Origin of the sequence: Actinoplanes lobatus, assembly GCF_014205215.1 — a bacterium.
GTDB lineage: Bacteria > Actinomycetota > Actinomycetes > Mycobacteriales > Micromonosporaceae > Actinoplanes > Actinoplanes lobatus.
In genome coordinates, this window is the sequence record NZ_JACHNC010000001.1 from 2,740,325 (window position 1) to 2,797,995 (window position 57,671).

General features: G+C 71.0%; 49 protein-coding genes, 1 tRNA gene and 1 riboswitch (2 of these 51 running past the window's edge). Of the genes, 33 read left to right on the top strand and 17 right to left on the bottom strand.

From position 1 onward, the window contains the following. Positions 1–920: the 5' portion of a Gfo/Idh/MocA family protein gene (locus tag BJ964_RS12620; protein ID WP_188120848.1), read on the bottom strand. Its footprint begins 181 nt before the window's first position; 920 of the gene's 1,101 nt are visible here — the first part of the coding sequence; it begins with the start codon at positions 918–920; its stop codon lies beyond the left edge, outside the window. Positions 921–990: 70 nt separating this feature from the next. Here BJ964_RS12620 and BJ964_RS12625 point away from each other — a divergent pair, with 70 nt between their 5' ends. From BJ964_RS12625 to BJ964_RS12650, 6 genes are all read left to right on the top strand, one after another. Next, a complete protein-coding gene (locus BJ964_RS12625) occupies positions 991–1,215 on the top strand; it encodes a DUF397 domain-containing protein (RefSeq protein WP_188120849.1) in 225 nt (74 codons plus the stop codon). Between the two features lie 83 nt (positions 1,216–1,298). Further along, positions 1,299–2,378 carry a calcium-binding protein gene (locus BJ964_RS12630; RefSeq protein WP_188120850.1) on the top strand — a complete coding sequence of 360 codons (1,080 nt, stop codon included), beginning with the start codon at positions 1,299–1,301 and terminating at the stop codon, positions 2,376–2,378. Between the two features lie 77 nt (positions 2,379–2,455). Beyond that, a complete protein-coding gene (locus BJ964_RS12635; protein ID WP_183226996.1) occupies positions 2,456–2,860 on the top strand; it encodes a TOBE domain-containing protein in 405 nt (134 codons plus the stop codon). Next, complete coding sequence (locus tag BJ964_RS12640; RefSeq protein ID WP_188120851.1) at positions 2,857–3,642, top strand: ABC transporter permease; 786 nt, start codon at positions 2,857–2,859, stop codon at positions 3,640–3,642. The genes BJ964_RS12635 and BJ964_RS12640 overlap by 4 nt, the downstream gene beginning before the upstream one ends. After that, the gene (locus tag BJ964_RS12645) at positions 3,639–4,682 is read left to right on the top strand and encodes an ABC transporter ATP-binding protein (protein ID WP_188120852.1); all 1,044 of its coding nucleotides are present in this window, start codon (positions 3,639–3,641) and stop codon (positions 4,680–4,682) included. Before BJ964_RS12640 ends, BJ964_RS12645 begins: the two co-directional genes overlap by 4 nt. Before the next feature lie 192 nt (positions 4,683–4,874). Further along, positions 4,875–6,077: a DUF3500 domain-containing protein gene (locus BJ964_RS12650; RefSeq protein WP_229806618.1), complete on the top strand. Its 1,203-nt coding sequence runs from the start codon at positions 4,875–4,877 to the stop codon at positions 6,075–6,077. Positions 6,078–6,084: 7 nt separating this feature from the next. On the opposite strand, the gene BJ964_RS12655 is transcribed toward BJ964_RS12650, so the two are convergent. After that, complete coding sequence (locus BJ964_RS12655) at positions 6,085–6,690, bottom strand: GNAT family N-acetyltransferase (RefSeq protein WP_188120854.1); 606 nt, start codon at positions 6,688–6,690, stop codon at positions 6,085–6,087. A 120-nt stretch (positions 6,691–6,810) separates the two neighbouring features. Here BJ964_RS12655 and BJ964_RS12660 point away from each other — a divergent pair, with 120 nt between their 5' ends. Next, positions 6,811–7,488, top strand: a complete 678-nt coding sequence (locus BJ964_RS12660; RefSeq protein ID WP_188120855.1) for a class I SAM-dependent methyltransferase — start codon at positions 6,811–6,813, stop codon at positions 7,486–7,488. Here BJ964_RS12660 and BJ964_RS12665 read toward each other — a convergent pair. After that, complete coding sequence (locus tag BJ964_RS12665) at positions 7,390–8,616, bottom strand: saccharopine dehydrogenase family protein (protein ID WP_188120856.1); 1,227 nt, start codon at positions 8,614–8,616, stop codon at positions 7,390–7,392. The genes BJ964_RS12660 and BJ964_RS12665 overlap by 99 nt on opposite strands. Before the next feature lie 209 nt (positions 8,617–8,825). After that, a riboswitch (cyclic di-AMP (ydaO/yuaA leader) is annotated at positions 8,826–8,986 on the top strand. On the opposite strand from BJ964_RS12665, the gene BJ964_RS12670 reads away from it, so the two are divergent. After that, positions 8,986–9,549 (top strand): LysM peptidoglycan-binding domain-containing protein, encoded by a 564-nt coding sequence (locus BJ964_RS12670; RefSeq protein ID WP_188120857.1) that lies wholly within the window; start codon positions 8,986–8,988, stop codon positions 9,547–9,549. Its footprint overlaps the riboswitch before it by 1 nt. 4 nt (positions 9,550–9,553) lie before the next feature. Here the strand turns inward: BJ964_RS12670 and BJ964_RS12675 are convergent. Then, positions 9,554–9,626, bottom strand: a tRNA-Arg gene (locus BJ964_RS12675). A 76-nt stretch (positions 9,627–9,702) separates the two neighbouring features. Then, positions 9,703–11,925: a catalase/peroxidase HPI gene (gene katG / locus BJ964_RS12680; protein ID WP_188120858.1), complete on the bottom strand. Its 2,223-nt coding sequence runs from the start codon at positions 11,923–11,925 to the stop codon at positions 9,703–9,705. Positions 11,926–12,312: 387 nt separating this feature from the next. Between katG and BJ964_RS12685 the strand changes: the two genes are divergently transcribed. The 3 genes from BJ964_RS12685 to BJ964_RS12695 all read left to right on the top strand — a co-directional run bounded on the left by BJ964_RS12685 (position 12,313) and on the right by BJ964_RS12695 (position 19,277). Next, a complete protein-coding gene (locus BJ964_RS12685) occupies positions 12,313–17,109 on the top strand; it encodes an ExeM/NucH family extracellular endonuclease (RefSeq protein WP_229806619.1) in 4,797 nt (1,598 codons plus the stop codon). A 144-nt stretch (positions 17,110–17,253) separates the two neighbouring features. After that, the gene (locus BJ964_RS12690) at positions 17,254–18,465 is read left to right on the top strand and encodes a vanadium-dependent haloperoxidase (protein ID WP_188120860.1); all 1,212 of its coding nucleotides are present in this window, start codon (positions 17,254–17,256) and stop codon (positions 18,463–18,465) included. Positions 18,466–18,698: 233 nt separating this feature from the next. Beyond that, complete coding sequence (locus tag BJ964_RS12695) at positions 18,699–19,277, top strand: hypothetical protein (RefSeq protein ID WP_188120861.1); 579 nt, start codon at positions 18,699–18,701, stop codon at positions 19,275–19,277. Here the strand turns inward: BJ964_RS12695 and BJ964_RS12700 are convergent. Further along, positions 19,237–19,551, bottom strand: a complete 315-nt coding sequence (locus BJ964_RS12700) for a DUF3040 domain-containing protein (protein WP_188120862.1) — start codon at positions 19,549–19,551, stop codon at positions 19,237–19,239. The genes BJ964_RS12695 and BJ964_RS12700 overlap by 41 nt on opposite strands. A 299-nt stretch (positions 19,552–19,850) precedes the next feature. Between BJ964_RS12700 and BJ964_RS12705 the strand changes: the two genes are divergently transcribed. The 5 genes from BJ964_RS12705 to BJ964_RS49085 all read left to right on the top strand — a co-directional run bounded on the left by BJ964_RS12705 (position 19,851) and on the right by BJ964_RS49085 (position 26,131). Continuing rightward, the gene (locus BJ964_RS12705) at positions 19,851–20,132 is read left to right on the top strand and encodes a hypothetical protein (RefSeq protein WP_188120863.1); all 282 of its coding nucleotides are present in this window, start codon (positions 19,851–19,853) and stop codon (positions 20,130–20,132) included. 534 nt (positions 20,133–20,666) lie between these two features. Next, positions 20,667–23,408 carry an FxSxx-COOH system tetratricopeptide repeat protein gene (gene fxsT / locus BJ964_RS12710; protein WP_188120864.1) on the top strand — a complete coding sequence of 914 codons (2,742 nt, stop codon included), beginning with the start codon at positions 20,667–20,669 and terminating at the stop codon, positions 23,406–23,408. A gap of 26 nt (positions 23,409–23,434) precedes the next feature. Next, positions 23,435–23,644: a hypothetical protein gene (locus tag BJ964_RS12715; protein WP_188120865.1), complete on the top strand. Its 210-nt coding sequence runs from the start codon at positions 23,435–23,437 to the stop codon at positions 23,642–23,644. An 88-nt stretch (positions 23,645–23,732) separates the two neighbouring features. Then, the gene (locus BJ964_RS12720; RefSeq protein WP_229806620.1) at positions 23,733–24,851 is read left to right on the top strand and encodes an FxsB family cyclophane-forming radical SAM/SPASM peptide maturase; all 1,119 of its coding nucleotides are present in this window, start codon (positions 23,733–23,735) and stop codon (positions 24,849–24,851) included. Beyond that, positions 24,848–26,131, top strand: a complete 1,284-nt coding sequence (locus BJ964_RS49085; RefSeq protein WP_188120867.1) for an HEXXH motif domain-containing protein — start codon at positions 24,848–24,850, stop codon at positions 26,129–26,131. Before BJ964_RS12720 ends, BJ964_RS49085 begins: the two co-directional genes overlap by 4 nt. Here BJ964_RS49085 and fxsT (BJ964_RS12730) read toward each other — a convergent pair. The 4 genes from fxsT (BJ964_RS12730) to BJ964_RS12745 all read right to left on the bottom strand — a co-directional run bounded on the left by fxsT (BJ964_RS12730) (position 26,120) and on the right by BJ964_RS12745 (position 33,117). Then, positions 26,120–29,374, bottom strand: a complete 3,255-nt coding sequence (gene fxsT, locus BJ964_RS12730; protein WP_268248011.1) for an FxSxx-COOH system tetratricopeptide repeat protein — start codon at positions 29,372–29,374, stop codon at positions 26,120–26,122. The two genes, BJ964_RS49085 and fxsT (BJ964_RS12730), sit on opposite strands and share 12 nt — an antisense overlap. A 143-nt stretch (positions 29,375–29,517) precedes the next feature. Then, entirely contained in the window at positions 29,518–30,582 is a 1,065-nt protein-coding gene (locus BJ964_RS12735) for a 3-deoxy-7-phosphoheptulonate synthase (protein ID WP_188120869.1), read from the bottom strand. Between the two features lie 198 nt (positions 30,583–30,780). Beyond that, entirely contained in the window at positions 30,781–32,286 is a 1,506-nt protein-coding gene (locus BJ964_RS12740; protein WP_229806621.1) for a HAMP domain-containing sensor histidine kinase, read from the bottom strand. Positions 32,287–32,379: 93 nt separating this feature from the next. Continuing rightward, entirely contained in the window at positions 32,380–33,117 is a 738-nt protein-coding gene (locus BJ964_RS12745; protein WP_188120871.1) for a response regulator transcription factor, read from the bottom strand. Between the two features lie 172 nt (positions 33,118–33,289). On the opposite strand from BJ964_RS12745, the gene BJ964_RS12750 reads away from it, so the two are divergent. The 3 genes from BJ964_RS12750 to BJ964_RS12760 all read left to right on the top strand — a co-directional run bounded on the left by BJ964_RS12750 (position 33,290) and on the right by BJ964_RS12760 (position 34,306). Further along, positions 33,290–33,511, top strand: coding sequence for a hypothetical protein (locus tag BJ964_RS12750; RefSeq protein WP_188120872.1), 222 nt, complete (start codon positions 33,290–33,292; stop codon positions 33,509–33,511). 128 nt (positions 33,512–33,639) lie between these two features. After that, positions 33,640–34,011, top strand: a complete 372-nt coding sequence (locus tag BJ964_RS12755) for a tetratricopeptide repeat protein (protein WP_188120873.1) — start codon at positions 33,640–33,642, stop codon at positions 34,009–34,011. Between the two features lie 10 nt (positions 34,012–34,021). Beyond that, entirely contained in the window at positions 34,022–34,306 is a 285-nt protein-coding gene (locus tag BJ964_RS12760; RefSeq protein WP_188120874.1) for a Smr/MutS family protein, read from the top strand. Here BJ964_RS12760 and BJ964_RS12765 read toward each other — a convergent pair. Then, positions 34,303–36,606, bottom strand: a complete 2,304-nt coding sequence (locus tag BJ964_RS12765; protein WP_188120875.1) for a M28 family peptidase — start codon at positions 36,604–36,606, stop codon at positions 34,303–34,305. The genes BJ964_RS12760 and BJ964_RS12765 overlap by 4 nt on opposite strands. Positions 36,607–36,682: 76 nt before the next feature. On the opposite strand from BJ964_RS12765, the gene BJ964_RS12770 reads away from it, so the two are divergent. The 10 genes from BJ964_RS12770 to BJ964_RS12815 all read left to right on the top strand — a co-directional run bounded on the left by BJ964_RS12770 (position 36,683) and on the right by BJ964_RS12815 (position 47,360). Next, positions 36,683–37,033, top strand: coding sequence for a hypothetical protein (locus BJ964_RS12770; RefSeq protein ID WP_188120876.1), 351 nt, complete (start codon positions 36,683–36,685; stop codon positions 37,031–37,033). A 73-nt stretch (positions 37,034–37,106) separates the two neighbouring features. Continuing rightward, positions 37,107–38,306: a PP2C family protein-serine/threonine phosphatase gene (locus BJ964_RS12775; RefSeq protein WP_188120877.1), complete on the top strand. Its 1,200-nt coding sequence runs from the start codon at positions 37,107–37,109 to the stop codon at positions 38,304–38,306. A gap of 8 nt (positions 38,307–38,314) precedes the next feature. Beyond that, a complete protein-coding gene (locus BJ964_RS12780; protein WP_229806622.1) occupies positions 38,315–39,892 on the top strand; it encodes a sensor histidine kinase in 1,578 nt (525 codons plus the stop codon). A gap of 67 nt (positions 39,893–39,959) precedes the next feature. After that, complete coding sequence (locus tag BJ964_RS12785) at positions 39,960–40,412, top strand: response regulator (protein ID WP_183226943.1); 453 nt, start codon at positions 39,960–39,962, stop codon at positions 40,410–40,412. Continuing rightward, positions 40,405–41,238: an inositol monophosphatase family protein gene (locus BJ964_RS12790; protein ID WP_188120879.1), complete on the top strand. Its 834-nt coding sequence runs from the start codon at positions 40,405–40,407 to the stop codon at positions 41,236–41,238. The genes BJ964_RS12785 and BJ964_RS12790 overlap by 8 nt, the downstream gene beginning before the upstream one ends. A gap of 187 nt (positions 41,239–41,425) precedes the next feature. Continuing rightward, positions 41,426–42,199 (top strand): SDR family NAD(P)-dependent oxidoreductase, encoded by a 774-nt coding sequence (locus BJ964_RS12795; protein ID WP_188120880.1) that lies wholly within the window; start codon positions 41,426–41,428, stop codon positions 42,197–42,199. A gap of 63 nt (positions 42,200–42,262) precedes the next feature. Next, positions 42,263–43,270, top strand: coding sequence for a coiled-coil domain-containing protein (locus BJ964_RS12800; protein ID WP_229806623.1), 1,008 nt, complete (start codon positions 42,263–42,265; stop codon positions 43,268–43,270). Positions 43,271–43,291: 21 nt separating this feature from the next. Then, positions 43,292–44,785 carry a fused MFS/spermidine synthase gene (locus tag BJ964_RS12805; protein ID WP_188120881.1) on the top strand — a complete coding sequence of 498 codons (1,494 nt, stop codon included), beginning with the start codon at positions 43,292–43,294 and terminating at the stop codon, positions 44,783–44,785. Between the two features lie 93 nt (positions 44,786–44,878). Then, complete coding sequence (locus BJ964_RS12810) at positions 44,879–46,591, top strand: serine/threonine-protein kinase (protein ID WP_188120882.1); 1,713 nt, start codon at positions 44,879–44,881, stop codon at positions 46,589–46,591. A 43-nt stretch (positions 46,592–46,634) separates the two neighbouring features. Continuing rightward, positions 46,635–47,360, top strand: coding sequence for an SDR family NAD(P)-dependent oxidoreductase (locus BJ964_RS12815; protein WP_188120883.1), 726 nt, complete (start codon positions 46,635–46,637; stop codon positions 47,358–47,360). 17 nt (positions 47,361–47,377) lie between these two features. Here BJ964_RS12815 and BJ964_RS12820 read toward each other — a convergent pair whose 3' ends face one another. Next, positions 47,378–47,776 (bottom strand): hypothetical protein, encoded by a 399-nt coding sequence (locus BJ964_RS12820; protein WP_188120884.1) that lies wholly within the window; start codon positions 47,774–47,776, stop codon positions 47,378–47,380. A gap of 418 nt (positions 47,777–48,194) precedes the next feature. Between BJ964_RS12820 and BJ964_RS12825 the strand changes: the two genes are divergently transcribed. Continuing rightward, on the top strand, positions 48,195–50,327 hold the full coding sequence (locus BJ964_RS12825; RefSeq protein WP_188126922.1) for a RecQ family ATP-dependent DNA helicase: 2,133 nt from the start codon (positions 48,195–48,197) through the stop codon (positions 50,325–50,327). A gap of 376 nt (positions 50,328–50,703) precedes the next feature. Here BJ964_RS12825 and BJ964_RS12830 read toward each other — a convergent pair whose 3' ends face one another. Genes BJ964_RS12830 through BJ964_RS12840 form a run of 3 tightly spaced genes read right to left on the bottom strand, consistent with a single transcriptional unit; the run spans position 50,704 to position 52,833 of the window. Further along, on the bottom strand, positions 50,704–51,159 hold the full coding sequence (locus BJ964_RS12830; protein WP_188120885.1) for a GNAT family N-acetyltransferase: 456 nt from the start codon (positions 51,157–51,159) through the stop codon (positions 50,704–50,706). 46 nt (positions 51,160–51,205) lie between these two features. Beyond that, positions 51,206–52,216, bottom strand: coding sequence for a nucleotidyl transferase AbiEii/AbiGii toxin family protein (locus BJ964_RS12835; protein ID WP_188120886.1), 1,011 nt, complete (start codon positions 52,214–52,216; stop codon positions 51,206–51,208). Next, the gene (locus tag BJ964_RS12840) at positions 52,213–52,833 is read right to left on the bottom strand and encodes a hypothetical protein (RefSeq protein WP_188120887.1); all 621 of its coding nucleotides are present in this window, start codon (positions 52,831–52,833) and stop codon (positions 52,213–52,215) included. The genes BJ964_RS12835 and BJ964_RS12840 overlap by 4 nt, the downstream gene beginning before the upstream one ends. Before the next feature lie 109 nt (positions 52,834–52,942). Here BJ964_RS12840 and BJ964_RS12845 point away from each other — a divergent pair, with 109 nt between their 5' ends. Then, on the top strand, positions 52,943–53,155 hold the full coding sequence (locus BJ964_RS12845; protein ID WP_188120888.1) for a heavy-metal-associated domain-containing protein: 213 nt from the start codon (positions 52,943–52,945) through the stop codon (positions 53,153–53,155). Beyond that, on the top strand, positions 53,148–54,452 hold the full coding sequence (locus BJ964_RS12850) for a hypothetical protein (protein WP_229806624.1): 1,305 nt from the start codon (positions 53,148–53,150) through the stop codon (positions 54,450–54,452). Before BJ964_RS12845 ends, BJ964_RS12850 begins: the two co-directional genes overlap by 8 nt. Here the strand turns inward: BJ964_RS12850 and BJ964_RS12855 are convergent. Beyond that, positions 54,445–55,599, bottom strand: a complete 1,155-nt coding sequence (locus BJ964_RS12855; RefSeq protein ID WP_188120889.1) for a class I SAM-dependent methyltransferase — start codon at positions 55,597–55,599, stop codon at positions 54,445–54,447. The genes BJ964_RS12850 and BJ964_RS12855 overlap by 8 nt on opposite strands. A gap of 105 nt (positions 55,600–55,704) precedes the next feature. Here BJ964_RS12855 and BJ964_RS12860 point away from each other — a divergent pair, with 105 nt between their 5' ends. After that, a complete protein-coding gene (locus tag BJ964_RS12860) occupies positions 55,705–56,361 on the top strand; it encodes a biliverdin-producing heme oxygenase (RefSeq protein WP_188120890.1) in 657 nt (218 codons plus the stop codon). A gap of 67 nt (positions 56,362–56,428) precedes the next feature. Here the strand turns inward: BJ964_RS12860 and BJ964_RS12865 are convergent, their stop codons facing one another. Next, positions 56,429–57,671 carry the 3' portion of a DEAD/DEAH box helicase gene (locus BJ964_RS12865; RefSeq protein ID WP_188120891.1) on the bottom strand. The gene runs 563 nt beyond the window's last position, so the window shows 1,243 of its 1,806 coding nt (coding positions 564–1,806); its start codon lies off the right edge, out of view; the stop codon is at positions 56,429–56,431.

Consider the following 57,671-nt stretch of genomic DNA (forward strand, 5'->3'; position numbering starts at 1 on the left):
TGGAAGTCGCCGTGCGCGCCGTCGCCCGGGCCCACGAAGACGGTCGCGTCGCCGATCCGCAGCTCACCCATCCGCCGGAAGTCCCAGGACAGCACCCCTTCGGTGCCGTGCACGGTGAACCCGTACCGGTTCTGCTCCCCGGCCGCCACCCGGCTGGCCTCCAGCGTGACCCGGGCCCCGGAACGCATCCGCAGCAGCGCGGCGAACCAGTCCTCGTTCTCGACCGGGCCGGGCTCACCCGTACCCCGCTGGTGTCCGGAGGTGGCGCCCGCCGGGCGCGGGCGTTCGGCGATGTGGATCGCCGTGTCGGCGACCAGCGCGGACACCTCACCGAGCAGGTGGCGGACCAGGTCGGCGGCGTGCGAACCCAGGTCGCCGAGCACCCCGCTGCCGCCGCGTGCCCGCTCGAAACGCCAGCTCAGGGCGGCGTCCGGGGCGGCCGCGTAGTCGCTGAAGAACCGGAACCGGGCGTGCGTCACCCGGCCGATCCCACCGGCCCGCAGGATCTCCCGGGCCCGGGCCACGGCCGGCGCGTGCCGGTAGTTGAAGCCGACCGCGACCCGCACGTCCCCGGTGATGGCGCGGGCGTCGGCGGCGCTCAGGCCGACCGGCTTCTCGATCCAGAGGTGCCGCCCGGACGCGGCGAACGCGGCGCCGATCTCCCGGTGCAGGAAGTTCGGCGCGGTCACGCTGACCGCCGCGATCCGCGGGTCGCCGAGCAGCGCACGCCAGTCCGTGGTGGCGGTGGCGAACCCGTACACCCCGGCGGCCTCGGCGGCCCGGCCCGGCACGTCGTCGGCGACCGCGACCAGCTCCGGCCGGGGCAGCTCCGGATAGTGATGGCCGACCCGGGAGTACGCCCGCGTGTGCGCCCGGCCCATCCAGCCGAACCCGATCACCGCGACGCCGATCGATCCCATCCCGGCATCGTAGGCAGGTCACCTGAACGCGGCCTCCCGTACCGGTGGTCTCGTGGGGTTAGGTAGGGGTGTGGGCGAGAAGACCTATGCCGAGACGTTCGACGCCGATGCCGCCGAGTGGCTGCGATCCGGCGGCCCGGCCGGGGAGTTCGTGGAGATCTCCCGGCTCCCCGACGGCGGCGCCGCGATGCGCAACTCCACCGACCCGGCCACCATCCTGTTCTTCACCAAGGGCGAGTGGGACGCCTTCACCGGCGGCGTCCACGACGGCGAGTTCGATCTGCCGGAAAGTTGAGGTTGCGGGTTCCCCCTACCATTCGCGCACAGCGAATCTGCGACGCCGATCGATGTCCGCGTCGTCCAACGGGGAGAATCCATATGAGACGAGCTGCGCGCATATGCGCCGTCCTGTTCGCCACCACGCTCGGCAGCGGTCTCGCCGCGGCTCCGGCCCAGGCGGCGACCACCGGTGTGGCCCGCATGCCGCACGCCCAGGCGGTGCGTTACACCGCCGGGTCGAAGGCCACGAACAGGGTGACCATCACCTACTCCGGCCGGACCGTGACCATCGACGACCGGGTCCGGATCAAGGCCGGCAAGGGTTGCAAGGCGGTCAAGGGCGATGCGACGAAGGTCCGCTGCACGTTCCCCACGGATTACGACGCCTACTACGGAACGGTCCACGTCTACCTGGGCGACCGCGGCGACTCGCTGGTCAACAGGTCGAAGGTGCAGACCTCCGTCTTCGGCGGCAGCGGCAACGACGCCCTCCAGGGCGGCTCCGGCACGGACACTCTGCGCGGCGAATCCGGCAAGGACCGGCTCTGGGGCAACGGCGGTGACGACTACCTCGACGGCGGCAGCAACACCGATGCCCTGTCGGGTGCGGCCGGCAACGACCGCCTCGCCGGCGGCACCGGTCACGACACCCTGTACGGCGGTGACGGCGAGGACGGCCTCCACGGCGGCAGCGGTGACGACGTCCTCTACGCGGGTCCCGGCTACGACGGTCTGAACGGCGGGACCGGCGCCGACTACCTCTCCGGCGGCTCCGGCGAGGACACCGTGGGTTACCAGGACCGCCGGGACGACATCGTCGCGGACCTCGATGTGGCCAAGGCCGACGACGGCGCGAAGGGCGAACGGGACACCATCGTCTCGGACGTGGAGAACCTGTCGGGTGGCTCCGGCAACGACGTTCTCACCGGTAACGACGGCGCGAACCGGTTCTACGCCGGTTCCGGCGCCGATCGGGTCTACGCGGGCGGCGGCAACGACTTCGTGCACGGCGGCTACGGCCAGGACATGCTCTACGGCGAGGCCGGCGACGACGAGCTCAACGAGATCGGGTCGGCCGACGACTACGCCGACCGCCTGGACGGTGGCGACCATGTCACGGGTGACGAGTGCTGGCCGTCCACGCCCGATGTCGTGGTGAACTGCGAGATCACCGGCTAGGTGCCGGGAACCCGGATCGGCCGTGCTGCCCGCCGGGACGGCACGGCCGATCCGGAGTCGAACTAGAGTGATCGCTCGTGACGGTCTTTCAGATCGGGGAGGCGGCCGACCTGCTCGGGGTCAGTCCGGACACGATGCGCCGCTGGGTCGACGCCGGACGGCTCGCGGCGGGCCGGGACGAGCACGGGCGCCGGGTGATCGACGGGGTGGAGCTGGCCGCCTTCGTCCGCGCCCAGGCCGCCGAGCCGGACGGCCGCTCCGACGAGTCGTCCGCCCGCAACCGGCTGCGCGGCATCGTGACCGCGGTCGTCAAGGACACCGTGATGGCCCAGGTCGACATCCAGGCCGGCCCGTTCCGGCTGGTGTCGCTGATGAGCCGGGAGGCGGTCGACGAACTCGATCTCCAGGTGGGGTCGATCGCGGTCGCCGTCATCAAGTCGACGACCGTGGTGGTCGAGCGGGCTCCGAAGGGGCGTCATTGAGGACGCGCGTTCCCGTACCCCTGCTTGTTCCCGCGATCCTGGGTTTGGTCTTTCTGATCCTCCCGCTGGTGGGGCTGCTCGCCCGGACGCCGTGGGCCACCCTGTTCGAGCGGCTGACCGAGCCGGGCGTGGTGGCGGCGCTGCGGCTGTCGCTGCTCACCTCGACCGTGGCGACCGTCTTCTGCCTGACGCTCGGGGTGCCGCTGGCCTGGCTGCTGGCCCGGGTCGAGTTCCCCGGGCGGCGGCTGGTCCGGGCGCTGATCACCGTGCCGCTGGTGCTGCCGCCGGTGGTCGGGGGCATCGCGCTGCTGCTGGCGCTGGGCCGGCGCGGTCTGGTCGGGCAGTGGCTGGACCAGACGTTCGGGATCAGCCTGCCGTTCACCACGGCGGGTGTGGTGGTGGCCGAGTCGTTCGTGGCGCTGCCGTTCCTGGTCATCGCGGTCGAGGGGGCGCTGCGCGGCGCCGACAGCCGGTACGAGGAGGCCGCCGCGACACTCGGCGCGAACCGCTGGACGACCTTCACCCATGTGACGTTGCCGCTGGTGGCACCGGGGATCGCGGCCGGGGCGGTGCTCTGCTGGGCGCGGGCGCTGGGGGAGTTCGGCGCCACGATCACCTTCGCCGGGAACTATCCGGGGATCACGCAGACCATGCCGCTCGCGGTCTACCAGACCATGGAGAGCGGTGACCTGGAGGGCGCCGTCGTGCTCAGCCTGATCCTGCTGATCGTCTCGGTCGCCATCCTGGCCGGGCTGCGCGACCGCTGGCTGACCGCGCCATGAGTCTCCTGGACGCGCGTCTCGTCGCCGAGCGCGGCGCCTTCCGGCTGGACATCGGGCTGCGGATCGAGCCGGGCGAGACGGTCGCGCTGCTCGGCCCGAACGGCGCGGGAAAGACCACGGCGCTGCGCGCGCTCGCCGGCCTGACCCCACTCTCCGGCGGTCACCTCACCCTCGACGGCGAGGATTTACGGGGTACGCCCACCGAGCGCCGCCCGATCGGGGTGGTGTTCCAGGACTACCTGCTGTTCCCGCACCTCAGCGCCCGGGACAACGTGGCGTTCGGCCCGCGCCGGCACGGTCTGGACCGGCGGGCCGCGCACGCCGTGGCGGACCGCTGGCTGGACCGGGTCGGGCTGGCCGAGCACGGCCGCCGCAAACCGAGGCAGCTCTCCGGCGGGCAGGCGCAGCGGGTGGCGCTGGCCCGGGCGCTGGCCGTCGACCCGGTCCTGCTGCTGCTCGACGAGCCGCTCGCCGCCCTGGACGCCCGGACCCGGCTGGAGACCCGCGGCGAGTTGCGCCGGCACCTGGCCGAGCACCCGGGCGCCACGCTGATCGTCACGCACGATCCGCTGGACGCCCTGGTCCTGGCCGACCGGCTGGTCATCGTCGAGCAGGGCCGGGTGGTGCAGGAGGGCGATGCGGCGACCATCACGGCCCGCCCGCGTACCGATTACGTGGCCCGGCTCGTGGGACTCAACCTGTACCGCGGCCGGGGCGACGGGCACACCGTCGAACTGTCCGACGGGTTCGTTCTGACCAGCACCGACATCGTGCACGGCGACGCCTTCGTGGCCTTCCCGCCGGCCGCGGTCGCCCTGCACCCGCACCAGCCGGACGGGAGCCCGCGCAACACCTGGCCGGCCGTGCTCACCGACGTCCAGCAGCACGGCGACAGCCTGCGGGTACGCCTGGACGGCCCGATCTCGGTGGCCGCCGACATCACGCCTGCGGCCGCCGCGCAGATGGGTCTCACCCCCGGGCAGGAGCTGTGGGTGGCGGTCAAGGCGGCGGAGACCCGCGCATACCCCGCCTCCGGATAATTGGTGCGCCATTCTTTGTGAATCGACTGAGAAAAGGCTATCGATTTACTTAGAATCTATTTCTCGGGTGTTTTGGCTGCTCAAGGCCTTTGATGAAAACTTCCTGGAATTGCTCTCTTGCGTTGTGTGGACGAAGTTGTCAACAATCGGAAAGCAAATCGGCGGGGGCTTTTCATGCCAAGGAGAATGCGCGTGACCAACGAGATCAAACCCCGGAGATGGCGGGGTGCGGCCACCGTGGCGGCCGCCGTCGCCCTGCTCGGCGCCGGCATCGCCACGGCGAACGCGGCCACCACCGGCAAAGGCGCGGACAACGCGCCAAAGGCGGCCGCACCCCAGGACCCGACCCGGGGCCGACCCGGTCTGCCCGGCCTGGTGAACGCGGCCGACGCGTTCCTCGCCACCCTGACCGACGCACAGAAGACGGAGGTCCTGCTCGACTTCACCGAGGAGAACGCGACCGCCTGGTCCAACCTGCCGTGCGCCGGCACCTGCCGGCCGGGCATCGAGCTCGGCAGCCTCAGCGCGGAGCAGCTCGCCGCCGCCCAGGCCGTCCTCAAGGCGGCCGCCGGCACCGGGCAGGGCACCGGCTTCGACCAGCTCCAGGACATCGTGGCGGCCGACGACCTGCTGGCCGAGGACTCCAGCGGCAGCATCGGCGGCGGGGGCACATCGCCCTCCGGAGCCCCGGCGCCGTCCGGCGCCCCGCCCGGGGACGGCAGCGGTGGCGGCCCGGCCCTCACCTACGGCAGCGGCTACTACTACCTGGCCTTCCTCGGCACCCCGTCGGTCGACGGCACCTGGCAGCTCGACTTCGGCGGCCACCACCTGGCCACCCACCTGACCTACACCAAGGGCCGGGCGACCAGCGCCAGCCCGTTCTTCCTCGGCGTCGAGCCGATCAGCTACACCGACGACTCGGGCGCCACCGTCGAGGCGATGAAGGCCCAGAAGACGGCGATGACCGCGCTCACCGCCGGCCTCACCGAGAAGCAGCTCGCCACCGCCACCCTCGACCAGTCCTTCGGTGACGTGCTGGTCGGCCCGGGTGAGGACGGCCAGTTCCCGGAGACCAAGGTCGGCATCCCGGTCAAGAGCCTCAAGCCCGCGCAGAAGAAGCTGGTCCTCGCGGCGATCCGGCCGTGGGTCGCGAACGCCGACGACGCGACCACCCAGCAACTGCTCAAGATCTACGAGAGGGAGCTGGACCAGACCTTCGTGGCGATCTCCGGCGGCACCGCCCTCGACACGCACGGCGACTACGTGCGCATCGACGGGCCGAGCGTCTGGGTCGAGTTCATCTGCCAGACCGGTGTCGTCTACAACGACCAGATCCACTACCACACGGTCTACCGCGACCACACCCGCGACTACGGCGGCGAGTTCGACTTCTAGCTCTCGGTCACCGTCGGCCGTACCGCCGGGACGCCACGTTCCTCCGGCGGTCCTGCTGGGTTCCGGGGCGGCCCTCGACGTACTCCCAGGTGTCCAGCACGGTCGGCCCGTACGGGCCGGCCTGCTGGATCGGCGGCTCGGCGGCCGGACGGTAGCCGCAGCGGCGCGCCACCGACATGCTCGCCGTGTTGCCGCGGTCGATCCGTAACAGCAGCCGCCGCAGTCCCAGGGTGTCGAACGCGTACCCGGTGAGCAGCGAGAGCGCGGCCGATGCCAGGCCCCGCCGCCGGTACGGCCGCCCGACCAGATAGCCCAGCTCCGCCTCGTGCAGTTCGGACCGCACGTTGAACAGCAGCACCTCACCGAGTGGCGACCCGCCGTCGGTGGTGATCGCGAGCTGGATCCGGCTGCCGCCGACCCGGCCCTGGTGGGCCCGCCGCAGGTACGCGAGCCCGGACTCCACATCGAACGGTGACGGCATCAGCGTCCAGCGGGCGATGTCCGGTTCGTCCAGCAGGGCGACCAGGTCGTCGAGGTCCTCAGGGCGCCATTCGCGCAGCACGACACCGCTACCCGCCAGCCTGAGCGGGTATGGCAACGGGCTGACGGTCACCCCTGAATCGTGCCGTTAAGAACACCTTTGCGGCTAGTGGCGATCGAAAGGAGGCCCCTGAACAGTTCCTTACCGTCCACCGGTCGGATCACGGATACCGCTCTTGAGGAGGATGGGTGCATGCGCGACGACGACCACTGGGCCCGCTACAACTCCCATCAGGGTGACCGTCCGGTCCGTGAGCAGTGTGCCCGGGCCATGTCGCTGGCCGGGCCGGGCGCCGGCCGGACCGCCGCCGACCTCGGCTGCGGCGCCGGAGTGGAGACCTCGGCGTTGCTCGGCGCCGGCTGGCGGGTGGTCGCGGTCGACGGCGAGCCGGGCACCCATGCGCGCCTGTCCCGCGCCGCCGGGGACCGGCAGGCGATGCTGACGGTACGGACGACGCGCTTCCAGGACCTGCCGGAGCTACCGCCCACCGACCTGATCTACGCCGGGTACTCGCTGCCGTTCCAGGCCCGTACCTCGTTCGATCGGTTGTGGACGGTGCTCCGCGCCTCGCTGCGCCCCGGCGGCCGGATCGCCGTCGACCTCTTCGGCGACCACGACTCGTGGGCCGGCGACCCGGACATGAGGTTCCTCACCGAGGTCGAGGCGCGGGGCCTCTTCGACGGTCTGGTGATCGAGCACTGGCACGAGCGGGACGAGCCGGGCATGGCGTTCAGCGGGCCGAAGCACTGGCACGTCTTCGAGGTGATCGCCCTACAGCCGCTCGGCGGTGATCTCCAGACCGGCGGTGCGGAGGCGGTCGACCAGCGCGTCACCGATCCCGGTCGCGGGGGTGAGCACGCCGCCGGGTGACTCCGGAAGACGGTCCCGGTCGAGGGCCAGTGCCAGGGCGGATTCGCCGAGCATCACGGCGGTCGCCGCGTACCCCGGATCGCCTGTGGCCTTGACCCGCGCGTGATAGCGCGCCCCCGACGAGGTCGTGGTGAAGATGTCCAAGGTGAAGTGACCGTTGCGCCGCGCGGCCTCGTTCGGCCCGGTGCCCGGCGCCGGCAGGATCCGGTCCAGCAGGAACCGGGCCGGCGGCAGCGCGAAGCCGATCACCAGGCCGTTCAGCGCGGCCTTGAGGATCAGCGCGGCGGCCGGGCCGTTCACCCGCATCGCCTCGCGGTAGCGGAAGCGGCGGCCGTACGCCCAGCCGCGCAGTGCGTTGCTGCGCCGGACCACCCGGGTGTTGTAGGACGCCATCACGAACGGCGCGAGGTGACCGCGCACGCTCGTGTCCACGTCGGAGCCCGGCAGCGTCACCATGTCCGGCTGGCGCCCGAGATCGGGTTCCGCCTCCCGGTCCGGGCTCAGCGAGTACGGGCTCGCGCCCACCCGGCGCAGACGGCGGTCCTTCTTCATGACGTCGACCTGGTGCCGCATCGAGTCGATGGTGCCGCCGCTGAATCCGCCGCGCGCCCGGGTCACGACGAGCGTGGTGTCGGTCAGTTCCCCGGCATCGTCCGCCTGCACCGCCGCATGCAGGACGTGCACGCCGATGTCGGACGGGATCGAATCGAAGCCGCAGGAGTGCACGATCCGTGCGCCGGTGCGCTGCGCGGTCGCATGGTTCTCGTCGATGCTGTCCCGGGCGAACAGCACCTCACCGGTGAGGTCCACGTAGTCGGTGCCGGTGACGGCGCACGCGCGGGCGAGTGGGCGGCCGTATTTCGCGTACGGGCCGACGGTCGTCAGCACCACACGGGCGCGCTCGGCCATCGTGGTCAGCGCCGGTTCGTCGTCGGCGTCGGCGACCAGGATCGGCCAGTCGACGCCGAGTTCACCGGCGACCTTCTCGAGCTTCGCGCGCGAGCGTCCGGCCAGCGCGATCCGGGTGCCGGCCGGCGCGTGTTCGGCCAGGTGGCGCGCGGTCAGCACGCCGACGAAACCGGTTGCGCCGTAGACGATGACGTCCAGTTCGCGTTGTGGATCGTTCATGGCCGCAGATTGTGCACCCTCCGTGCAGATCGCGCGAGCCGCCCAGGCCTTCCCGCGGGCGGCGCGCCGAGATCATCCCGTTATACATACAAAGAAGATCAAAGTTGCTAATTTGTGACTTGACAACTCCGCCGCCGCTGCTCGGCCATGCCCGCCGGGTGCGGCGGATACGCAGCCCGCCATGCGGGCACCGTGGCCGGAACGCCGAGTCCTGCCACCGGCCACGGTCCAGACGAAATCAACGGCAAGGAGCGGGGGACCCAAGAGTTCCTCGGCGCTGACGCGCCTCGGGGTGAAGCCGCCGCACCGGCGGCCGGGCACCTCTGCCCGAACCCGACAGCTGACCTCGTAGGCGTGGAGGACAAGCTCATGGTTCAGACCAGGAAACAGTTCCAGCGGGCAGTCGGGCTCGTCGCCGCGAGCCTGGCCGGCGGCATGGCTCTAGCCGGGCCGGCCGCCCCCGCACAGGCCTCGATCAACTGGGAGGCCATCGCCAACTGCGAGTCCGGCGGCAACTGGCGCATCAACACCGGAAACGGGTACTACGGCGGTCTGCAGTTCAGTCGCAGCACCTGGCGCGCCTACGGCGGTGGCCGGTACGCGAGCACCGCGAACCGGGCCAGTAAATCCGAGCAGATCCGTGTCGCCGAGCGGGTGCTCCGCGGCCAGGGGATCAGGGCCTGGCCGCACTGCGGGCCCCGGCACGGCTTCCGGCCGGCCGCGTCCCGGAAGACCCGGGTCGTCCGGTCCTTCGCTCTCCGTTCCTCGACCACCGGCACCGGCGGCACCTACGTGGTACGCCGCGGCGACACGCTGACTCAGATCGCGGCCCGGAACGACGTCCCGGGCGGCTGGCGGGCCCTCTACCGGGCCAACGCGGGGGTCCTGGACAGCCCGCACCGGCTGGTCGTGGGGCAGCGCTTGAAGGTCTGAAAAGTGGGCCCGGCGCGATTTGAACGCGCGACCTACCGCTTAGGAGGCGGTTGCTCTATCCACTGAGCTACGAGCCCGACGCCCTGAGGGTACCAGCAGACGGGGCCCGGGTCGGCGCGGCCGACCCGGGCCCCGGAGGGACTGCTACCGGCCTCAGGCCAGGTCGAACCGGTCCAGGTTCATGACCTTGATCCACGCCTCGACGAAGTCGGTGACCAGCTTCTCCTTGGCGTCGTCGCTGCCGTAGACCTCGGCCTGCGCGCGCAGGATCGAGTTCGAGCCGAAGATCAGGTCAGCCCGGGTGGCGGTCCACCTGACCTCGCCGGTCCGGCGGTCGCGACCCTCGAAGGTCTCGCCCTCGGAGTCGGTGGCCGACCAGGTGAGGCCGAAGTCGAGCAGGTTGGCGAAGAAGTCGTTGGTCAGCACGCCCGGCGTCGCGGTGAAGACACCGTGCTGCGAGCCACCGGCGTTCGCGCCGAGCACCCGCAGGCCGCCGACCAGCACGGTCAGCTCCGGCGCGGTCAGCGTGAGCAGCTGCGCCTTGTCGACCAGCAGCGCCTCGGTGGGGCGGCGGTGGCCCTTCGCGAGGTAGTTGCGGAAACCGTCGTGGGTCGGCTCCAGAACCGCGAACGACTCGGCGTCGGTCTGCTCCTCGGTCGCGTCGGTACGGCCCGGGGTGAACGGCACCTCGATGTCGAAACCGCCGTCCTTGGCGGCCTTCTCCACGGCGGCCGTGCCGGCCAGCACGATCAGGTCGGCCAGCGAGATCTTCGTGGCGCCACCGGCCGCGTTGAACTCGGCCCGGATGCCCTCGAGCACGCCCAGCACCTTGCTGAGCTGCGCCGGGTCGTTGGCCTCCCACTGGTTCTGCGGGGCCAGGCGGATCCGGGCGCCGTTCGCGCCACCGCGCTTGTCGGTGCCACGGAACGTCGACGCCGACGCCCACGCGGTCGCGACCAGCTCGGAGACCGACAGGCTGGAGGCGAGGACCGCGGCCTTCAGCGAGGCGACCTCCGCCGCGCCGACCAGCTCGTGGTCTACGGCCGGCAGCGGGTCCTGCCAGATCAGCGGCTCGGACGGGACCTCCGCGCCGAGGTAGCGGGAGATCGGGCCCATGTCACGGTGGGTCAGCTTGAACCAGGCCTTGGCGAAGGCCCGGCCGAACTCCTCCGGGTCGTCGTGGAACCGCTTCGAGATCGGGCCGTAGACCGGGTCGAACCGCAGCGCCAGGTCCGAGGTCAGCATCCGCGGCTCCTGCCGCTTCGCCGGGTCGAACGCGTGCGGCACCAGGTCGGAGCCGGCGCCGTTCTTCGGGCGCCACTGGTGCGCGCCGGCCGGCGACTGGGTGAGCTCCCACTCGTACGCGAAGAGGATGTGGAAGAACTCGTTGTCCCAGCGGGTCGGGTGGTAGGTCCAGGTGACCTCCAGACCACTGGTGATCGCGTCGGCGCCCACGCCGGTGCCGTAGCTGCTCTTCCAGCCCGTGCCCTGCGCCTCGATCGGGGCGGCCTCCGGCTCCGGGCCGACGTGTTCGGCCGGGCCGGCGCCGTGGGTCTTGCCGAAGGTGTGACCGCCGGCGATGAGCGCCACGGTCTCCTCGTCGTTCATGCCCATCCGGCCGAACGTGTCGCGGATGTCGCGGGCCGAGGCCAGCGGGTCCGGGTTGCCGTTCGGGCCCTCCGGGTTGACGTAGATCAGGCCCATCTGGACGGCGCCGAGCGGCTTGGCCAGATCACGGTCGCCGCTGTAGCGGTTGTCGCCCAGCCAGGTGTCCTCGGAACCCCAGTTGATGTCCTCGGGCTCCCAGACGTCCGCGCGGCCGCCGCCGAAGCCGAAGGTCTCGAAGCCCATGTTCTCCAGGGCCACGTTGCCGGCCAGGATCATCAGGTCGGCCCACGAGATGTTCTTGCCGTACTTCTTCTTGACCGGCCAGAGCAGCAGGCGGGCCTTGTCCAGGTTGCCGTTGTCCGGCCAGCTGTTCAGCGGGGCGAAGCGCTGCTCGCCGCCGCCCGCGCCGCCGCGGCCGTCGAAGGTCCGGTAGGTGCCGGCGCTGTGCCAGGCCATCCGGATCATGAGCGGGCCGTAGTGACCGAAGTCGGCCGGCCACCAGTCCTGCGACTCGGTCATGATCGCGGCGATGTCCGCCTTCAGAGCCGCCAGGTCGAGGCTCTTGAACGCCGCGGCGTAGTCGAAGTCACCACCCAGCGGGTTGTGCGCCGGCGGGTTGTGGTGCAGGGCGCTCAGGTCGAGCTGGTTGGGCCACCAGTCGCGGTTCGTCCGGCCGCCGTGGGAGCCGGAGCCGCCGTGCGCGACCGGGCAGCCTCCCTGGGCGGCCTTGCTCTCGAGTCGTTCCTGGGCGGCGAGTTCGTCTGCCACGAAATCCTCCGGGTAGCGAGCGGTGAGTCGCGACGAGTCTGCCCTGCTTTTCTGGAACGAGTCAAGAAAAGGACGGGGCGTTCCATCTCTCGCGGTGAAGTTCTCAGGTGACTCAAAGTAGTTTTGCGAACCCGCATGGTGACGTAGTGCACGTTCATTTTGCTGACACGTGACAATGGACCTACATTTTCGCGACCGTACAAAAGCGAACAATGAACGGTTCGAAAATCCTCCTCCAGGTCCACCTTGCAATGCCCTACCGTTACCTTCCTGAGAATCTTTCGTCACCAGCGGTACCTACGCTGCGGCGGATCAACTTCCTTCGGAGGGTCAACCTCGATGCGTTCCTACATACGCAGCGTGGGTGACGCCGGATGGTCTTTCCCAGTGCCGAGAACCCCTGCGGGGTTCCGTGCGCTGGGCGCTGCCGTCCTGGCGACCACGCTCGGTCTCAGCCTTACCGGCCCTGTCTCCGCCGCAACGGACGCGCCGTTCATCAGCGAGATCCACTACGACAACGCGGGCGCCGACAGCGGTGAGGCCGTTGAGATCGAAGCCCCGGTCGGATTCGACCTGAGTGGCTGGAAGCTCTACCTCTACAACGGCAACGACGGCGCCACCTACTCGCCGACGACCACGCTCAGTGGAGTCGTCCCGGCCTCCGGTGTGCAGAGCATCGCCATCGCCGGCCTCCAGAACGGCGCCCCGGACGGCCTCGCGCTGGTCAAGCCGGACGGCACGGTCGCCGAGTTCCTCAGCTACGAGGGCGTCCTCACCGCCACCAACGGTCCGGCCGCCGGCCAGACCAGCGTCGACATCGGAGTGTCCGAGCCGGGCACCGAGCCGGCCGGGCAGTCGCTGCAGAAGATCGACGGCGTCTGGAAGGCGTCGGCCGTCAGCACCTTCGGCACCCGCAACACGGCCACCCCCGAGGAGCCGGAAGAGCCGGAGGAGCCCGGGACCGGCTGTGCCGTCCCGGTCACCCACACGATCGCCGAGGTGCAGGGCACCGGCGCCGCCACCGGCCTGGCCGGCTCGACCGTCACCGTCGAGGGCGTCGTCACGGCCGACCACCGGACCGGCGGCTACAACGGCGTCTACGTGCAGACGGCCGGCAGCGGCGGGGACCGTCCGGTCGCCGCGGGCACCGCGTCCGACGGCATCTTCGTCTACCTGACCTCGAACACCGCGAACCACCCGTCGGTGGCCATCGGCGACCAGGTCCGGGTCACCGGCACGGTGAGCGAGTACAACGGGCTCACCCAGATCACCATCGCCGCGAAGGCCGACGTGCAGGTCTGCGCCACCGGCGCGACCCTGCCCACCCCGGTTCCGCTGGCCCTGCCGCTGGACGACGCGGCCCGCGAGTCCGCCGAGGGCATGCTGGTCGCCCCGGTCGGCACCTACTCGGTCTCGGACGTCTACAACACCAATCGGTACGGCGAGATCGTCCTCGCCGCCGGTGGCGCCCCGGCCCGGATCCCGACCGACGTGGCCCGGCCCGGCAGCGACGCCGCGGCCCAGCAGAAGGCCGCCAACAAGGCCGGCCGCGTGCTGCTCGACGACGGCCGGACCACCAACCTGTCCACGGCCGGCGTGGCCCCGCCGTACTTCTCGGTCACCGAGCCGCTGCGGGTCGGCGACACCGTGGAGAAGTTCGGCGCGAGCGTGCTGAGCTACGGCTTCAGCGAGTGGCGTTTCCAGCCGGCCACCCCGGTCGACGCGAGCACCCCGGCGGTCTCCCGTACCTCGTTCAAGGCCACCAACCCGCGGACCGCCGGTCCGGCGAACGTCGGCGGTGACATCAGGGTCGCCAGCTTCAACGTGCTGAACTACTTCGTCCACTTCGGTGGCGAGGCCCGCGGCGCGACCGACGAGGCGGCGTTCGCCAAGCAGGAAGCGAAGATCGTCAAGGCGATCACCGCCCTGGACGCCGACGTGGTCGCCCTCATGGAGATCGAGAACTCGGTCCGCTTCGAGGCGACCGAGACCCAGCTGGCGCTGAAGACACTGGTCGCCGCCCTGAACGAGGCCGACGGCGCGGGCACCTGGGACTACGTCCGGTCGCCGGCCGAGCTGCCGAGCGCGGCCGAGCAGGACCTGATCACCAGCGCGATCATCTTCAAGCCCGGTGCGGTGACGCCGAAGGGCGCCTCCAGGTCGGTCAACGACGAGACGGTGTGGGGCAACGCCCGCGAGCCGATCGCGCAGACCTTCACCGCGGGCACCATCGACTTCACCGTGGTCGCGAACCACTTCAAGTCGAAGAGCACCTCGGTCACCCCGACCGGTGACAACGTCGACACCGGCGACGGGCAGGGCGCCTACAACGGCGACCGGAAGCGGCAGGCGCAGGCGCTGGCCACCTTCGTCGAGGGCCTCGGCACCGACAAGGTGATCCTGCTGGGCGACTTCAACTCGTACGGCCAGGAGGACCCGCTCCAGGTCCTGTACGACAAGGGCTTCACCGACGCGCACCCCGCGGACAAGTTCTCCTACGTCTTCGGCGGCGAGTCCGGCTCGCTCGACCACGCCCTGGTCACCGGCGCGCTGAAGAGCCGCGTCACCGGCGTCGACATCTGGAACATCAACTCCGTCGAGTCGTTCGCCTTCGAGTACGACGGCTACGCGCCGTTCTACGCGGAGAACCCGTACCGCTCCAGCGACCACGACCCGGTGGTCGTCGGCGTGGAGACCGGCCTGACCGGCCCGGTCGACCTCCAGCTGCTGAGCATCAACGACTTCCACGGCCGGCTCGAGTCGCCGTCCACCGTCAACGGCCAGGCCGTCGGTGGCGCCGCTCAGCTCGTCGGGCTGGTCGACCAACTGCGGGCCGCGAACCCGAACACCGCGTGGATCTCCAACGGTGACAACATCGGCGCCTCGACCTTCATCTCCGCGATCGACAACGACAACCCGACGATCGACGCCCTGAACGCCGGTGGCCTGGCCGTCTCCGCGGTCGGCAACCACGAGTTCGACAAGGGTCTCGCCGACCTGGTCGGCCGGGTCAGTGACCGGGCGGACTTCCCGCTGCTCGGCGCGAACGTGTACAAGGACGGCAAGCGCGTTCTGCCGGCCTACGACGTGCAGAACCTGGGCGGCGTGAAGGTCGGCTACATCGGTGTCGTCACCGAGCAGACCGGCTCGCTGGTCAGCCCGGCCGGCATCGAGGGTGTCGAGTTCCGCGACCCGGTCGCCGAGGCGGACGCCCTGGCCGCGCAGCTCTCCGACGGCGACCAGGCCAACGGCGAGGCCGACGTGCTCGTGCTGCTCGCCCACGAGGGCGCGCCGACCGAGCACATCGGCTCGGCCGAGGCGCTGCAGGCGGACCCGGTCTTCGGTCCCTTCACCCGGGTGAGCGCCGAGATCGACGCCATCTTCAGCGGTCACACCCACCAGCCGTACGCCTTCCAGATCCCGGTTCCGGGTGTGCCCGGCAAGACCCGCCCGGTCGTCCAGGCCGAGGACTACGGCGAAAAGCTGGGCAAGGTCGTGCTGACCTACGACCCGGCCACCGGTGAGGTCACCGCCTCCACCTCCGAGCTGCTCACGGTGACCGGCTACCCGTCGAACACCGCGGTCGCCGGCATCGTCGCCGCGGCCAAGACGAACGCCACCGAGCTGGGCAAGCAGCAGCTCGGCAAGATCTCCGGCGACATCAAGCGGGCCTACACGGCCGCGGGCGCCGAGGACCGTGGCGCCGAGTCGGTGCTCGGCAACCTGATCGCCGACGTCCAGCTGGACCAGACCAGGGACGCCGGCCGTGGCGGCGCGCAGATCGCCCTCATGAACCCGGGTGGCCTGCGGGCCGACCTGCTGTACGGCACCGACGGCACGATCACCTACTCGCAGGCGTTCGCGGTTCAGCCGTTCGCCAACGACGTGGTGACCCAGACCCTCACCGGCGCCCAGATCAAGCAGGTGCTGGAGGAGCAGTGGCAGCCCGCCGGGGCCTCCCGTCCGGTGCTGCACCTCGGCTCGTCGAAGGGGCTCACCTACTCCTACGACGTGAACCAGGCGCGCGGCTCGAAGATCATCGCGTCGACGCTCAAGCTGAACGGGGTCACCCTCGACCCGAACGGCACCTACCGGGTCACGTCGAACTCGTTCCTCGCCTCCGGCGGTGACAACTTCACCACCCTGGGCAAGGGCACGAGCAAGGTGACGACCGGCGACAACGACCTCACCATGCTGGTCAACTACTTCGCCGCGCACACGCCGATCACCGCCGACACCACGCCGCGCAGCACGGCGGGCGTCCTGGACGCCACCGCCCCGACGGGCACCTACGCCCTGAACACGGCGGCGCTCTGGCCCGGTCAGTCGGTGACGCTGACCGAGACCGCGCTCGACGACGACGTCAGCGACAACGCGAAGATCACCCGGGTGGTGAACTGGGGCGACGGCAGCGCGGCCGAGACCCTGGCCGCCGGCACGACCACGGCGACCCACCGGTACGCCGCGGCCGGCGCCTACCAGGTGACCGTGACCCTCACCGACGAGGTGGGCAACAGCGGCCCGGCGACCTTCACCGGCGCGTCCACCGTCACCGTGGCGGCGCAGGCCGGCAAGTACACGCTGGACCCGAAGGCGATCTGGGCGTCGCAGTCGGCCACCCTGGGCCTCAGCGGCGTCACCGGCGCCACCGAGATCTCGGTCGACTGGGGCGACGGGGTCACCACCCGTTCCTCGGTGAACAACGCGACCGTGTCGCACGCGTACACCAGGGCCGGTCTGTTCACGGTCAAGGCCACGCCGGTCAACCCGGCGGGCAACGGCACCACGGTGACCGTGGGCAGGATCCTGGTCGCCCAGGACTTCTTCGCCCCGGAGATCCACCTGAACGAGCCGCGCAACGAGGAGCGGATCTCGTCCTGGCAGACCCTCACCGGCTCGGCGTACGACCTGGGCACCGGCGTCGCGACCGCGAACGCCAAGCTGGTCCAGGAGCGGTCCGGCAAGTGGTACTACTACGCCGCCGGCACGTGGACCCGGGCGACCTCGGAGCGGGACGCCCAGGCGAAGGCCGCGGTGGTCAGCGCCGTCCCGGACGCCAGGGGCAACTGGAGCATCGCGCTCACCGGCGTCGACAAGGGCAAGCTGGTGATCAGCTACTGGGCTGAGGACAGGGTCGGCAACGACTCGAAGGTCCGCGTCCACACCGCTCGCATCACCAGGTAGCGCCACCTGACGAAAGGCCCCCGTCGAACGGCGGGGGCCTTTCGCATCTATTCCAATCGATACAAACCATTGATGTTCGTTGACGTAACTGACCCGGGATCGCGAGAGTTAACTATATCTCCGATAGAACTTAGGGGTTAAGCGATGTTCATCAAGAGAGCCGGTGCGGTGCTGCTCGGCGCCGTTACCGTGACCGCCGTCGGCACTGCCGCGCCCGCGGCCGCCACACCGTCCAACGATTCTGTGCTGATCTGGTACGACGCCACCGCGGCGGCGATCACCGCCGGTGGGGCCACCACCCAGGTGACCAACGGACGCACCTGGGCGATCGGCTGGCTCGCCGCGGCACGGGCGCAGAAGGGCTCCCACGCGAACGCCTACCAGCGCGCGGCCCTGGCCGGAGCGGTCCACCAGACCCTGATCACGCTGACCCCCACCCAGGCCGCCGCGGCCGACACCGTACTCGCCGCCGACCTCGACACCATCCCGGACGGGCCGGCCAAGGACCGGGGTCTCGCCGCCGGACGGGACGAGGCCGCCGACCTGATCGCCGAGCGGGCCGGGGACGGGCTCGACCCGGCCTCGGTGAACACGCCGTACCCGGTGCCGGCCGCGGCGCCCGGGATCTGGCAGCCCACCCCGCCGGCGTACGCCCCGGCCACCCAGTACGGCAACCGGGTGGCCCGCCCGTTCGCCCTGCGCGGCGCCGGCCAGTACCGTCCGGCCCCGCCCCCGGCGCTCGGCTCGGCCCGGTACCAGCGGGACATCGCCGAGGTGAAGGCGTACGGCGCGGCGAACAGCACGGTCCGCACCCAGGCGCAGACCGACACCGCCACCTTCTGGCTCGGCTCGTCGTACGTGCTCTACACCCCGATCCTGCGGGCCGCCGTCGAGCAGTCCCGTGGCCCGGTCGCCGAGCGCACCCGGCTCGTCGCCCTGTTCCACGTCGCCTCGGTCGACACCCAGATCGCCACGTCCGACGCCAAGTACGCGTACCAGCTGTGGCGCCCGGTCACCGCGATCCGGGCCGGCGGCGACGCGGAGTGGCTGCCGCTGCACGCCACCCCGGCGCACCCGGACTACCCGAGCGGGCACAACACGTACTCCGGCTCGGCCGAGCAGATCCTGACCGAGCTGGTCGGCCCGAAGGCGCGCGGCGCGTACACCATCCCGAGCCCGACGGCGCCCGGTGTGACCCGCACCTACACCGACTGGAAGGTGCCGAGCCGGGAGAACGTGGACGCCCGCGTCTGGTCCGGCATCCACACCCGCTCGGCCGACGAGGCCGGCATCAAGCTCGGCAAGGACGTGGCCGCGAACACCATCCGCAACGCCCGGGCTCTTCTCGCCGGATAACTCTTCCGCTACGGATACGGCTGGCGCCGAGGCGCCAGCCGTATCACGTCAAGTAACCGGTATTTTGATCACCGGCGAAATGGGAGGATCGGATGAGCGTCCGAACGAGTCGATACTCGTGGATCGTTCTTGCTGTAGGGCTGGTGATTCTGGCTCTCGGCATCGTCCTTCTGATGAACGGCACGGCCGGGTGCGGCCCGGCCGAAACGCGCGTCGGCAACCAATGTGTCACTGTGGGTGATGAGACCGGTCTGGCGCGCCCGCTGGAACACTCGATCGGCCGGCTCGCCGGGATGCTCACCATCGGCCTCGGCGTCCTGGTCGGTGCGGCCGGTGTCTACCTCACCTTCTTCGCCGACCGGTCGGTCAGCCCGGCGACGGGGGTGGGCGACCGGATCGAGCTGGCCCGCCGCGAGGGCTGGCGCTTCCTCGACGTCGACCCCGACCTGCTGGCGGACTGGAGCGACACCCCCGACTTCGGCGAGGACCAGCCGGCGTACGCGGTCCTGCGCGGGGTTCACGACGACCTCGAGTTCGTGGTCTTCGACTACCGCAAGCCGGACAGCGGCGAACTGGCCACCGCGTGGATCGTCCACCTGCCGGAACCGTCGCGGGCCTTCGTCAAGTGGGCGACCAGTCAGGAGCCGCTCTACCGGCGGCCGCTCAACATGGTGGGGGTGCGGGCGGACGCGATCGTCGACATCGGCCGCCAGGTGCACCGGTCCACCGAGCCGGAGAGCGTCCTGCGCCAGGTCCGGGCGCTGGTCGAGATCATCCGTCGCTTCGAGGGACAGGCCGCTGCCAGCTCCTGACCTCCCGCCGCCTGCGCAGCCGGTGGGCCGCGGCGCCCGTGGTGACCGCCGCCCAGACGGTCGCGATGGACGCGGCGATCCACCAGCCCACCACGACCAGCACGATGGCGGCGGCGATGACGAGGGCGGACAGGATGAACAGTGGAATCGGAGCGAAGCCGGTCGGTGACACGCTGAAGTTTCCGCCACCCATTCGGGCGCAGAAGTCGGGATCATCCCGTCGGAGCTGGCGTTCCAGCTGTGCCAGCCGCCGACTGTCCTCTTTGCTGAGCATGTCCGCTACCTTCCGGTCCGCCGAGCCGGTGAAGCATGGATCGAGATGGGGCGATCCCGATCAGAGCCCATTGTTACCTCTGAGTTGCCTCTGTGATACAGCTGCGTGTGCCGAATTTTTGTCCCGTTCCGTTCCGGACAGTGGGACCTACCGGACTCATGCCGCATCGGGTACAACGTTCCGCCGCCCCGGCGATGACGGCCGGTCCAGGTGGGACCGGTGGGCGGTCCACGGCCCAGCGGGCCGGCATCCGCAAGATAAGAAGCTCGCAGGGCCGCGAACGACCGTCGGATGACCTTGTGATTAGCTATCGTGAGCATGCTGGGCCGGGTGAGCAACCCGGCCCTTATCAGGTGGAGGGCGGCATGGGCGGCGCCGGCCAGGACGATCCGGGCGCGTCTCGGTTGATCGACGTCACCGATCTTCCGGTGGACCGTCTCATCGCGGACGGCGATTCCGTGCTCGCCAACGCCATCCGGCGCTTGTTGATCGAATTCGACGGTGCTCAGGAAGTTCTTTCCGCCTTCGACAACTACGCCGGCGATCCACCGGACGCCCCGGGCGCAGGATCCGCTCCATAGCCTTGTTCTCAGCTGCTGCCCGGCGCCAGGGTCCGGCGGTGGCCGCCAGGCACGCGATCGCCTGAAGTGTCGATTCGCCGCTGAGCTTTCCGGTGAGGATCAGGATCAGGATCGTCACCACGACGGCCACGAAGGCCAGCTCGTTCGTGACCCGGTCGGTGCCGGGCCGTTTATGATCACGCATTCGACGCCCCTCCGCGACGAACTTTTCCATGAACCAATCGTCGAGCCTCCGGAATGTGCGAGAACGGATCCTGGCATTCATCGCCATAAGTTGACGGTTGGCGTACGCCCGATACTCGTGAAATCCTGTCTGACACAACTTGACGATTCTTGTCAGCGTCAGGAGCGTGACTCGTGGCGGTACAGATGCCCGGACCAGATCAATTGCCCCCGGGCCCACTGAGGGATCTGGTCCTCGCCCTGCACGAGCTCTATCGCAGCGCCGGAAAACCGGGCGTCCGAATGATCAGCAACGATGTCAGAATCCGTGGGGACCTCGCCGACACTGTCAGTCACGAGACGGTGAGCGCCATGCTTCGCGGCGACGGCCTACCCAAATGGGTGAAGCTGGACTGCGTGGTCCGTGTGCTGGCCGTCCGCTCGGTGGACCGCCGGGACCCGCACGAGGTGGTCCGGCAGTTCCTGCAACTCTGGCTACCGGCCTCGGACGACTCGACCCGCCCGGCCGTGGCGGCGCCGAGCGAGGACTTCATCGTGCCCGAGCCGGTCGAGGAAGCGGTCGAGGAACCGGTCGGCGACCAGCCGTCCGCCACCGTCCGGCCGCGTGACCTGCCGGAACGCAACAGCGCCTTCACCGGCCGGGATCTGATCCTCGACGAGGTCCGGCGGCGGCTGCGCGAGGGCCGGTCGCTGCCGGTCATCCTGCACGGGCTGGGCGGCGCCGGGAAGACACAGGTGGCCGTGGAGTACCTGCACCGCTGGGCGGTTCCGGAGAACGGCCTGGTCTGGTGGGTGCCCGCGCACGACCCGATGCCGGCCCGCCGGGCCCTCGCGGACCTGGGGGAGCGGTTGAACCTGCCGGCGAACCGGGACCTCCAGCAGACCGTACGGTCGGTGATCAGCGAGTTGGAGCGGGGCCGGGTCGCCTGGCATCTGGTCTTCGACAACGCCGAGCTCTCCGACGAACTGCTGGCGCTGCTGCCCTCCTCGGCGCGCGGCCAGGTGCTGGTCACCTCCCGCGACCCGAACTGGGCGAACGTCGGCACGGCCATCGAGGTGCGGCCGTTCGACCGGGCCGAGAGCATCCAGTTCCTGCGCCGGCGGGGCCGGGAGATCGGCGGCGCCGACGCGGACCGCCTCGCCGACCGGCTCGGCGACCTGCCGCTCGCTCTGGAACAGGTGGCCGCCGTCCAGGCCGCGACCCTGATGCCGGTCGGTGAGCTGATGCAGCTCTTCGATGAGCACATGCAGGAGTTGCTGGCCACCGGACGGCCGCAGCATTACACCGACACGGTCGTCGCGTTCGTCCGGATCGCGGTCGACGGCCTGCGTCACGAGGCGCCGAGCGCCGCCCAGCTCCTCGAGGTCTTCGCCTACCTCGGCACCGAGCCGGTCTCGGTCACCCTGCTGCGCAGCGGGCAGGACGCCCCGGTCACCGCGCCGCTGGCGCGGGCGCTCAGCGATCCGATCCAGATGGCCCGAACGGTACGGACCCTGCGCCGGTACGGACTGGCGACCGTCGAGCAGCAGACCCGGCGGATCACCGTGCACCGGCTGGTCCAGGTGGCGCTCCGGGAGGCACTCGACGCGGCCGCCCGGGAGCGCGGCCGGACCAACGCCGAGCTGCTGCTGGCCGCCGCGAATCCGGGCGCACCGGAGGACATGCGGGCCTGGGACCTGTACGCGGAGATCGCCCCGCACGTGGTCCCGGCCGGGCTGATCGGCTCCGCCCACCTGCCCGCCCGCCGGCTGGTCGTCGACCAGATCCGCTACCAGAACCGGGCCGGCGACTACGCGGGCAGTCTGAGCCTGGCCGACCTGGCCATCGCCGCGTGGACCCCGGCCGACGCGGACGACGCCACCGAGCCGGTCGAGGAACTGGCCATGCGGGCCACCTTCGAGCGCGCCGAGACGTTGCGGGCGCTGGGCCGCTATGACGAGTCCCGGGAGCTGAGCATCGTGTCCTGGAACCGGCTGCGGGAGAGCGCGGGATACGGGGACCGGCACCGGTTCACGCTGCGGGCCGCGCGGACCGTGGCGGCGCACCACCGGATCAACGGCGCCTACCCGCAGGCGCTGGAGGTCGACGAGGAGACGCTCGCGCACTGCCGGGCCGCCGACCCCGAGGACGAGGAACGCATCCTGCATCAGATGAACAACCTCGGGGTCAACCGGCGTCTGCTGGGCGACTATCGGAGCGCCTTCGTGATCGACGAGGAGGTGCTGCGCCGGCGGCGGGACCTGTTCGGCGACCGGGACGCCCGGACCCTGTTGTCGATCGGCAACCTGGCCCGTGACCACTTCGGGCTGGGGGACTACCAGCAGGCCTACGACCTGCAACAGGAGGTGCTGCCGACCTTCCGGGCACGGATGGGCCCCCGGCACCAGCAGGTGCTGATGAGCGTCCGTACGGTCGTCGTGGCCCTGCGCAAACTCGGCCGGCACGCCGAAGCCATGCGCCTGGCCCGGGAGAACTACGAGGCCGGCCTGACCCAGTTGGGCACCGATCACGAGCACACGCTGGCCGCCATGATGAGCCTCGCCAACGTCGGCTGCGCCCTGGCGGTCGCCGAGCACCGGCCGCCGGACGACGCCCTGGAGTTGGCCAAGCTGGCCGTGGCGCGGTACCGGCGGGTCTTCGGCCGGTTCAACCCGGTCACCCTGGCGGCCGAGGTGAACCACGCGATCATCCTGCGCGCGCTGAGCGATCCGCGCGCCCTGGAGATGGATCGGATGACCCTGACCGAGTTACAGGAGCGATTGGGTGATGAACACCCGTACACCCTTTCCGCGGCGGCGAACTACGCCACCGATCTCTCTCTCGATCAACAATTCGACGATGCCCGTGACCTGCTTCGACGTACCCTCGAAGTGTCTCAGAGAGTGCGCGGAAAGGATCATCCGGATTCGCTCGCGTGCGCTGTCGATCTCGTATTGGAACTGAGAAACGCAGGCGAGTCGGGCAGCGCTCAAGTGTTGTTGGACACTACACTTGGCAGCCTCCGCCGCGTGCTCGGACCGCACCATCCGAGCACGGTCAACGCCGCTCTCGGGGTGCGCGCGGAGTGTGACATCGAGCCGCCGCCGACCTGATCGCGGCGGCGGGCGAGGAGGCGAGGATGGCCGCAGGTCCCGGGGTGGCCGGGAGTGGCGACGCACTGCCGACGACCTTGATCGATGTCACTGGCATACCGCTGGATCAGCTGCTTCCCTCGACCGATTCGGTGCTGGCGAATTCGCTGTCGGCGCTGGTCGCCGAGATGAGCGGGAACCGGGAGATCCTGGCTGCTTTCGGGAATTTCGCGCCCGATGAGCCAAGTCCTCTCTGAGGCGCCGACCCCCGATTGGCCGCACCGGGCACTGGACGTCCCGCGACTGATCGCGGAGGGCTGGTCACCACGTCCCTTTCGGGATTTCGTGCTGAAGGTCCATCAGCGCTGCAATCTGGCGTGCGACTACTGCTACATGTACACGATGTCCGACCAGAGCTGGCGGACCCGGCCCGCGGTCATGTCCGCCGAAGTGGCGTCGGCGGCCGCCGGCCGGATCCGTGCGCACGCCCGGGCCCACCGGCTGGACACGGTGCGCCTCATCCTGCACGGCGGCGAGCCGCTGATGGCCGGCCGTGACGGGCTCCGGTCGATCGTCGGCACGATGCGTGCGGCGCTCACCGGCACCTGTGCCGTCGACTTCGGGTTGCAGACCAACGGCGTCCTGCTCGACGAGGCGATGCTCGCCGAGTTGCGGTCGCTCGGCGTCGCGATCGGGGTCAGCCTGGACGGCGCGCCCGCCGACAACGACCGCCACCGGCGCCGGGCCGACGGCCGCGGCAGCTTCGCCGCGGTGCACCGGGCGCTCACCCTGCTAGACCGGGCGGAGAACCGGTCCGCGTACGCCGGACTGCTCTGCACCATCGATCCGGACACCGACCCGCTCGCCTGCTACCGGACCCTGCTCGGCTATCACCCACCGGCGATCGACCTTCTGTTCCCGCACGCCAACTGGGCGGAGCCGCCCCCACGGGCACGGGACGGAGAGACCCCGTACGCCGACTGGCTCATCGCGATCTTCGACGAGTGGTACGGGGCCGAACACCAGGCCACCCGGATCCGCCTGTTCGAGTCGGTGATCAACCTGGTGCTGGGCGGCGGCAGCCGCAGCGAGCAGGTGGGGCTCAGCCCGGTCGCGGTCGCGGTGATCGAGACCGACGGGGCCGTCGAGCAGGAGGACTCCCTCAAATCCGCGTACGACGGGGCGTGCGCCACCGGGACCAATGTGCTGACGCACGACCTGGACGCGGCCCTCGTCCATCCCGGGATCGTCGCCCGGCAGATCGGGGAGCGGGCGCTCGCCGACTCCTGCCGGCCGTGCGAGCTGCGCCGGATCTGCGGCGCCGGCCACTACGCGCACCGCTACCGCCGGTCGGAGGGATTCCGGAACCCGTCGGTCTACTGCGCCGATCTGACCCGGCTCATCACCCACGTCCACTGCCGGGTCGCCGACGACCTGGCCCGACTCACCGGGGCACGGCAGTGACGATCAGGTGGCATCAGCTCACGTCCGCCCAGTTCGCCGGGCTGGCCGGCGGGTACGGCGGGGCCGGCGCGGTCGCCGCGCTGGCACACGCCCAGCTCAGCAAGCACCTGCTTCTCATCAAGTTCATCGCCACCGCCTGGAGCGGCGACCGCACCCACCGGGACCGGGCCGTCGATGTCCTCGCCCGGGCGCAGGCCGCCGATCCGGAGCGTTTCGCCCGGCTGCTGACCGACCCGCTGGTCGGCGCCTGGGCGGCGCGGACCACCCGGCGGCTGCGCGGCGCGGCCCGGTCCGAGGTTCCGCTCGACGTCGACTGCAACCATCTGTCCGCGGTCGCGACCGCCGCGGCCGCGCTCACCGGGGTGGACGCCGACCTGGTGGTGCATGCTTCGCCCGGCGGGGTGACGCTGCCGGGCCTGGGCCGGGCGCTGACCGCCGAACCGGGGCACACCCCGCTCGCCGCGATCGTCCGACGGGGCCGGGTGACCGTCGAGCGGCAGACCGGCTGGCAGGTCCTGCGGGAGCTGACCGGCTCGGCGGAGCGGGAAGAGCTGGTGGTGACCCTGGACGATCTGGACGCGTACCGGGGCGGGCACCACGCACCGCCGGCGGACCGGCTGAGCGACGACGATCTGCGGCGCTGGCAGGACGCCTTCGCCGCCGGGTGGTCACTGATCGCCCGCTACGACCGGGAGCGGGCCGGTGAACTGGCGGCGGGACTGCGCACCCTGGTCCCGCTGGCGAGACTCGACGCACACTCGGCCCGGAGCGCCACCATCCGCGACGCGTTCGGCGCCTTCGGGCTGACCCGCCCGTCCACCCCGGCCGAGTTCGCGGTGATGCTGGTCCACGAGTTCCAGCACTCGAAGCTCTCCGGCGTGCTCGACATCCAGCCGCTCACCGATCCGGCCTCGACCGAGCTGCACTTCGCGCCGTGGCGCACCGATCCGCGACCGGTCGGCGGCCTGCTCCAGGGGCTGTACGCCTTCCTCGGGATCGGCCAGCTCTGGGACCGGCTGCGGGGCGCGCCGGAACTCGCCGAGACGGCCACCCGGGAACTCGCGCTCGCCCGTGAGCAGGTGCGCTGGGGCCTGCGCAGCCTGGACGGCTCAGCCGCGCTGCTGCCGGCCGGCGAGCGGTTCGCCGCCGGCGTGCGGGCCGCCTTCGCGACGCTGGCCGCCCGGGAGCTGCCCGGCAGGGTGGTACGCCGCGCCGAGCAGGACCTGCACGGTGCCCACCAGGCCTGGCAGCGGCGCAACGCGGAGTCGCTACGTCGGTGACGGCTCCAGGTCGCATTCGGCCCGCCGCCCCCGCCCCCGGTCGAGGGTGTCCGGATGGTCCGGCCCGAGGACCACGGCCATCAGGTTGAGGGTGCGCTCCAGCAGCCGCCGGCCGGACTCCGCGTCGCCGGTGGCCATCCGGTCGAACGCCACGTTTCCGGCGCACGCCAGGGTGTGCGGATGCTCGTCGCCCCGATGGCCGGTGAGTTCGGCCAGCGTGCTCTCGGACAGCTCGCGGGCGCCGGGCGCGTTGCCCCGCAGCGCCAGGTCGTTGGAGAGGTTGCTGATCGTCCGCAGCGTGTACGTGTGGTGCGGCCCGAACACCTCCCGGAAGCCGGCGGCCGCGTCCTCGTCCAGTTCCTGCGCCGACTCGTAGTCGCCCAGCGCCCTCAGCAGCAGCGCCATGTTCACCTCGGCGGCCAGCGTGAACGGGTGCTGCCCGCCGAAGTCCCGCCGGTACGCGTCGAGCGCCGTGCTCGCCAGGTCGTGCGCCTGGCCGATCTCGCCGACCGTACGCAGGGCGTTGGCCAGGGTCATCGCGGCGGCGAGGCTGTGCTCGTGGTTCGGGCCGAGCCGGGCCCGGGTGCCGTCGTGGCAGGTCCGGGCGCTGATCACGGCCTCCGCGAACCGGCCCAGCCGGAGCAGGGCGATGGCCTGGGTACGCGAGGCCAGCAGCACGTAGGTGTGCCGGGGGCCGAACTCCGCCCGCAGGTCCGGCACCACCTGGCTGACCATGTCCAGCGCCTCCTGGTGCCGGCCCATCGCCAGCAGGTCCCGCGCCACGTTGGCCCGGCACTGGAGGGTCTGGTAGCGGTTCGGGCCGGTCCGGCTCCACTGCTGGACCAGGTCGGTGTCGATCCGGTGCGCATGCTCGACGTCACCGAGCATGCGCAGGTTCACCGCCACGTTCTGCAACACCCGCAGCGTGTACAGGTCGTCCTCGCCGAACACCCGCTGGTGCCGTTCCAGGTTCTCCTGGTCGATCGCGAGCGCCGCCCGGTAGTCGCCGAGGATCCGCTGGTCGAGCGCCAGACTGTTCGCCGTCACCAGGGTGTACTCGTGGTCGACGCCGAAGTCGGGACTGCCGCTCAGTACGCCGTACACCTCCTCGGTGAGCTCGCGTGCCCGCTTGCTCTCGCCGAGCGACCGCAGCGCGTTCGCCAGATGCCGCATGGCGAGCATGGTCAGCGCGCCCTGCGGGCCGATGTCCGGACCGTCGCCGGCCCGCCACACCGGGAGCGCCGTCTCGGCGAGCCGGCGGCTGTTCTCGTAGTCGCCGACCAGGTAGAGGTAACGCATCTGGTCCTGCACCACCGACCGGGCCTGCTGGAAGTCGGCGCTGACCAGGTTCGCCGGGACGATGTGCGGGCCGATCTCGGCGTGCATGGCCCAGCCCTGCTGACCGTCCGGGTCGCCCGGGTTGGCGTGCGCCAGGATGAGCTGCACGTTGCGCCGGCTGCGTTCGCGCTGCTCCCCGTCCAGGCTCTCGCGCAGCACGAGCTGCATCAGCCGGTGCACCTGGATCTTCTTGTCCAGGTCCACCCGGGCGAGGCCGAGCCGCCGGACCGCCCGAATCGCCCGGCCCATCTCGATCGGCTCGCGCAGGGTGGTGCGCAGCGGCTCGGACAGCGGCGCTTCCCGCCCGGTCCGCAGCAACTCCTGGGAGAGCGGCTCGGCGCCGAGGAAGGCGAACAGCTCGAACAGTTGCGCGGTGCCAGGGCTGGACGCCCGCAGCCGCTCCACGGCCAGGGCCAGGAACGCCGCCACCGTGGTCGGGTAGTACGTCGGCTTGCCCTCGGAGAGCAACTCCCGGACGTGCGCGTCGAACAGTTCCAGGTACTCCGACACGGGCATGCTGGTCTCGGCGTGCCAGGTGGCCGCCTGCTCCAGGGCCAGCGGCAGGTCACCCAGCTTGTCGGCGAGACGGTCCGCGTCCTCGACGGAGATGTCCCTGGCCCGTTTCCGGATCAGCTCGATGCTCTCCGGCCGGTCGAAGACATCCACCTCCACGGCGTCGCCGAGCCGGCCCCACTCCTGGTTGCGTGAGGTGACGATGACGTGCCCGCCGGTCACCGGGACGAAGCGGGCCAGCTCGTCCGGCTGGTCGGCGTTGTCGTAGACCAGCAGCCAGCGCAGCGGTGTGGAGGCCAGCGCGTCCAGCACGGTCGCCGCGGTCTGCTGGAGACTGTCGCTCTCCGGCAGCCGCAGCCGCCTGCTCAGCTCGGCCAGTGAGGAGAGGACCATCGTCGGCTGCTCGGCGGGGATCCACCAGATCAGGTCGTAACCGTTGACGTAGCGATAGACGTACTCCACCGCGAGCTGGGTCTTGCCGACACCGCCGAAGCCGTGCAGCGCCTGCGGGAGCACCGAGATCTGCGACTTCGTGACCAGGGACTCGTTCAGAGCCCGGAGCATCGCCTCACGGCCGGTGAAGTCCGGGTTCTGGGCGGGCACGCTGCCCCAGATGGGCCGGCGGTCCGGCGGCTCGTCACCGGCGTCCTCCGGTGGCGGCGGCAGGATCGCCCGGTTCGGCTCCGGCTCGGTCTCGGCGGCCCGACTCGGCGGCGACGGCTCGGCCGGCTCCGGTACGAGGTCGGCGCTCTCCTGCTCCCGCCGGCTCGCGATGCACAACCCGCGGACGGTGGCCTGGGTCAGCCCGCTGCCACCGGCCACCAGATCGATCCAGCGGTGCAGGTTCAGCGCCTGCACCGGCTCGACCAGGTGGGCGAGGCGATCCACGAACGCCAGCAGCAGGGGCGCCCCGCCGGCCTGGGTGGTCGCGGTCTCCAGCCGGCGCACCAGGGCCGCCGGATCGCCGGCCAGCGCGGTGATCTCGCGGGCCCGATGCCCGGCGACCGCGGCCGCCGTGGCCAGGTGCGGCGAGCCCACCCCGGCGAGCAGGTTCAGCAGGGCCTCCCGGTCGGCCGGCGCGAGCAGGACCTCCCGCTCCAGCTCCTCGGCCAGGCGCTCCAGCTCCCGGACCGCGGGGCCCTCGCCGTGCAGGTCGTAGACCACCCGGACGAAGGTGCGCAGGCCACCGGAGCGGGCCAGCATGGCGCCGAGCAGGGACCACACGTCGTGCCGGGCGTCGGGATAGCGGGACGCCTGCAAGGGCCGGCCGAGCCGTGCCTCGAGTTCCGCGGCGTAGCGATTCCGCTCATTCGGATCACGCATGCTGGGAATGTCGAGCAGGGCATCGAGCAGTCGTTGCCGGTCGTCCAAGGTGAATTGCCGATCAAGCACGTCACGGCCCTCATTCGCGGTCGGCGAGGCTTAATCGTACGACGACGCGAGAGGCCCGAAAATGCCGCTTTCACATTGACGTTCATGATCGCAATTAGTGGTGCCGCCGACCTTCTGCCCCGGAATGATCGGCGGCCACCCGTTCAGAGCGCGCGGCGCTTGGCCGATGCGGCGGCCAGCCGCTCCAGGACCGCCACCGTGGCGTCCCAGCCCATGCAGGCGTCGGTCACCGACTGGCCGTAGGTCAGCTCGCCGCCCAGGTCCTGCCGGCCCGGCTCCAGGAAGCTCTCCAGCATCACGCCGCTGATCGCGTGCTGGCCGGACTCCATCTGCCGCGCGATGTCCTCGGCCACGATCGGCTGCCGCTTGTGGTCCTTGTTGCTGTTGCCGTGCGAGCAGTCGATCACCAGGCGCTCCGGCAGGCCCGCCTTGCGCAGCAGCGCGAGCGACGACTCGACGTCCTCGGCGCTGTAGTTCGGCTTGCCGCCACCGCCGCGCAGCACCAGGTGGCAGTCCGGGTTGCCGGTGGTGTGCAGGATCGCCGGGGTGCCCGAGTAGTCGATGCCCGGGAAGACGTGCGACGCCTCGGCGGCCTGGATCGCGTCGACCGCCGTGGAGACGCTGCCGTCGGGGCGGTTCTTCATGCCGATCGGCATCGACAGGCCGGACGACAGCTGCCGGTGCACCTGCGACTCGACGGTCCGGGCGCCGATCGCACCCCAGGCCACGGTGTCCGCGATGTACTGCGGGGTGATCGGGTCGAGGAACTCGACGGCCACCGGCAGGCCCCGCCGCACGACCTCGAGCAGCAGCTTGCGGGCGATCCGCAGGCCGGTGCCGACGTCACCCGAGCCGTCCAGGCCCGGGTCCATGATCAGGCCCTTCCAGCCGACCGTGGAACGCGGCTTCTCGAAGTACACCCGCATCACGATCAGCAGGTCCTCGCTGAGCCGCTCCGCCTCTTTCTGCAAAAGAGAAGCGTATTCGCCGGCGGCGACCGGGTCGTGCACCGAACACGGGCCGACGACCACGATCAGGCGCTGATCTCGGCCGTTGAGCACGTCCTCCACCTGCTTGCGGCCGGCCAGCACGGTGTCGTGCAGCTCGGACGTCAGCGGCAGCTCGTGGTGGAGCAGCGCCGGGCTCATCAGCGGGACGACCTTCTCGATCCGCTGGTCTCGTACGCGCTGCACCTCTGGGGCGGTCATGGTGATCTCTCTCCTTCGACCGGCCCTGGTCAGAGCCGGTTTGCTCGGGGCAAACAAAAAGGCAGCGACGACGTCGCTGCCTTGCCGGCTCTGGCGGGTGTCTCAGGTCATGCGGTCATGGCCGAGGCACCGGCTTGAGCCGGCCTCGTAAACCAATAAAACGACCACATCCGAGACATGCCCGCCAGCATAGCCACCTCAGCGCACCGGTTGCAGCATCTCCGGTCTCTGTTCAGCTGTTGGGACGACAGGAGGTGGGCCGAGCGGCAGCATCACCGTGAAGACGGTCTGGCCGGGACGGCTCTGCACACCCACCTTGCCCCGATGCGACGTGACCACGGCGTGCACGATCGACAGGCCGAGACCGGTGCTGCCGGCCGCGCGGGACCGGGAGCTGTCGCCCCGAGCGAACCGTTCGAAGATGCGTGGCACCACGTCCGGCTGGATGCCCGGACCGTTGTCGATGACCTGGATCACCGCGGCGTTCCGTACCGAGCCCACCTTGACCGTCACGGTCGAGCCCTCCGGCGTGTGCGTCCGGGCGTTGGCCAGCAGGTTCGCGACCACCTGGTGCAGGCGCGCGCCGTCGCCGACCACGGTGACCGGCTCATCCGGCAGGTCGAGCTGCCAGTAGTGGCCGGGCCCGGCGGCGTGCGCGTCACTCGTGGCGTCGACGGCCAGCATGGTGAGGTCCACCGCGTCCTGGGCGAGCGGACGGCCGGCGTCCAGACGGGCCAGCAGCAGCAGGTCCTCGACCAGGGCGGTCATCCGCTTGGCCTCCGACTCCACCCGGTTCAGCACGTGCGCGATCTCGTCCGGCACGACCTGCCGGCTGCGGCGGGACAGCTCGGCGTAGCCGCGGATCGCGGCGAGCGGGGTGCGCAACTCATGGCTGGCGTCCGCGACGAACTGCCGGACCTGCATCTCGGAGGCGTGCCGCGCCTCCAGGGCGTTGCCGACGTGGTCGAGCATGCGGTTGAGCGCGGCGCCGACCTGGCCGACCTCGGTGCGCGGGTCGGTGTCCTGCTCGGGCACTCGCTGCGCGAGTCGCACCTCGCCGCGGTCCAGCCTGAGCTCGGAGACGCGGGTCGCGGTCGCTGCCACTCGATCGAGAGGCTTGAGGGTACGGCGGACGATGAGCGCCCCACCCCAACCCGCGATCAGCAGCGAACCCACGATGACGCAGCCGGTGAAGATCGCGACGGTGACGAGCGTGCTGTTCGCTTTCTCCAGCGAGATGCCGAGGTACACGGTTTCCCCGTCGATCTCCTTGACCATCACCCGGTATTCAGGCAGGGAACTGCCGAGATCGATGTCGGCCCTTTGTTCCACCTGCACCTTGCTCCGGAGGGTGGCAAGCATCGTGGGGGAGAGCTCGGCGAAGGTGTTGTCACCCGGCCGGTCCGCCTCGGTGGAGGTCACCTTCGGCTGCACCAGCCCGCCGACCGGGTCACCGCCGTCCGGGATCACAACGATGATGGAACCGGTCCTCATGGCACCGGTCGGCCCGCGGCTGATGGCCTCGCTGAGCTTCGTGTTGAACTTGTTGGGGCCGGGTATTCCCTGCTGCCCCTGCCCCGGGCCGCTGATCCGTTTTCCCAACTCGTCCAGGTCGTCGTCGAGCTGCTTGTGCAGCGAGGTGTAGAGGTAGAGCTCGGCGGTGCCGCCGACGACCAGGCCCAGTACGGTGAGCAGGCTGATCATGATGGCGACGATCCGGGTGCGCAGCGGCCAGCTTGCGGGACTGCGCCAGCGGGCAGAGCGTCGGGTTCGGGCCGTGGCGGCGGAGCTCATGGGTCAGTCGGCCGGCTTGAGGACGTAACCGGCGCCGCGCATGGTGTGGATCATCGGCGCGCGGCCGGCGTCGATCTTCTTCCGCAGGTACGAGATGTAGAGCTCGACCACGTTCGCCTGCCCTCCGAAGTCGTAGTTCCAGACCCGGTCCAGGATCTGCGGCTTACTCAGCACCCGCCGCGGGTTACGCATGAGGTAGCGCAGCAGTTCGAACTCGGTGGCGGTGAGCGTGATCAGGGCGTCGCCGCGGCGGACCTCGTGCGAGTCCTCGTCGAGGGTGAGGTCACCGACGACCAGCTGCGACTCCGTACGCATAGGGGCGTGTCCCATCCGCCGCATCAGACCGCGCAGCCGGGCCACCACCTCTTCCAGGCTGAACGGCTTGGTGACGTAGTCGTCGCCGCCCGCGGTGAGGCCGGTGATCCGGTCCTCGACCGAGTCCTTGGCGGTGAGGAACAGCACCGGCACCTCGGGGGTCTCGCCGCGCAGCCGGCGCAGCACCTCGAGCCCGTCGATGTCGGGGAGCATCATGTCCAGTACGACGGCGTCGGGGCGGAAGTCGCGCGCGGTGCGGACGGCCGTCATGCCGTCGCCGGCGCTGCGCACATCCCAGCCCTCGTAGCGCAACGCCATCGAGAGCAGCTCGGCCAGGGTCGGTTCGTCGTCCACCACGAGGACCCGGACCGGGGTCCCGTCGGGCCGCCGGAGCTCGGTGCTGGGTTCTGCGTTCGCCATCGTCATGCCCTTACTGTGGTGCCCCACGCTCGGTGCCACCTTTTCGTTTCCTGTGAAGCGCCTGTGCCTCTGTCATGGGTGATGTCATGGTGTTCGGCACGGCGGTTGCGGTCCCTGAGGATCCTGGCGAGCGGAGTGGCGCGATCACCGCGGCGTACAAAAGTCACATAATGGACTAATGGGACTAGTTGGTCGGATAGCGGCCGCGTTCTCCGCGATCCTCTTCCTGCTCCTCTGCCTCGCGCCGTCGGCCCGTGCCGAGCTGCCCGAGCAGCGCCGGCCGGAGACCACCGGCTCGGTGCCCGAACTGCCCGGCGGAGGAGCCAGCCCGATGCTGCTCGCCGCGCTCGGCGGCTATCTGCTCACCGGCGGCCTCGCTCTGCTGCTGCTCCGGCGTTGATCAATCCACGGTCCCCCACCTGGGCATCCCCGGTTGTCAGGGAGCCGTAGCCCGGGGAACACTCGATGTTGGCGCGATGTTGTGCGAGCGTGGGTCAAAGCGGCGGCGCGAGTGTGGGGAGCGTTCACGTGGATCTTCTCGAGGACTACCGCAGGGCGACTTTCTTCTTCGAGTCCGGCGACCCGCTCGGCGCCGCCCGGCTGCTCGAGCCGATCGTCGAGGCCGAGCCGCACAACACCGCGGTCCGGCTGCTGCTGGCCCGGGCCTATTTCAACTCGGCCCAGCTGAACGGGGCGGAGGCACAGCTCCGGGTGCTGGTCGAGCATGATCCCTCCGACCACTACGCGCACCACGTGCTCGGCCGGACCCTGGAACGGGCCGGCCGTTTTCGTGAGGCGTTACCGCACCTGCGGCTGGCCTCCGCGATGAAGACGCAGACCGACTACCAGGAGGCGCTGCGCCGGGTCGAGACCTGGCTCGGCAAGAACAGCGCGGCGTAGGGTCTCGATCGTGAAGCTGAAGCTGGACCTGCACGACATCTTCAACAGGGGGCACGAGATCGACCGCGCGCTGCGGGGGATCATCGACGAGGCCATCCAGAAGAAGGCCACCCTCGTCGAGATCATCCCGGGCAAGGGCAGCGGCGCCCTGAAGAAGAAGGTCATCCGCTTCCTCGACCAGAAAGAGATCAAGCAGCTCTACCACCGGGTCGAGAAGGACGGCGACAACTGGGGGCGTCTCTTCGTGCACTTCCGATTCGACGCCCCCACCGGTCGCAGGGGCCGGGGCCGCTAGAGGGTGTAGGTCTTCGCCACGGCGACCATCTCGCTGCTGTGCGAGCCGAGCACGCCGACGTCCGCCGGCCGCGGCCGGAAGCCGGGCATCGTGGCGAGGTCGTCGCTGGCGTCCATCACCCGGAACTCGACCGGGCCACCCGCCCGTACGGTCAGGTCGACCTCGACCCCGTTCTCCGGCGGCGCGTGGAAGACGAAGCCCGGCGTGGGGTCGATCGGCCTGCCACCCACCGTGATCGCGGTGACCTCGGCGCCGACCACGTGCAGGGTGGCGAACCGGACCGCCCGCTGCGGATCGAGCAGCAGTTTCATGGTGCGCAGGCCGCCCGAGTCGCTCTCCGAGAGCAGTGTGAGCGCCGGCGCCGGCAGGGTCGCCGCGGGAGCCGGTCCGCTGCGCAGCTTCTCGTCGCCGAAAGCCGGCAGGATGTCGGACACCTCGGCGGGCTCACCGGTCACGTACTGGGACGTCCACTCCTGCGGCTCGGCCTCCTCGCTGAGCCAGCGGGCGGTGCCGGTGTCGGCGTCCAGGGCGTACATCAGATGGGTGAGCGACGGGTGTTCCTCGTCGAAGCGGTCCACCACGAGGCCGGTCACCGTGCAGCCGATCGCCGCCACGACCGCGACCAGTGACGGTACGGCGCCGAGCCGGCGGGCCTTCAGCGCGTCCAGGCCGCGGGCGCCCGCCTCCACCGGGTGCAGCAGGTCCAGCACCGGCAGCAGGGCCAGGCCCAGCAGCACGGTCAGGAACGCGCCCACCCCGGCCATCGGCATGCCCAGTGCCGGGAACAGCATCAGCACGGTCGGCAGCAGGACGACGACCGGGACCAGCGCGCCGACGATCAGGACGGCGACGGCGAGCCACGGACGGGCGCGCATCGCGAGCAGGGCGGAGACCGCGACGGCCAGGGCCGGCAGCGCGGCCAGGTAGGAGCCGCCCGGGGTGAACGCGGCCAGCACCATCCCGAGGACGGCGAGCCAGGTCAGGCCACCGACGGCCAGTGCCGCCGGGCCGACCCGGCGGCGCAGCAGGGCGTACCAGATCAAAACGGTGGCGGCGGCCAGGGCGATCACCGCGAGGCGGTACCACATCGGACGGTACGGGTCGATCGGCAGGCCGGCGTACTCCGGCCGGATCACCTTCAGCAGCGCCCACAGGCCCTGGGCCAGCACCGGCGCCACGATGATCGGCAGCACGGCGAGCGGGATCGCGACGAGCACCCGGCGGCGGACGAACCAGCCCAGCGCGACCACCGCGATCAGGGCCGCCACGGCCAGCGGCCACACCAGCCCGCCCGGGTAGCGGATCAGCAGGCCCGGCACCGGGAAGTAGGTGGCGTCCCCGGTGTTGCGCAACGTGGTCAGGTCCTGGGCGCCGAACTCGCGTACCAGAGCCAGCGCGTTGTCCCCGTGGTGCTGGAGGCTGTCCCGGTTCATCGCCGACGGCTTGTCGGTCGGCGCGTGGTAGACCGCGGCACCGTCGATGTAGGCGGTGTTGAGGCCCAGGAAGTCCGACTCGCGGAACGGTGTGAAGTCGGTGTCGTTCGGCAGCAGGCGGTAGATCTCCACGGCGAAGGACGTGCCGACCGGGTACGGCACCCGGGCGTACGTCTCCACGAGCCGCGCGTTGCCCGCCGACGTCTCGAACATGATCGCCGGGCCGCTGCTGCCCCGCGCCTCCAGGTTCAGCGCCACCCCGCCGTCCCGGGCCAGCGGGTGCTGGTCGACGAACGCCTTGGCCCCGCAGAGACACGCCTCCTCGGCGTCGGTGAGCACCAGCACCACGTCGTTGCGCAGCTTGCCCCCGCCGGTCAGCGCACGTGCCGTCTCCAGGATCGTGGCGGTGCCCGCGCCGTCGTCGTTCGCGCCCGGGGCGATCTGGGCCGAGTCGTAGTGCGCGATCAGGAAGATCCGTCCGGTCGAGGCGGACCCGGGGATCAGCGTGACCACGTTCCGCACCCGGGCCAGGCCGGTCCCGCCCGCCGAGGAGGAGAGGCCGGCGCCCTGCACCGACACCACGTCCTGCACCTCGGGCGTGAGGCCCAGTCCACGCAGCCTGTCGATCAGGTGCTCGCGTACCCGGTCGTTGGCGGCACTGCCGGCCGGGTGCGGTGTGGACGCGATCGCGCGTACCTCCTCGAAGGCCCTCGCGGCGCTGAAGTCGCTCGCCGGCGCCGATGTCGCCCGCTCCGCGGGCGGTTGAACGGAACTAACCGCGGCCAGGCCGGCCAGCCCGAGAACGGCCAGGACGGCGGCGGCGGCGAGACCGCGACGCGCCGGGCGGCTGAGAGCTGTGTCACTCATGGGTGACATCTGACCATCCGGGTACGCCTGACGGGTACCCCGAAGATCCATTGGCGCGTGCAATAGCGTGTGCCGGGTGACTACGCCGCTTGACCCAGCCGCCGTCATCGCGCAATTCATCGACCGGGTGTCGCCCTACAATCCGGCACCGGACGCTGACCCCGTCGCCGTTCTCGGTGTGCGCACGGCCTTCGGTGAGGATGTCTTCACCGTCAGTGACCATGTGATCCGGGCGATGTGCCGGGCCCTGGAGTCCTATCGGGACCCCGAGGACCGTGGCGATTGCGCCAACTGCGGAGGACTCCACCTGGACGAGAACCTGCACTGCCGGGACTGCGGACAACTGCACGGCATCCTCGGCCAGGTGATCGCCGAACACGCCCGGCGGGTCGCCGCCGACTCCGGCTCGCCCGACGACCCACGCTGATGACCCAGGTTGTGCCGTGGGGCCGGGTGGTACACGATTTGCGGGTCACCTATGCGTCGAGTGGGGAATCGGTATGACGGAGCGGTCGCTCGCGTCCCGCAGGTACGCGGCGGACCAGCTGGAACGGCTACGGATTCTGCTCGTCGAGGACGACGAGGGCGATGCCTTCCTGGTCCGTGAGCTGCTCGCCGAAGCCGAGGCCCCGTTCGAACTGACCGTCGCCAGCAGCCTGCGCGAGGCCCGCGAGCGGCTGACCGGAGTCGAGTGCGTCCTCCTCGACCTGGGCCTGCCCGACGCCGAGGGCATCGACGGCCTGCGCAAGCTGCTCGCCGTCGCCGGAGGCGCCGCGGTCTGCGTGCTCACCGGCCGCTCCGACGAGCACCTCGGGGTGCAGGCGGTCGCCGAGGGCGCCCAGGACTACCTGGTCAAAGGCCAGGTCGACGGTGTGCTGCTGATCCGGTCGCTGCGCTACGCGGTGGAGCGGAAACGCGCCGACGAGAACGCCCGGCGACTGCGCGAGGCCGAACTGCGCGAAGCCGAGTCGGCCCGCCTGGAACGCGGTCTGCTGCCCAAGCCACTCAAACGGGACGACTTCGGCATCGGGGTCGAGCCGTTCTACCGGTCCGGACGGGCCATGGGCCTGCTCGGTGGCGACTTCTACGACGTGGTGCAGGTCGGCGACGACCGGCTGCACGTGATCGTCGGCGACGTCTGCGGGCACGGTGTGGACGAGGCGGCGCTCGGCGTCGAACTGCGGGTCGCCTGGCGGGCCCTGGTGCTCGCCGGAGTGCCGGACGAGCAGGTGCTGCCCTCACTCGAACAGGTGCTCATGTCCGAACGCCGGGCCCGGGAGGTCTTCGCCACGGTCGCGTCGGCGGTCATCGACCTTCCCAGGAACAGAGCAACGGTACGGGTGGCCGGCCACCCGCCGCCCGTCGTGCTCTCCGGAGGGCGGGCCGCGCCGGTCGCCGTGCGTACCGGGATCGTGCTCGGGGTACGTCCCACTCCCACCCCCGCGACGGAGTTGGAGTTCGACGGCCATGACTGGTCCCTGCTGATGTACACCGACGGCCTGATCGAGGGGCGTACCGGAGGTAGCGACGAGCGGCTCGACGTCGACGGCCTGTGCCAGCTGCTGGCCGAGCCGGAGGCGCGTGCCAAACCGCTGCCCGAGCTGCCCGAATGGCTGGTGGCCCGGGCCGACCGGGACAACGGCGGCCCGCTCACCGACGACGTCGCGATGTTGCTCATCTCCCGGGGCGCCGGTAGATGAGGAGCAGAATGCGCGCCTGGACCCTGCGGATCCGGATCGTGGCACTCTGCGGCGCCGCCGGGCTGCTGCTCGGCGGGCTCGGCGTGGTCGCCGCGATCACGGCGGCCGCCAACAACCAGCAGGTCGACGACATCCTCGACCGGGTCAGCCCGATGCGGGCCGCCGGCGAGACCCTGAACACCGCGCTCGTCGACCAGGAGACCGGCGTCCGGGGCTACGCCATCACCGGGCAGGAACACAACCTCAAGCCGTACCGGGACGGGCTGGCGCAGGAGAACCTCCAGATCAGCCGGATCGAGAGCTACCTGAACCCGGAGGACAGCGACATCCGCGCCGCTCTCGAAGTGGTCCGGGACCGCGCCGTCACCTGGCGGGCCGAAGTGGCCGAACCGCTGATCCAGACCGTCAGCGGCGAGGGCACCGAGGTGGCCCAGCAGCGGATCGAGGCGTCCGGCACCCGCGAGTTCGACGAGGTCCGCGCGGCCGTCCAGGTGATGCAGGACCACATCCAGGAACTGCGGGCCCGCTCGGCGGACGCCGCCCGCGCCTCCAGCCAGGCGCTGGTGGCCATCGAGATCGCCGCCGCGGTGATCATCCTGTTCACCGGCGCCTTCCTGCTGCTTCTGCTGGACCGCCTGGTCAGCCGGCCGATCCTGGACCTCGCCGGGCAGGTGCGGCAGGTCGCGGCCGGTGACTACGACCGGCACATCGAAAGCCGCTACAGCTCACCCGACCTGACCGGCCTCGCCGACGACGTCGACCGGATGCGGCAACAGATCGCCAGCGAGCTGAGCGAGGTCCGGGAAGCGCGCCAGCAGGTCGAATGGATCAACCAGCAGTTGCAGTCGCAGGCCGAGGAACTGACCCGGTCCAACCGCGACCTGGAGCAGTTCGCGTACGTGGCCTCGCACGACCTACAGGAGCCGCTGCGCAAGGTGGCCAGCTTCTGCCAGCTCCTCCAGCGGCGGTACGCGGGACAGATGGACGAGCGCGCCGACCAGTACATCGCCTTCGCGGTCGACGGGGCGCAGCGCATGCAGCAGCTCATCAACGACCTGCTCGCCTTCTCCCGGATCGGCCGGTTCACCACCGGATTCACCGACGTCGACCTGAACAAGGTGCTCGCCGAGGTGAAGTCGCAACTGGAGCCGCGGGCCGGCGAGGGTGCGGAGATCAGCTGGAGCGGACTGCCCATGGTGGAGGGTGAAGAGGCGCTGCTCACCACCCTCTTCGTCAACCTGATCGGCAACTCGCTCAAGTTCCGCCGGCCCGATGTGCCGCCGGTCGTGCGGATCACCGCTTCTCTTGAGGACCGGGAGTGGCATGTCAACGTGCGGGACAACGGCATCGGTATCGAGGCCGAGTTCGCCGACAAGGTGTTCGTGATCTTCCAACGGCTGCACGCCCGGGACGCGTACGAGGGCACCGGCATCGGATTGGCGATCGTCAAGAAGATCGTCGAATACCATGGCGGGCGGGTCTGGCTGGACATCGACGTCGCCGAGGGTGCGTCGATCAACTTCACGCTCCCGGCAGTGCCAGACGCCGAGGCGCTCGAGAGCGCGGAAGACGTGGGGACCACATGAGCTCAATGCCGCGCTCGTGGCATCGCCCGGGCTTGTGGCATCGGCGGAGCTAAGCGGAGGTGGCGACATGAGCACGGAAAGAGAACCGGGCACACCGATCGAGGTGTTGCTCGTCGAGGACGACCCCGGTGACGTGCTGATGACACAGGAGGCGTTCGAGGAGCACAAGGTCCGCAACCGGCTGACCGTGGTCTCCGACGGCGCCGAGGCGCTCGCCTACCTGCGGCAGGAGGGCCCGTTCGCCGACGCGGTGCGGCCCGACCTCATCCTGCTCGACCTCAATCTGCCGAAGCGGGACGGCCGTGAGGTGCTCGCCGAGATCAAGAAGGACGACGACCTGGGCCGCATCCCCGTCGTCGTGCTCACCACCTCCTCGGCGGACGAGGACATCCTGCGCAGCTACCAACTCCACGCGAACGCGTACGTCACCAAGCCGGTCGACTTCGAGCGGTTCATCGCGGTGATCCGGCAGATCGACGAGTTCTTCGTCAGCGTCGTGAAGTTGCCGCCGCGTGCCTGATCAGGTTCTCGATCAGGTTGCTGAGCTGGTTCGTGAGGTCGCGCACACCATCGTCCTGCCGCGTTTCCGGCGCCTGGCCGACGACGAGGTGCATCAGAAGGCGCCCGGTGACCTGGTCACCATCGCCGACCAGGAGTCCGAGCGGGCACTGACCCGCGGGCTCACCGCGCTGCTGCCCGGCTCGGTGGTGGTCGGCGAGGAGGCCGTGGCGGCCGACCCCAAGGTCCGGGACCGGCTCGGCGGCAGTGGCGCCGTGTGGATCGTCGATCCGGTCGACGGCACCAACAACTTCGCCGCCGGGAAGACGCCGTTCTGCGTGATGGTCGCCCTGCTGCGGGGCGGGGAGACCTGCGCGGCGTGGATCCTCGACGTGATCGGTGACCACCTGACGGTGGCCGAGGCGGGTTCCGGCGCCTACCGGGACGGCGTACGCGTGAAGACCCGCGCCGACGACCCCGGCCCGGCCGGGCTGCAGGGCGTGATCTCCCACAAGTACCTGCCGGACCAACTGCGGGAACGGGTCCGTGCCAACGCCGTGGCCCTCGGCGGTCACACCGCCGGCCGGCACTGCGCCGGGTACGAGTACCCGGCCGTCGCCACCGACGAACAGCAGTTCGCGATGTTCTGGCGGATCCTCCCGTGGGATCACGTGCCCGGCACCCTGATCGTCCGCGAGGCCGGCGGCGTGGCCCGCCACCTGGACGGCGCCGACTACCGCCCCACCGACCGCCGTCGCGGCCTGCTGGTAGCCGCCAACGAGGACATCTGGCAAACCGTCCACGGCACCCTCTTCCCGGACGGCCCCCCACCGGCCGACCCCACCTGACGGCTTTCGCCTGGTGCCAGTTGGCCAGGCGGGCGCCAGCGGCCGCCTGGCCGCGCGACCGGGCCACGTTCGGCCGCCGGGCCGCTTGCGGGTCGCTCGTTCGCCGGCGCGGCGACCTCTTTCGGGTGAGGGGACGGTCACAGTCGGCGGGGGCCCGTGGGCGGGTCAGTGGATCTAGGGTGCGGGCATGTCCTCGTACCTCGATGAGCTTTTCGGGCTGAGCGGGCGGACCGCGGTGGTGACCGGCGGCAGCTCCGGGATCGGGCGCGCGATGGCGCTCGCCCTGGGCCGTGCCGGCGCGCGGATCGTGCTGGTGGCCCGGCGCGAAGCGCCGATGGCCGAGGTGGTCGCCGAGTTGCGCGGCTACGGCGCCGACGCGCACGCGATCTCCGCGGACCTCGCCGACCGGGCTGCCGTCAAGGCCGTTACCAGCAAGATCATCGACGGGTACGGCGAGCCCGACATCCTGGTCAATTCGGCCGGGATCAACCTGCGGCCGCCGCTCGGCGAGCTCACCGACGACGTCTGGGACGTCACTCTCGCCGCCAACCTGACCGCGCCGTTCCTCCTGGGTCAGGCGTTCGGCCCGGCGATGGCCCGGCGCGGCTGGGGCCGGATCGTCAACGTCGTCTCGCAACAGGCCTTCCGGGCGTACGGCAACAGCGGCGCCTACGGAGCGGCGAAAGCGGGGCTCGTCGGCCTCACCCGCTCGCAGGCCGAGGCGTGGTCGCAACACGGCGTCTGCTGCAACGCGATCGCCCCCGGAGTGGTCCACACGCCACTGACCGACGTCGTTTTCGCCGATCCCACGAAAGTGGCGGCACACGCCCGCCGTACGATGATCGGTCGCAACGGAGTTCCGGAAGATTTCGCCGGGTGTGTCGTATTCCTGGCGAGTGAGGCCGGTCAGGCGGTAACCGGTCAGACACTTTTTGTCGACGGTGGATACTCGGCTACCTGATCGATCTCCCTTTCGCCTGCTCCGACACGGTAAAGTACCGGCGCTTACGACTTGGAGGTTCCTGTGGCGGTCAGTCTCCCGCGCCGGTGCACCGCCCTGCTCGCGATCCTCGCCGCCGCGTTCGCGGTGGTCATCGCGCTGCCAGCGACCCCGGCGTCGGCCGACCCCGAGGGCGGCACCAAGAAGCTGCGGGCCACGCTCGAGGCCGCGGCCAAGGGCTACGACCAGGCGAAGACGAAGCTGGCCGGCTCCAAGAAGCGGCAGAAGCAGCTGACCGAGGCGCTCAAGCAGTCCGAGGAGAACGCGAAGTCCCTCACCGGCCAGGTCAACGCGGTCGCCAACCGGGCCTACCAGATGGGCCGGATCAACACGGTCACCCTTCTGCTCAACAGCTCCGATTCGGGCAGCTTCATCGAGCGGGTCCAGAGCCTCGACATGCTCGCCCAGATGGACGGCTCCACCCTGGCCGGTTTCCGGACCGAGATCGAGAACTCGACGCGCGCCAAGACCGCCCTCGAAGCCGAGATCAAGGAGCAGCAGCGCCAGGTCAACGTGATGGCCAAGAGGAAGCGGGACGCCGAGGTCGCGCTGGCCGAGGTCGGCGGTGGCGCGGCCGGCGGTTTCGTCGACCCGAACTCCGCGGCCGCCGAGCCGGCACCGCGCAACTCCGACGGCTCCTGGCCGAAGGAGTCGTGCACGGTCGACGACCCGACCTCCGGTGGCTGCATCACGCCGCGGACGCTGCACGCCTACCAGCAGGCACAGGCGGCCGGGTTCAAGCGCTACACGGCGTGCTTCAGCGAGCGGTCGTCGGGTGAGCACCCCAAGGGGCGGGCCTGCGACCATTCGGCAGCCTCGGGCGGCTTCGAGAACGTGGCGGCCACCGGTGGCGACAAGTCGTACGGCGACCGGCTCGCGGCGTTCTACGTGAAGAACGCGGACGAACTCGGCGTCATGTACGTGATCTGGTACCGCCAGATCTGGATGCCGAGCACCGGCTGGCGTGCCTACAGCGCGAGTGGTGGCCCCGCGGCGGTACACACCAACCACGTACACCTCTCCATGCTCTGAGACCCCGGTAGCATCGCGGCGGTGGAGAAGCAGCCGCGAGCCCTGCCCTCGGCCCTGGCCACCGCCCTCGCTTTCGGCGCGAGCGGAGCCGTTCTGGTCCTGGAGATCGTCGCCCTCCGCCTGGTCGGGCCGTACGTCGGCGTGACCCTCCAGGTCAGCAGCTCGGTGATCGGCGTCTCGCTGGCCGCCATCGCCTACGGCGCCTGGGTGGGCGGCCGCCTCGCCGACAGGTTCGACCCGCGGACCCTGCTCGCCCCGGCGCTGATCCTCGGCGCGATCGGGACGGCGCTCACCCTGCCGCTGGTCCGCTGGGGTGGCGAGCTGCTGCGCGGCGGCGCCGCCCCGGCCGTGCTGATGCTCGCCGTACTGGCCGTCTTCCCGCCCGCCCTGGTGCTCTCCGCGATCGCCCCCATGGTGGTGAAGCTGCAACTCGGCGATCTGCGGCGGGCCGGTTCGGTGGTGGGACGGCTGTCCAGCATCGGCACCCTCGGCGCGATCACCGCGACGTTGGTGACCGGTTTCGTCTTCGTCGCGGCCATGCCGAGCAGCGTGATCATCCTCAGTCTGGCGGTGCTGCTCGCGGTCAGCGGTGTGGCGCTCGGCTGGTGGCTGCGCCGCGACCTGCCCGGCAATTCCCGGATCCGGGCATCGCTCGCCGCGGTGGGGCTCGCCGGAGCCGGGCTCGGCGCGGTCTCGCCCACGCCCTGTGATGTGGAGACGGCCTACCACTGCGCGAGCGTGGTTCAGGATCCGGCGCGCGAGGGAGGCCGGACCCTGATCCTCAATTCGGCCCGCCACTCGTACGTCGACCTGACCGACCCCACCCACCTCGAGTTCGACTACGTGCAGTGGATCGGCGCCGTCACCGACGTGCTCGAACCGCCCGGCGCCCCGATCGACGCCCTGCACCTGGGCGGTGGCGGGTTCACCGTCCCGAACTATCTCCGCGCCACCCGGCCGGGCAGCGAGCAGCTCGTCCTGGAGCTCGACGGCGGGCTGGTCGGTCTGGACGAGCGGGAACTCGGCCTGACCACCGGCTCTGATCTGCGGGTCCGGGTCGGTGACGCGCGTGTCGGGCTCGCCGAGCGGCCGGACGCCGCCTACGACCTGGTCGTCGGGGACGCCTTCGGGCACCTGGTGGTGCCGTGGCACCTGGCCACCCGGGAGATGGCCGACGACATCGCCCGGGTCCTGCGCCCCGGCGGCGTCTACGCCCAGAACGTGATCGACTACCCGCCGAACCGCTTCATCCGCGCCGAGGTGGCCACCGTGGCGGCTGCCTTCCCACACGTCGCACTGATCGCCCCACCGGACGCCATCGCCGGCAGGCGCGGCGACAACTTCGTCATCCTGGCCTCCCACGACCCGCTGCCGATCGACGCGCTCCGGGCTCCGCTCGCCCGGCTCGACACGCCACCCGCCCTGCTGACCGGCGCCGAGCTGGCCGGCTTCGTCGGCGGCGCCCGTGTCCTCACCGACGACTACGCTCCGGTCGACCAGCTCCTCGCCGGCTGACCCGCCCACCTCCCGGAACCTGCCGGTGAGGGTTTCCGAGTGGGTTTCGGTGTGCGGCACCGGACCGCCGGTAACTCGGGCGAGAATCGGCGCATGGGGCGTACGGAGCGAAACGGTCACGACGGATCGCCCCGTCTCGCGGGCCGGTACCGCCTGATCGAGAAGCTCGGTACCGGCGGAATGTCGGTGGTCTGGCGTGGCTACGACGAGATCCTCGGCCGCGACGTCGCCGTGAAGGTTCTCGAACCCGGGCTGGCCGAGGATCGCACCTTCCGTGACCGACTGCGCCAGGAGGCCCTGGCCGCGGCCCGGCTCTGTCACCCACACATCACCGGTATCCACGACTTCGGCGAAGCCCCGATCTCGGACCGGCTGACCGTCCCCTACGTCGTCATGGAGCTCAACGACGGCGAGTCCTTCGGCTCCCGGCTCGGCCGGCAGGGTGCGCTGGACTGGCGGGAGGCCGTCATGATCGTCACCGAGGTGGCCTCCGCGCTGGCCACCGCCCACGCCCGCGGTGTCGTGCACCGCGACGTCACCCCGGCGAACGTGATGCTCACCGGAGCCGGCGCGAAGATCGTCGACTTCGGGATCTCCGCGGTGGTGGGTCAGCGGGACGCTGCCCCGGACGGCAGCCTGCTCGGAACTCCGGCCTACCTCGCCCCGGAACGCCTCGGTGGCTCCTCGGTCTCGCCGGCCACCGACGTCTACGCCCTCGGTCTGCTGCTCTATCGAGGGCTCACCGGCCGGATGCCGTGGCCCGCCGAGAACACCACCGAGGCCCTGCGCGCCCACCTCTACGCCGATCCCGAGCCGATCCCGGACCTTCCCGGGATGCCGCCCGTCATCGCCGAACTGTGCCTGCGTTGTCTGGCCAAGAGCCCCGCCGATCGCCCCGCCGCCGCCGAGGTGGCCCGGGGCCTGGCCGCGACCGTCGGCCTGCGCCCGATCATTCCGCCGCTGCGCCCCGGCGAGCGGCCCGCGGCCCGGGCGGTGGCGGCCGTGCCGACGGCCCGCGACCGATCCGGGATACGCCGTGGGGTCCGCGCCTGCCTCGGTTCGCCCGCCACCTTGCGGCTCCGGGCCGGCCTGCGCCTGCGGGCCGCCCTTCGGCTCGACGCGGTACGCCCTCTTGGCGGCGGTCTCTTCGTCGGCGGCCGCCGGAACCGTGCCCTGATGCCCCCGCACCGGCTGCGGGACCGCCGCTCGGCGATCGCCGCCCTGGCCACCGTGGTCCTGCTCGCCTCCGGATTGCTCAACTGGTCCGCGCGACGGGAGGTGGCGGAGCCCGACCGGACGAGCACCGCCGCCACCGGCACCGGCGCCCCCGCAGTCGACCGGCCGAGCCGGGTCCGCTGCACCGTCCGCTACCAGGTCCGGCGTGACTCCGGCAGCTACTTCGAGGCGAGACTGAGCGTGATCACGACCGAGACGTCCGGCTGGCGGGTCGAGTTCTCCTACCCCGGCGGCCAGCGGCTCGCCGCCACACCGCGGGCGGTGACCCAGAACGGCCGGCGCGTGGTGCTGACCGGTCGCGGCCGGAGCCGGGCGGTCACCCTGCACGGCGGTTACCGGCAGCGGAACCCGCTGCCGCTCTCCTTCGCGCTGAACGGGCAACCGTGCCGTGCCGAGGTCACCGGCCTGACCGGGCCGGCCCCACCCGGGAGCGAATCGGTCAACACGACGATCGAGGAGAGCGCGCCCGAGCCGAAGACCAACCAGCAGCGCAAACGCGCCCCGGCCCGGCGCGGCGGAGCGCCTCGACCGGCGGCCAAGCGCGCCAGCGGCTTCTCCCTGGCGCTGTGACGGTTCGCCGCTCGGTTGACGCTCCGTCGATAGGGTCGAGGTCATGACAAGACTCGCAGTGGTCACCGGTGGCGGAACCGGGATCGGCAAGGCGACGGCCGGGATGCTCGCCGGTGAGGGATTCGACGTGATCATCGTCGGGCGCCGGGCCGAGGTGCTCGCCGACGCGGTGAAGTGGATCGGACCGCAGGCCACCGCCGTGACCGCGGACGTCTCGGACCCGGCCCAGGTGCCCGCGGTGGTCGAGGCGGTGGCCGGGCGGACAGTGGACGTGCTGGTGAACAACGCGGGAGCGTACATCTCCGGTGACGAGGACACTCTCGACGGCGTGGCGGCCCGCTGGCGCGCCAACCTCGACTCGAACGTGCTCTCCGCGGTCCTCACGACCACCGCACTCCTTCCGCGTCTCCGCCGACCGGGCGGCAAGATCATCCTCACCAGTTCGATCGCCGCCCAGCGGGGCGGCGGCGGGCCCTACTCTGCGGCCAAGGCCGCACTGCACGGGTACGGGCTGGATCTGGCCACCTCCCTCGGTGCCGAAGGCATCACGGCGAACGTCATCTCGCCGGGCTACATCACCGACAGTGAGTTCTTCGACGGCCGGATGACCCCGGAAGGACATCAGAAGCGCGTCGACGCCTCCCTGGTGAAGCGGGCCGGTGTCCCGGACGACATCGCCGAGGCGGTGCGCTGGCTGGTCGGCCCGGGCGGTGGGTTCGTCACCGGCCAGATCATCAACGTCAACGGAGGCACCGTCCTGGGGCGTTAGCGACCACGGCGGGCCGCTCACGCCGTACCACCGGTGAAGCGGCCCTCGCCGGGACGATTGGCCCGGAACCGCAGCGCCGACCAGCGCTCGTCGATCGCCACCTGCCCGCACGGGCGCATGTCGAAGTCGGCGACGACGGGCCAGAGCGAGTCCCGATTGATGTCGGCCTCGTTGCCCTTCGGATAGGCGATCCAGAACGCGGCCGGCTTGTCCAGGTCGGTGCGGTACCGGTCCAGCTGTTCCCGGACGGCCCCGGCATTGTCCGCGAACAGCACGGCCGTGCTCGCCGTCGCCAGCGTGCCGGTCTCCCGCACACCCTCCGGCATGGGGGTGAGCAGCGGAAGCCGGGCCGGCTCGTTGAGCCAGACGGTCGAATGCGGCTTGATCAGCAGCTTCTCGGCGATCGTTGTGGCCATGTCATCGAGACTTTCATCCGTACGGCGATCGGTCGCCGTCTTCTCCGAACCACCCCACGCGCGTGACCAGGGGTAGGAATCCGTCGCCCGCGGCCGGACGGTTCAACGCCGAGCCGGCCGCGGCTCGTCAGCCGTTCGGCAGGCCGGGCCGGCCGCAGCCGGCCCGGCCTGGTGGTGGCCGGGGCCCCGCCTCTGCCGGGCGGACCCCGCACCGCGCCGGGACGGCTCGCTGCGCCCTTCCACATGACATCCGCATGGCGACCCCCGATCGATCCGCTTGAACGACCAGGAGCATGGCCCAGATCGGCGAGGCGCCGCTTGAATCGTGCCCTCGGCCTGTGGATAACTCCGTACTGTGGATAACTCGGGAAGGGCCACGGCGGGCTGATAGACATGCCGGGTGACTGAGACGACGCGGATGGCGGCCGGCGAGGCCGAGCGGGCAGTCGTGCGAGAGCGCGCTGAGGAGGTGCTCCGCCGGCTCGCCGGGGAGAGTGCGGTGCTGCGGGAGGACCAGTGGCGGGCGATCGAGACGCTCACCGTGGACCGACGGCGGGTCCTGTGCGTGCAGCGCACCGGGTGGGGCAAATCGGCGGTCTACTTCGTGGCCACCGCCCTGCTCCGGTCAGGAGGCAGCCCAGCCGGGCCGACGGTCATCGTCTCCCCGCTGCTCGCCCTGATGCGCAACCAGGTCGACTCGGCCGCCCGCGCCGGGATCCGGGCGCGCACCATCAACTCGGCGAACCTCGACGAGTGGAGCCTGATCGAGCACGAGATCCGTGCCGGTGAGGTGGATGTGCTGCTGATCAGCCCGGAGCGGCTCAACAACCCGGACTTCCGCGACAACGTCCTGCCCGGCCTGGCGCGCAGCACCGGTCTCCTGGTGGTCGACGAGGCACACTGCGTCTCCGACTGGGGCCACGACTTCCGCCCCGACTACCGGCGGCTCCGCACCTTCCTGGCCGGCCTGCCGACGCGGACGCCGGTGCTGGCCACCACGGCCACCGCCAACGCGCGAGTCACCGCCGACGTCGCCGACCAGCTCGGTGACGCGCTGGTGCTGCGCGGCCCGCTCGAGCGAGACTCGCTGCGGCTCGCCGTGCTGCGCCTGGAGAATCCGGCTCACCGTCTGGCCTGGCTCGCCGATCACCTGGAGCGGCTGCCGGGCTCCGGCATCGTCTACACGCTGACGGTCGCGGCGGCCACCGAGACCGCCGACTTCCTGCGGTCCCGCGGCTTCGAGGTGGCGTCCTACACCGGCCAGGTGGAGGACTCCGAGCGCCGGGCAGCCGAGCAGGACCTGCTGACCAACAAGATCAAGGCGCTGGTCGCGACCTCGGCCCTCGGGATGGGCTTCGACAAACCCGACCTCGGGTTCGTCGTCCACCTCGGCGCGCCACCGTCGCCGATCGCCTACTACCAGCAGGTCGGCCGGGCCGGCCGCGCGGTCGAGCACGCCGAGGTGGTGCTGCTGCCCGGCCAGGAGGACTCGGCGATCTGGCGCTATTTCGCCTCCCTGGCATTCCCGCCGGAGGACCAGGTGCGAGCGGTCCTGGCCCGCCTCTCGCCGAATCAGCCGATGTCCACACAGGCGCTGGAGCCGCTGGTCGACCTCCGCCGGACCAGACTGGAGCTCATGCTCAAGGTCCTCGACGTGGACGGCGTGGTGCGCCGCACGCGCGGGGGCTGGCTCGCCACCGGAGAGCCGTGGACCTACGACGAGGCCAGGCTCCGAAGGGTCGCCGAGGCACGCGAGGCCGAGCAGAAGACCATGATCGAGTACGCGGTGACGCCCACCTGCCGCATGGAGTTCCTCCGCCGCTGTCTGGACGATCTCGGGGCGGCGGCATGCGGCCGGTGCGACAACTGTGCCGGGCCGTTGTTCGACGCCGAGGTGTCCGCGCCATCGCTCGCCGCGGCCGAGGCCTTTCTGGGACGTCCCGGCACCGAGATCGCGCCGAAGAAGATGTGGCCCACCGGGCTGGCCGCCGTCGGCGTCAACCTCAAGGGCCGGATCGGTCCCGCTGAGCAGATCGAGCCGGGCCGTGCCGTGGGCCGCCTGTCGGACCTCGGCTGGGGCGGCCGGTTGCGGGCCGCGGTCTCACCCGAGTCGCCGGACGCGCCGATCACCTCGGATCTGGCCGGTGCCGTCGTCGAGGTTCTCAAAGCCTGGGCCAGGGGAGATGACGCCTGGCAGCAGCGCCCAGCAGCTGTCGTCTCCGTTTATTCACAGCGTCATCCACAACTTATCCACAGCCTCGCCGAGCACATCGCCACCGTCGGCCGCCTGCCGATGCTCGGCATGCTGGAGTCGACGACATCCCCAGATGCCAGCGGTCACCGCGGCAACAGCGCCCAACGGGTCCGCGCGCTGCACGACGCTTTCACCGTCCCACCAGAGATCGCCACGGACCTGGCCGCCCTGTCCGGGCCCGTCCTGCTGGTCGACGACCTGGTCGATTCCGGCTGGACGATGGCTCTCGCCGGCCGCGCCCTCCGCAAGGCGGGCGCCCCGGGCGTCCTGCCCTTGGCCCTGGCCGTAGCCGGTTGACCGGGTCACACCTCACAGACCCGGCCATAGCGGGTGTGTAGGCCCGTCGGCCCGGTTGGCGGCCAGGGTGTGCTGTCCAGGGACCTTCAGGCCGCGTGTTGGTACTGCCGCGGGTCGTTCTGCTCCGGCAAGCAGGCGGTCCGCGGCCCCAGCGGGCGAGCGCCTCAGTGGGTGAGCGCCTCAGTGGGTGAGCGCCCCAGCGGGTGAGCGCCTCAGTGGGCACAAGCGGGACCGCGATGCAGCCAGTGGCGCGTGCTCTCGTCCAGCTGAGGCGGTGAGCGGCGGTCTCGGTTGACGGGCGGTCCACGATCCGGCTGGTCGGGCGACCTGCGATCCAGATTGGTGAGGTGGCCCGCGAAACCGGGTGGGCGGGCCGTCAAACTCTGCCGAGGATCGGGTTTCCGGTGTGGCGGCGGTCGATCTCCATGAAACGGTGCGCGCCTTCGAGTTCGGCGAAGCCGGAGCGGCGGTAGACCTCCTGAGCGTCCCTGGTGGCCAGAAGGAAACGTTGGACACCTCGCTCGGACAGGTCGGCCAGAATCGAGTCGATCAGCCATTTGCCCAGGCCGCGGCCCCGGTGGGCGCTGTCGATGAAGACGTCGCAGATCCAGGCGAAGGTGGCGCCGTCGGTGACGGCCCGGGCGAAGCCCACCTGTTCGGTGCCGGCGAAGATCGAATACGGCAGGGAGCCGTCGATGGAGCGGGCCACCAGATCGTAGGAGCGGCCGGCCGCCCAGTAGGACTCCTCGGCGAGCCAACGGTGCACCCGGGTGAAGTCGACCCGTTTCGGGTCGGCGGTCAGTACATATCCACCCTGAATCAGATCCTTCATCGACTCCTCCTTCGTAACGCTTCCGCAAGGGGCCGGTCGCATGGTGTCACAGCGGCCGATGAGCCGATCCGCCGAGCCGGGTGCCGGGCACCGGGGAAGACCGGTCGGAAGGGAGGACCAGCCGGTCGACCGCGGTGGCCAGACGGGCCAGCCAGGGTCCGGGGCTGCCACCGTCGGGTGGCGGGGCGTCGAGCACCCACTTCGGGATTTCGGAGGGGGCCAGCAGGCGGGCCGCGCCCTCGGCGCTGAGCACCAGGCGGCGCAGGCGGCGGGACAGGCGCATCCCGTCCAGCTCGGCCAGGAGCACGGCGTCGTAGACGTCCTTCATCGCGGAGACGCCCTCGGTGGCCTGGTCGACGGTCAGCCAGTGCATCTTCCAGGCGAGGGAGAGCTCGCGACTCGCCGTCCACGCCATGGTCGGAGGCAGCCCGTCGGCACGCCGGATGGGTGTGCGGACCACGGCATCCGCCATCACCTCGTCGTAGGCCAGGTCGATCCGGGCGCTCCCGATTTCGCCGCCCGGCGCCGTCCACGGGATCACCATGCGGGCGCGGCTGCCGGCGACCAGGCGAATGTTCGAATACTCCGACCACGAGACGGTGTAGTCCCAGGTCGCCTCGTGCGCGATCCGGCTCGCGTCGAGGACCACTCCGCCGGACGCCCGGGGGTGTGCGGCCAGCAGCTTTTCGAGCCGGTCGTGGACCGGGTCGGGGGCCTCGTCCGGTTGGGCCCCGGACACCCAGCTCGCATGATCCGGAGAAGACACGGACCGTGGGCCGTCGGAGTCGAACTCCTGGAACGTCCAGGCCAGATGACGGGCGGCCTCCGGCCAGTGGTGGGGGACGTCGGCACGGTCCAGCACCGGGTACGGATCCAGGTAGTCCACGGGCACCGCGTCGGGCGGCCACACCACCCAGTCGATGTCGCCCGGTGGCCGGGCCGCGTCGCCCACCCACGACGCCATGGTCATGCTGCCGCGCAGCACCAGGCACTCCGCCCACGGCTGCTCGGCGACCACCCCGAGGATGTGGTCGAGAGCGGCCCGGTGCGCGGTCATGCCGGGGTGCCCGATGGGTCGTCGAACCAGCCGCTGTCGAGGCCCGGATTGTCGTCTACCAGCACATACTCCTCCTCGACCTCGGCCACCTCCAGGCCCGCGCCACCGACGGCGGCGAGCAGCCCGGCCAGTGCGGTGGCCGCCTCCGCCCGGCCCGCCCGGTAGCAGCGCTGAGTGACGAACCTCTCCTGCACGCCGTCGGGCCGTGTCCGCCGGGCATTGCGCGACAGGTGTGCGCCGTGCCGGACGGCCAGCTCACGAACCGGATCCAGCGGGGCACCGGCGGGCAGCAGCACCTTGACGTGATGCTCGAAGTAGAGGTCGGGCCGTGCGTCGGCCGCGTTGACGGGCGCCTCTCCGCCGGAGGCGGCGGCCTCGACCTTGAGCCGGGTGACCGGGAAGCCGGCCGCCCCCAGGGTGGCCGCGACCCGGCGGGCGTCGGCCTCCGCCGAGACCGGTGTGCCGTCGGAGAGCCAGCTCAGCATCGGCTGGCTGGCGTGGTCGCCCCGATCGAGCAGGATGCGGGTGCACCGCACGCCCCGGGCCGTCGCCCAGGATCGAAGCTGCTCGTCGTCGGCCTCGGCCGCGACCGTCAGATGGATCTCGTATCGGCTCACGCGCGCACGCTAACCGCGGGGTATGACATCTCCGGGTCGCGGAACCGGCGGACGGTAGGCTCACGGGGGAGCCGGCGGGGTTTCGGCGACGGGCGGAAGGGGTCCCATCATGGCGGTCACCAGCACCTACACGGTGAAAGGCATGACCTGCTCGCACTGCGTGCAGTCGGTGACCCAGGAGCTGTCCGCCCTGCCGGGTGTCACCGGCGTGCAGGTCGATCTCGCCTCCGGCGGCGTCACGGTCGCCAGCGAGATTCCGCTCGCCGAGCAGGCGGTGCGGGAGGCGGTCGACGAGGCCGGCTACGAGCTCGCGGATGCCTGACGAGACGCAGGCCACCCCGGTCGGGCGCAGGCCGGCCGAGCAGCGTCACCCATCAGAATCAATGACCATAAAAGCCGAAAAATCGGAAACCGAGGGTACGCGAGAGCCGCACCCCAACCTCACTACCCCCGTCGACGAGGGCCGGCCCGGCGCGGGCGGTGTCGGTGAGGGCCGGGATGGGCGGGCGCCCGCGGCCGGTGAGGGCCGGCCCGGGCAGACGCCCACCGGCCCGGGCAGTGTCGACGAGGGCCGGGATGGGCGGGCGCCCGCGGCCGCACCGGCCGACGAGGGCCGGGATGGGCGGGTGGACACCGGCGACGTCTCGGGAGACGACACCGGCGCGCCGCGCCTTGGGCTCGTGGGTGGGGGAGGCGGGGCTTCCGCGACGCCCGGGTTTCGGTTCGCGGCCGTCGGGGCTCTGCTGATCGTGGTGCTCTTCGCGGGCTACGGGCTGGGCCGGCTCAACGGCGGCACCGCCGGCACGACCGCGACCCCGGCCGGCACGCAACCCACCCCGACGGCGTCCGCCTTCGACGAGAGTCAACCGCACACCCACGGCACCACCGCACCGATCGGTTCGACCGGGCAGGGCGCCGCCGTCGGCGGCCTCTCGCTCAGCGGCAACGGCCTCACCCTGACCCCGCTGGTCACCACTTTCCAGGGCGGCCGTCCGCAGCGGCTGGACTTCACGATCAACGGCCCGGGCGGCGCGCCGGTCACCACCTACGACGTCGTGCACGACAAGCCGCTGCATCTCATCGTGATCCGCCGTGATCTGACCGGCTTCCAGCATCTACACCCGGTGATGGCGGCCGACGGCACGTGGAGTGTCGACCTCACGCTCGCCGAACCCGGCGTCTACCGCATGATCGCCGACTTCACCGCGGTGGTCGGCGGTGAGCGGCTGGCCTCCACGCTGGGCAGCGACCTGACGGTCGCCGGGAGCTACACGCCGGTCACCCTGCCCGATCCGGTGCGGGCCACGACCGCCGACGGCCACCAGGTGGGGTACGAGGGCACGCCCGTCACCGAGTCCACCCAGCCGCTGCTGATGACCGTCACCGACGCGGCCGGACGGCCGGTGACGGTCGAGCCGTACCTGGGCGCCTTCGGTCACCTGGTGGTGCTGCGCCAGGGCGACCTCGGCTACGTGCACGTGCACCCGGAGACGCGACTGGTCGACGGCAAGGTCAAGTTCTGGCTGGCCGCCCCGAGCCCCGGCACCTACCGGATGTTCTTCGACTTCCAGGTCGCCGGGAAGGTCTCCACAGCGGCCTGGACCGTGGTCGTCAGCTGAAATCCAAAGGGCTGAGCATCCGGGAGAGCGCCGGCGTCACGCCCCACTGGCCGGTCAGCGAGTCGTACTCGGCACGCTGTTCGTCGGTGGGCGCCGCGCCGGTCCGCCGGGCCCGCAACATGAGGTTGCGCGGGGTGTGCGCCGAGTCGATGAACTCGACCACGTCCACCCGATAGCCGCGCAACCGCAGCAGGGCGGCCCGCAGCGAGTCGGTCAGCACGTCGGCGAACCTCTCCCGCAGGATCGCGTGGCGGGTCATCTCCCCGTACGGCGAAGGGGTTGGATTGCCTTTGAGCTGCGCCGCGATGTCGTGGTGGCAGCACGGGGCGGCCAGCACCCACCGGGCCTCCCAGCCGACCGCCCGGGCCAGCGCCTGGTCGGTGGCCGTGTCGCAGGCGTGCAGGGCGAGCACCAGGTCCGGCTGGAACGGCAGCTCGGCCTCCTCGATCGTCCCGGCCACGAACGCCACCTCGGCGGAGCAGCCGAGTTCGGCGGCGACGGCGCTGTTGCGTACCCGCTGATCCTCTCGGACATCGACCCCCACGACCTGGACGTGCGCGCCCCGGCCGGACAGATATCGATAGGCCGCGAAGGTGAGGTAGGCGTTGCCGCAGCCGAGGTCGACGACGCGCAGCGGGCTCGGCAGCTCGTCGGGCAGGGTCGCGGCGAGCGCGCGCAGGAAGGCGTCGATCTGGCGGCGCTTCGCCGCGGTGCCGCCGACCACCGAGAACAGCGGGTCGCCCGGATCGAGCAGCCACTGCTTGGCCCGGTCGTGGCCCTCGGCGGCGCGCGGCGCGGCGACGGTTCCGGCCCGGTGCACCTGCGCGTCGCCCTTCTTGGTGATCCGCACCTGCACGGTGGCCGAATCGGTCTCCACGTGCCAGTTGCCGAACGGCTCGGCCAGCAGCTCGTCGACCGCCGCGGCGGCCTCCGGGCCGGGCGCGACGTTCCGCGTGTACGGCCGAGCACCGTCATCGGTGACGATCTGTAGTTTCCGCCCGTGCTTGAGAGTTACCGGCCGTACCTGGGCCCTGGTCACCGACGGTACGTGCCCGCGGCGCCGGCCGGCCGCGACGGCCCGGGTGAGGCCCGGTGCGAGCAGGAGCTCCCGCACCTCGGCGAGGACTGTTTCGAGCGGTTCTGGCATGGAATCCATTCTGCCCGGCGCCCGGGATGTCTCCGCGGGGCTGTGGATCTCGCGCGACGCGGTTAGGTTGATCGATGTAGAAGAAGAAGACGAGGTGCCCCCCACATGTCGTTCCTCGCCGATTCCTCCGCGCCCACGCTGCTCACCGCCCGCCTGCGGGAGGCCACCAGACAGGAGCACGCCGCGGCGCGGCACAGCCCGTTCATCGACGGGATAGCCTCCGGGCGCCTGCCGATGGCCGCGTACGCCGAACTGCTGGCCCAGTACTGGTTCATCTACGAGTCACTGGAGTTGGCCGCCGGCGCGATGGCCGACGACCCGGTGGCCCGGCGGTTCGTCTACCCGGAGCTGTACCGGATGCCGTCGCTCGGGTCCGACCTGCGGTTCCTGTTCGGGCCGCGCTGGCAGAGCCGGATCACCGCGCTGCCGGCCACGACCACCTACTGCACGCGGATCCGCACTGCCGCGTTCGACCGGGCCACCGGATATGTGGCCCATCACTGCACCCGCTACCTGGGCGACCTCTCCGGCGGGCAGTGGCTGGGGCAGGCGGTCGTCGGGGCGTACGGGTTCCGCCGCCACGGATACCGGTTCTTCGTGTTCGAGGGCGTCGACCCGGCGTTGTTCCGGGCCCGCTACCGGGAGCGGCTCAACGCCGTCCCGTGGAGCCGGCCCGAGCAGGACGCCTTCGTGAGCGAGGTGTCCGCTGCGTTCCGCCTGAACATCGACCTGCTGGCCGAGTTGTGGGAGGGCTGGACCTGACAGTGGATCTTGGACGACCAGCCACCGCATCCGGTGGTCAATCGTCCAAGATCCGCACAAAAAGGGGTCAGGCGTCCGAGGCGGTGCGGGTGGTGCGGCGACGGCGCCGCCGGGGAGCGTCGGCCTCGTCCGGTGAGTCCGCGGCGGTGGGCTCGGACGCCGGAGCGGAATCGGACGCCGGAGCCGAGTCGGGCGCCGGAGCGGAGTCGGGCGCCGGAGCGGAGTCGGGCGCCGGAGCCGAGTCGGACGCCGGAGCGTCGCCCTCGGAGAAGACCAGTGAGGTGGCGGTCGTCCGGCGACGACGGGTCCGGGCACGAGGAGCGGCCTCGTCCGAGCCGGTGACCGCGCCCTGCGCCTCGGAAGCGCCGGATTGCGCCTCGGAAGCGCCGGAGGGCGTACCGGACTGGGTCTCGGAGTCCTCGACCACCCGCCGCCGGCGACGCTGCCGCTGAGGCCGCTCAGCCTCGTCCGAAGGAGCCGCGGAAGCGGAGGTGGACGGCCCGGAGTCGCCTCCACGTGAGCGCCCGCGCCCGCGCCCGCGGCCGTTACCGCGCCGCCCACCGACGCCGCCGAGATCCTCCTCGACCTCGGCCGACAGCCCGGCCCGGCTCCGCTCGGCGGTCGGCAGCGTGCCCGAGACGTCGGTCGGGATCTCCAGGTCGGCGTAGAGCGCGGGCGACGTGTGGTACGTCTCCGGCGGCTCCGGCATGCTGAGGCCGAGCGACTTGTCGATCAGCACCCAGCGCGGCATGTCCTCCCAGTCCACGAAGGTGACCGCGACACCGGTGGCGCCCGCCCGGCCGGTGCGGCCGATGCGGTGCGTGTAGGTCTCCGGGTCCTCCGGGCAGTCGTAGTTGATCACGTGGGTGACGCCCGAGACGTCCAGCCCGCGGGCCGCCACGTCGGTCGCCACCAGCACGTCGATCTTGCCGCTGCGGAACGCCCGCAGAGCACGCTCGCGCGCGCCCTGGCCCAGGTCACCGTGGACGGCGGCGACCGCGAACCCGCGGAAGTCGAGGTCCTCGGCCACCCGGTCGGCGGCCCGCTTGGTACGGGTGAAGATCATCGTGAGGGACCGCTCGCGCGCCTGGAGGATGCGCGCCACCATCTCCAGCTTGTTCAGCGGGTGGGTGCGGTAGACGACCTGCTTGGTGAGCGGCGACGGGCCGCTCTCGGTGGTGTGCCCGGCGTGGATGGTGACCGGGTTGCGCAGGAACCGCCGGGACAGGGCGACGATCGGGTCCGGCATGGTGGCCGAGAACAGCATGGTCTGCCGGTGCTCCGGGATCATCGCCAGGATCTTCTCGACG

Bases quoted from the DNA above. Each gene is read 5' to 3' on its own strand.
- BJ964_RS12630 (WP_188120850.1), top strand. From the start codon at position 1,299: ATGAGACGAGCTGCGCGCATATGCGCCGTCCTGTTCGCCACCACGCTC.
- BJ964_RS12645 (WP_188120852.1), top strand. From the start codon at position 3,639: ATGAGTCTCCTGGACGCGCGTCTCGTCGCCGAGCGCGGCGCCTTCCGG.
- BJ964_RS12660 (WP_188120855.1), top strand. From the start codon at position 6,811: ATGCGCGACGACGACCACTGGGCCCGCTACAACTCCCATCAGGGTGAC.
- BJ964_RS12665 (WP_188120856.1), bottom strand. From the start codon at position 8,616: ATGAACGATCCACAACGCGAACTGGACGTCATCGTCTACGGCGCAACC.
- BJ964_RS12670 (WP_188120857.1), top strand. From the start codon at position 8,986: ATGGTTCAGACCAGGAAACAGTTCCAGCGGGCAGTCGGGCTCGTCGCC.
- BJ964_RS12690 (WP_188120860.1), top strand. From the start codon at position 17,254: ATGTTCATCAAGAGAGCCGGTGCGGTGCTGCTCGGCGCCGTTACCGTG.
- BJ964_RS12700 (WP_188120862.1), bottom strand. From the start codon at position 19,551: ATGCTCAGCAAAGAGGACAGTCGGCGGCTGGCACAGCTGGAACGCCAG.
- fxsT (WP_188120864.1), top strand. From the start codon at position 20,667: ATGCTTCGCGGCGACGGCCTACCCAAATGGGTGAAGCTGGACTGCGTG.
- BJ964_RS12715 (WP_188120865.1), top strand. From the start codon at position 23,435: ATGGCCGCAGGTCCCGGGGTGGCCGGGAGTGGCGACGCACTGCCGACG.
- BJ964_RS12735 (WP_188120869.1), bottom strand. From the start codon at position 30,582: ATGACCGCCCCAGAGGTGCAGCGCGTACGAGACCAGCGGATCGAGAAG.
- BJ964_RS12740 (WP_229806621.1), bottom strand. From the start codon at position 32,286: ATGATCAGCCTGCTCACCGTACTGGGCCTGGTCGTCGGCGGCACCGCC.
- BJ964_RS12745 (WP_188120871.1), bottom strand. From the start codon at position 33,117: ATGACGATGGCGAACGCAGAACCCAGCACCGAGCTCCGGCGGCCCGAC.
- BJ964_RS12750 (WP_188120872.1), top strand. From the start codon at position 33,290: ATGGGACTAGTTGGTCGGATAGCGGCCGCGTTCTCCGCGATCCTCTTC.
- BJ964_RS12765 (WP_188120875.1), bottom strand. From the start codon at position 36,606: ATGAGTGACACAGCTCTCAGCCGCCCGGCGCGTCGCGGTCTCGCCGCC.
- BJ964_RS12775 (WP_188120877.1), top strand. From the start codon at position 37,107: ATGACGGAGCGGTCGCTCGCGTCCCGCAGGTACGCGGCGGACCAGCTG.
- BJ964_RS12780 (WP_229806622.1), top strand. From the start codon at position 38,315: ATGCGCGCCTGGACCCTGCGGATCCGGATCGTGGCACTCTGCGGCGCC.
- BJ964_RS12785 (WP_183226943.1), top strand. From the start codon at position 39,960: ATGAGCACGGAAAGAGAACCGGGCACACCGATCGAGGTGTTGCTCGTC.
- BJ964_RS12795 (WP_188120880.1), top strand. From the start codon at position 41,426: ATGTCCTCGTACCTCGATGAGCTTTTCGGGCTGAGCGGGCGGACCGCG.
- BJ964_RS12810 (WP_188120882.1), top strand. From the start codon at position 44,879: ATGGGGCGTACGGAGCGAAACGGTCACGACGGATCGCCCCGTCTCGCG.
- BJ964_RS12815 (WP_188120883.1), top strand. From the start codon at position 46,635: ATGACAAGACTCGCAGTGGTCACCGGTGGCGGAACCGGGATCGGCAAG.
- BJ964_RS12820 (WP_188120884.1), bottom strand. From the start codon at position 47,776: ATGGCCACAACGATCGCCGAGAAGCTGCTGATCAAGCCGCATTCGACC.
- BJ964_RS12825 (WP_188126922.1), top strand. From the start codon at position 48,195: ATGGCGGCCGGCGAGGCCGAGCGGGCAGTCGTGCGAGAGCGCGCTGAG.
- BJ964_RS12830 (WP_188120885.1), bottom strand. From the start codon at position 51,159: ATGAAGGATCTGATTCAGGGTGGATATGTACTGACCGCCGACCCGAAA.
- BJ964_RS12835 (WP_188120886.1), bottom strand. From the start codon at position 52,216: ATGACCGCGCACCGGGCCGCTCTCGACCACATCCTCGGGGTGGTCGCC.
- BJ964_RS12845 (WP_188120888.1), top strand. From the start codon at position 52,943: ATGGCGGTCACCAGCACCTACACGGTGAAAGGCATGACCTGCTCGCAC.
- BJ964_RS12850 (WP_229806624.1), top strand. From the start codon at position 53,148: ATGCCTGACGAGACGCAGGCCACCCCGGTCGGGCGCAGGCCGGCCGAG.
- BJ964_RS12855 (WP_188120889.1), bottom strand. From the start codon at position 55,599: ATGCCAGAACCGCTCGAAACAGTCCTCGCCGAGGTGCGGGAGCTCCTG.
- BJ964_RS12860 (WP_188120890.1), top strand. From the start codon at position 55,705: ATGTCGTTCCTCGCCGATTCCTCCGCGCCCACGCTGCTCACCGCCCGC.